General features: G+C 32.4%; 50 protein-coding genes (2 of these 50 cut by a window edge). 27 read left to right on the top strand and 23 right to left on the bottom strand.

Translation table 11 applies throughout. The features are described from left to right. A protein-coding gene (locus tag GBO31_RS23840) for a DUF6443 domain-containing protein (RefSeq protein WP_219011135.1) crosses the window boundary here: on the top strand, positions 1–373 show its 3' portion. 4,994 nt of this gene lie to the left of the window's left edge; the window shows 373 of its 5,367 coding nt (coding positions 4,995–5,367); its start codon lies beyond the left edge, outside the window; its stop codon occupies positions 371–373. Positions 374–383: 10 nt separating this feature from the next. After that, positions 384–995: a tetratricopeptide repeat protein gene (locus tag GBO31_RS23835; protein WP_219011134.1), complete on the top strand. Its 612-nt coding sequence runs from the start codon at positions 384–386 to the stop codon at positions 993–995. A gap of 536 nt (positions 996–1,531) precedes the next feature. Here the strand turns inward: GBO31_RS23835 and GBO31_RS23830 are convergent. The 3 genes from GBO31_RS23830 to GBO31_RS23820 form a co-directional block, all read right to left on the bottom strand. Next, entirely contained in the window at positions 1,532–1,816 is a 285-nt protein-coding gene (locus GBO31_RS23830) for a class I lanthipeptide (protein WP_219011133.1), read from the bottom strand. A 127-nt stretch (positions 1,817–1,943) separates the two neighbouring features. After that, a complete protein-coding gene (locus GBO31_RS23825) occupies positions 1,944–2,222 on the bottom strand; it encodes a class I lanthipeptide (protein ID WP_219011132.1) in 279 nt (92 codons plus the stop codon). A 123-nt stretch (positions 2,223–2,345) separates the two neighbouring features. Further along, the gene (locus GBO31_RS23820) at positions 2,346–4,037 is read right to left on the bottom strand and encodes an AraC family transcriptional regulator (protein WP_246615979.1); all 1,692 of its coding nucleotides are present in this window, start codon (positions 4,035–4,037) and stop codon (positions 2,346–2,348) included. A gap of 225 nt (positions 4,038–4,262) precedes the next feature. Here GBO31_RS23820 and GBO31_RS23815 point away from each other — a divergent pair, with 225 nt between their 5' ends. Then, positions 4,263–4,694: a TerB family tellurite resistance protein gene (locus GBO31_RS23815; protein ID WP_219011130.1), complete on the top strand. Its 432-nt coding sequence runs from the start codon at positions 4,263–4,265 to the stop codon at positions 4,692–4,694. A gap of 54 nt (positions 4,695–4,748) precedes the next feature. Here GBO31_RS23815 and GBO31_RS23810 read toward each other — a convergent pair whose 3' ends face one another. The 5 genes from GBO31_RS23810 to fbp all read right to left on the bottom strand — a co-directional run bounded on the left by GBO31_RS23810 (position 4,749) and on the right by fbp (position 9,249). Beyond that, positions 4,749–6,287 (bottom strand): ATP-binding response regulator, encoded by a 1,539-nt coding sequence (locus tag GBO31_RS23810; RefSeq protein ID WP_219011129.1) that lies wholly within the window; start codon positions 6,285–6,287, stop codon positions 4,749–4,751. Between the two features lie 6 nt (positions 6,288–6,293). After that, positions 6,294–6,785 carry a Rab family GTPase gene (locus GBO31_RS23805; protein ID WP_219011128.1) on the bottom strand — a complete coding sequence of 164 codons (492 nt, stop codon included), beginning with the start codon at positions 6,783–6,785 and terminating at the stop codon, positions 6,294–6,296. Continuing rightward, entirely contained in the window at positions 6,772–7,596 is an 825-nt protein-coding gene (locus tag GBO31_RS23800) for a cell envelope biogenesis protein OmpA (RefSeq protein WP_219011127.1), read from the bottom strand. Before GBO31_RS23800 ends, GBO31_RS23805 begins: the two co-directional genes overlap by 14 nt. Positions 7,597–7,613: 17 nt before the next feature. Beyond that, positions 7,614–7,964, bottom strand: a complete 351-nt coding sequence (locus GBO31_RS23795; protein WP_219011126.1) for a fructose 1,6-bisphosphatase — start codon at positions 7,962–7,964, stop codon at positions 7,614–7,616. 274 nt (positions 7,965–8,238) lie between these two features. Beyond that, positions 8,239–9,249, bottom strand: coding sequence for a class 1 fructose-bisphosphatase (gene fbp, locus GBO31_RS23790; protein ID WP_219011125.1), 1,011 nt, complete (start codon positions 9,247–9,249; stop codon positions 8,239–8,241). A gap of 177 nt (positions 9,250–9,426) precedes the next feature. Between fbp and GBO31_RS23785 the strand changes: the two genes are divergently transcribed. The 4 genes from GBO31_RS23785 to GBO31_RS23770 all read left to right on the top strand — a co-directional run bounded on the left by GBO31_RS23785 (position 9,427) and on the right by GBO31_RS23770 (position 14,379). Next, a complete protein-coding gene (locus GBO31_RS23785) occupies positions 9,427–9,906 on the top strand; it encodes a GNAT family N-acetyltransferase (protein ID WP_219011124.1) in 480 nt (159 codons plus the stop codon). A 33-nt stretch (positions 9,907–9,939) separates the two neighbouring features. Further along, positions 9,940–11,193: an aspartate kinase gene (locus tag GBO31_RS23780; protein ID WP_219011123.1), complete on the top strand. Its 1,254-nt coding sequence runs from the start codon at positions 9,940–9,942 to the stop codon at positions 11,191–11,193. Between the two features lie 53 nt (positions 11,194–11,246). Further along, positions 11,247–13,055, top strand: a complete 1,809-nt coding sequence (locus GBO31_RS23775; RefSeq protein WP_219011122.1) for a GNAT family N-acyltransferase — start codon at positions 11,247–11,249, stop codon at positions 13,053–13,055. A 298-nt stretch (positions 13,056–13,353) separates the two neighbouring features. Continuing rightward, on the top strand, positions 13,354–14,379 hold the full coding sequence (locus GBO31_RS23770) for a mechanosensitive ion channel family protein (RefSeq protein ID WP_219011121.1): 1,026 nt from the start codon (positions 13,354–13,356) through the stop codon (positions 14,377–14,379). Positions 14,380–14,397: 18 nt separating this feature from the next. Here the strand turns inward: GBO31_RS23770 and GBO31_RS23765 are convergent, their stop codons facing one another. The 6 genes from GBO31_RS23765 to GBO31_RS23740 form a co-directional block, all read right to left on the bottom strand. After that, the gene (locus GBO31_RS23765; RefSeq protein ID WP_219011120.1) at positions 14,398–14,820 is read right to left on the bottom strand and encodes an arsenate reductase ArsC; all 423 of its coding nucleotides are present in this window, start codon (positions 14,818–14,820) and stop codon (positions 14,398–14,400) included. A 20-nt stretch (positions 14,821–14,840) separates the two neighbouring features. Further along, on the bottom strand, positions 14,841–15,338 hold the full coding sequence (locus tag GBO31_RS23760; protein WP_246615977.1) for a GNAT family N-acetyltransferase: 498 nt from the start codon (positions 15,336–15,338) through the stop codon (positions 14,841–14,843). 3 nt (positions 15,339–15,341) lie between these two features. After that, positions 15,342–15,824 carry a DUF6428 family protein gene (locus GBO31_RS23755; RefSeq protein WP_219011119.1) on the bottom strand — a complete coding sequence of 161 codons (483 nt, stop codon included), beginning with the start codon at positions 15,822–15,824 and terminating at the stop codon, positions 15,342–15,344. Between the two features lie 21 nt (positions 15,825–15,845). After that, complete coding sequence (locus GBO31_RS23750) at positions 15,846–16,169, bottom strand: ArsR/SmtB family transcription factor (protein WP_219011179.1); 324 nt, start codon at positions 16,167–16,169, stop codon at positions 15,846–15,848. A gap of 82 nt (positions 16,170–16,251) precedes the next feature. After that, entirely contained in the window at positions 16,252–16,695 is a 444-nt protein-coding gene (locus GBO31_RS23745) for a TM2 domain-containing protein (RefSeq protein ID WP_219011118.1), read from the bottom strand. A 111-nt stretch (positions 16,696–16,806) separates the two neighbouring features. Beyond that, positions 16,807–17,298: a MarR family winged helix-turn-helix transcriptional regulator gene (locus tag GBO31_RS23740; RefSeq protein WP_219011117.1), complete on the bottom strand. Its 492-nt coding sequence runs from the start codon at positions 17,296–17,298 to the stop codon at positions 16,807–16,809. 128 nt (positions 17,299–17,426) lie between these two features. Here GBO31_RS23740 and GBO31_RS23735 point away from each other — a divergent pair, with 128 nt between their 5' ends. Then, on the top strand, positions 17,427–18,371 hold the full coding sequence (locus tag GBO31_RS23735) for a hypothetical protein (RefSeq protein WP_219011116.1): 945 nt from the start codon (positions 17,427–17,429) through the stop codon (positions 18,369–18,371). Between the two features lie 10 nt (positions 18,372–18,381). On the opposite strand, the gene GBO31_RS23730 is transcribed toward GBO31_RS23735, so the two are convergent. From GBO31_RS23730 to GBO31_RS23700, 7 genes are all read right to left on the bottom strand, one after another. After that, positions 18,382–18,765, bottom strand: coding sequence for a VOC family protein (locus GBO31_RS23730; protein ID WP_219011115.1), 384 nt, complete (start codon positions 18,763–18,765; stop codon positions 18,382–18,384). Between the two features lie 94 nt (positions 18,766–18,859). Continuing rightward, positions 18,860–19,333, bottom strand: a complete 474-nt coding sequence (locus tag GBO31_RS23725) for a DUF1801 domain-containing protein (RefSeq protein WP_219011114.1) — start codon at positions 19,331–19,333, stop codon at positions 18,860–18,862. 12 nt (positions 19,334–19,345) lie between these two features. Further along, positions 19,346–19,867 (bottom strand): DUF4199 domain-containing protein, encoded by a 522-nt coding sequence (locus tag GBO31_RS23720; RefSeq protein ID WP_219011113.1) that lies wholly within the window; start codon positions 19,865–19,867, stop codon positions 19,346–19,348. 142 nt (positions 19,868–20,009) lie between these two features. Then, entirely contained in the window at positions 20,010–20,426 is a 417-nt protein-coding gene (locus GBO31_RS27245; RefSeq protein WP_219011112.1) for a response regulator transcription factor, read from the bottom strand. Positions 20,427–20,764: 338 nt separating this feature from the next. After that, positions 20,765–21,409, bottom strand: a complete 645-nt coding sequence (locus GBO31_RS23710) for a response regulator (protein WP_219011111.1) — start codon at positions 21,407–21,409, stop codon at positions 20,765–20,767. A gap of 11 nt (positions 21,410–21,420) precedes the next feature. Next, positions 21,421–23,337: a tetratricopeptide repeat-containing sensor histidine kinase gene (locus GBO31_RS23705; RefSeq protein ID WP_219011110.1), complete on the bottom strand. Its 1,917-nt coding sequence runs from the start codon at positions 23,335–23,337 to the stop codon at positions 21,421–21,423. A 7-nt stretch (positions 23,338–23,344) separates the two neighbouring features. Then, complete coding sequence (locus tag GBO31_RS23700) at positions 23,345–25,180, bottom strand: tetratricopeptide repeat-containing sensor histidine kinase (protein ID WP_219011109.1); 1,836 nt, start codon at positions 25,178–25,180, stop codon at positions 23,345–23,347. A 248-nt stretch (positions 25,181–25,428) separates the two neighbouring features. On the opposite strand from GBO31_RS23700, the gene GBO31_RS23695 reads away from it, so the two are divergent. The 16 genes from GBO31_RS23695 (at position 25,429) to GBO31_RS23620 (ending at position 39,270) form a co-directional block, all read left to right on the top strand. Continuing rightward, positions 25,429–25,851, top strand: coding sequence for a hypothetical protein (locus GBO31_RS23695; protein WP_219011108.1), 423 nt, complete (start codon positions 25,429–25,431; stop codon positions 25,849–25,851). An 88-nt stretch (positions 25,852–25,939) separates the two neighbouring features. Further along, positions 25,940–26,521, top strand: a complete 582-nt coding sequence (locus tag GBO31_RS23690; RefSeq protein ID WP_219011107.1) for a hypothetical protein — start codon at positions 25,940–25,942, stop codon at positions 26,519–26,521. A 2-nt stretch (positions 26,522–26,523) separates the two neighbouring features. Then, positions 26,524–27,573 (top strand): SMI1/KNR4 family protein, encoded by a 1,050-nt coding sequence (locus GBO31_RS23685; RefSeq protein ID WP_219011106.1) that lies wholly within the window; start codon positions 26,524–26,526, stop codon positions 27,571–27,573. Between the two features lie 32 nt (positions 27,574–27,605). Next, positions 27,606–28,322: a hypothetical protein gene (locus GBO31_RS23680; protein WP_219011105.1), complete on the top strand. Its 717-nt coding sequence runs from the start codon at positions 27,606–27,608 to the stop codon at positions 28,320–28,322. Between the two features lie 3 nt (positions 28,323–28,325). Next, positions 28,326–30,539: a leucine-rich repeat domain-containing protein gene (locus GBO31_RS23675; protein WP_219011104.1), complete on the top strand. Its 2,214-nt coding sequence runs from the start codon at positions 28,326–28,328 to the stop codon at positions 30,537–30,539. 31 nt (positions 30,540–30,570) lie between these two features. After that, on the top strand, positions 30,571–30,939 hold the full coding sequence (locus tag GBO31_RS23670; protein ID WP_219011103.1) for a helix-turn-helix domain-containing protein: 369 nt from the start codon (positions 30,571–30,573) through the stop codon (positions 30,937–30,939). Positions 30,940–30,960: 21 nt separating this feature from the next. Next, entirely contained in the window at positions 30,961–31,599 is a 639-nt protein-coding gene (locus tag GBO31_RS23665) for a hypothetical protein (protein WP_219011102.1), read from the top strand. Positions 31,600–31,625: 26 nt separating this feature from the next. Beyond that, positions 31,626–31,982 carry a hypothetical protein gene (locus GBO31_RS23660; protein WP_219011101.1) on the top strand — a complete coding sequence of 119 codons (357 nt, stop codon included), beginning with the start codon at positions 31,626–31,628 and terminating at the stop codon, positions 31,980–31,982. Between the two features lie 13 nt (positions 31,983–31,995). Beyond that, positions 31,996–32,904 (top strand): hypothetical protein, encoded by a 909-nt coding sequence (locus tag GBO31_RS23655; protein ID WP_219011100.1) that lies wholly within the window; start codon positions 31,996–31,998, stop codon positions 32,902–32,904. A 70-nt stretch (positions 32,905–32,974) separates the two neighbouring features. Further along, positions 32,975–33,397, top strand: coding sequence for a hypothetical protein (locus GBO31_RS23650; RefSeq protein ID WP_219011099.1), 423 nt, complete (start codon positions 32,975–32,977; stop codon positions 33,395–33,397). 5 nt (positions 33,398–33,402) lie between these two features. Further along, positions 33,403–34,311 carry a hypothetical protein gene (locus GBO31_RS23645; RefSeq protein ID WP_219011098.1) on the top strand — a complete coding sequence of 303 codons (909 nt, stop codon included), beginning with the start codon at positions 33,403–33,405 and terminating at the stop codon, positions 34,309–34,311. A 20-nt stretch (positions 34,312–34,331) separates the two neighbouring features. Beyond that, positions 34,332–34,970 (top strand): SMI1/KNR4 family protein, encoded by a 639-nt coding sequence (locus GBO31_RS23640; protein ID WP_219011097.1) that lies wholly within the window; start codon positions 34,332–34,334, stop codon positions 34,968–34,970. Positions 34,971–34,979: 9 nt separating this feature from the next. Further along, entirely contained in the window at positions 34,980–35,801 is an 822-nt protein-coding gene (locus GBO31_RS27105) for an SMI1/KNR4 family protein (protein ID WP_246615976.1), read from the top strand. A 32-nt stretch (positions 35,802–35,833) separates the two neighbouring features. Then, on the top strand, positions 35,834–37,468 hold the full coding sequence (locus GBO31_RS23630) for a hypothetical protein (protein WP_219011096.1): 1,635 nt from the start codon (positions 35,834–35,836) through the stop codon (positions 37,466–37,468). Positions 37,469–37,480: 12 nt separating this feature from the next. After that, positions 37,481–38,611 carry a hypothetical protein gene (locus GBO31_RS23625; RefSeq protein WP_219011095.1) on the top strand — a complete coding sequence of 377 codons (1,131 nt, stop codon included), beginning with the start codon at positions 37,481–37,483 and terminating at the stop codon, positions 38,609–38,611. 44 nt (positions 38,612–38,655) lie between these two features. Next, complete coding sequence (locus tag GBO31_RS23620) at positions 38,656–39,270, top strand: hypothetical protein (RefSeq protein WP_219011094.1); 615 nt, start codon at positions 38,656–38,658, stop codon at positions 39,268–39,270. A 277-nt stretch (positions 39,271–39,547) separates the two neighbouring features. Here GBO31_RS23620 and GBO31_RS23615 read toward each other — a convergent pair whose 3' ends face one another. After that, entirely contained in the window at positions 39,548–40,168 is a 621-nt protein-coding gene (locus GBO31_RS23615) for an HD domain-containing protein (protein WP_219011093.1), read from the bottom strand. Next, positions 40,162–41,103, bottom strand: coding sequence for a 2-hydroxyacid dehydrogenase (locus tag GBO31_RS23610; protein ID WP_219011092.1), 942 nt, complete (start codon positions 41,101–41,103; stop codon positions 40,162–40,164). The genes GBO31_RS23615 and GBO31_RS23610 overlap by 7 nt, the downstream gene beginning before the upstream one ends. A 1,102-nt stretch (positions 41,104–42,205) precedes the next feature. Here GBO31_RS23610 and GBO31_RS23600 point away from each other — a divergent pair. The 3 genes from GBO31_RS23600 to GBO31_RS23590 form a co-directional block, all read left to right on the top strand. Continuing rightward, on the top strand, positions 42,206–43,873 hold the full coding sequence (locus GBO31_RS23600) for a tetratricopeptide repeat protein (protein ID WP_219011090.1): 1,668 nt from the start codon (positions 42,206–42,208) through the stop codon (positions 43,871–43,873). Between the two features lie 323 nt (positions 43,874–44,196). After that, positions 44,197–50,985 carry an HYR domain-containing protein gene (locus GBO31_RS23595; RefSeq protein ID WP_219011089.1) on the top strand — a complete coding sequence of 2,263 codons (6,789 nt, stop codon included), beginning with the start codon at positions 44,197–44,199 and terminating at the stop codon, positions 50,983–50,985. 197 nt (positions 50,986–51,182) lie between these two features. Next, positions 51,183–57,671: the 5' portion of an immunoglobulin-like domain-containing protein gene (locus GBO31_RS23590; protein WP_219011088.1), read on the top strand. Its footprint extends 1,797 nt past the window's final position; the window shows 6,489 of its 8,286 coding nt (coding positions 1–6,489); the start codon lies at positions 51,183–51,185; its stop codon lies off the right edge, out of view.

Raw genomic sequence — 57,671 nt, 5'->3', positions numbered from 1 at the left:
AAGAATTGATGGACAAACAGAGATTACAGGTGTTAATATCACCACAGATATTTCAGTAAGCACATCGGCTCCAGGTGTAAATCTCATGGGAATTGGTGGAGATACCTCTTTTGGTTCAAAATGGACACCATCTGGTAAACAACCTACATATAGCTCAAATATAAATATGGCAAATCCAGAAAAAGTAGGCAGCTCACATGAATCTACAATCTCTGGTAGTTCAACAATAAACTTAGGGTTAAATAATGTTTCTAGGAGGACAAGAAATTACTCAGAGTCTTTTAACTTTGACTTAAATGTTGATGCGGTAGTTCCAATAAGACTAGATCAAAATGGTCAAAGTAAAGTATTAAACTTTAGCTTTGAAAATTAATCTTATATATATGAGAAAAGCAATAATGTTATGTCTGTTGCTTACATTTATGGGCTGCAAAATTAAGCCTGTATTTCAAAACTGTCGGAAAGTCTATGACTCCTATATCTCTTTAAGAATGAAAGGAGATAAGAAAAATGCTTTAATTAACTTAAATAAAGCTATTGACTGTGATAAGGAAAATCCGCGGTACATAGACGAGAAAATCAATTATTTAATTAGTCTTGAGGAATTTAGTGAGGCTGTTAAACAATTAGAAATTCTTGAAAAAACGAATGAGAATTACTTTAAGTATTACCCTTTAAACGGAATACTTAATATAAGGTTAGGTGAAACTAAGAAGGGTGATACAACTTTGAAAAGAGTATATAACAATCTTAAGAGCAACAATTTTAATAAGGATAATTATAACATCTTTATTTACAAAGTTTTGTTGGATGCTTATTTTCAAAATAAAGACTATGCAATAGAACAAATTTTAAAAACTGTTAAGGACAACAATTTTGAAAAGCATCATTTAGATGTCATTGATCACTTACATAATCTTTTGAAGTCAAATAAATCATCCAACGAAGTTTTGTACGACTTTTTCCAGATAAGTATACCCCACCGCTACCGCTAGTCTGCGACTAGTGGCAACAAGGATTTAGCTCTCAAAGTTTATAACTACGTACCCAGATAGGCAAGGTTATAGTAAGAACCAGCTACATGTATTTGTAGCTGGTTTTTTTGTCATATTGGTTTTTTGGATAGCGCTAGTGAGTTCTACTAATAGTAAAGTAAAATAAGCTCGAAGTTGCAAACTTCGAGAAGCAAGGTTATTTTGAACCCTGAGGTGTCACGCAAGGCTTTTCGAAGTGCTACTTGAAGGGTTGACTTTTGGGGTTTTGAGACTAATATTAAGTTTATGGGGCTTCGAGAGCCTCAGCCCTCGTGCGTATTCGAACCCTGAGGCTCTCGAAGGGTGGATTCACTATGTTACAAAGTTCATAAAACCTAATAAGCACTTCTAATCCGTTAAAAAAATAACACTTTTTATGTTGCGTTCAGGAAGAATGGGTGGATATATTTTTGAAGAATCGGAAATTTATATAGAGTACTAAATAAAAACACCTCAAAACTTTGTGTTTTTTTGAGGTGTTTTTATTTCTAATTATATTATTGTTGATTTACGCAATCTCTTCCGTCCGATCGACAATTGAAATCAGATTTACAATTGGTATATATAATTGAATTACAAGTAGCAATTGGAGTTGTCATTATATCCTCCTTTGTAGTACAATTAATTGTTCCACCTGGACAAGTATCCGTTACACATTGTGTTGCGGAAAAATCTATTGGATTTTCACCAGTCCCCCCTTGTACATGTCGTAAACCATTTTGATTGAGCTTCGCAATTTTAATTTTTTGTAAGCTTAGTTTTTTTCCTTTTTTGTTTTCCATGAGTATTTACTTTTTTCTTGAATGCAAAAATATCGTTTTTATAAGTTAAAATAATTAACAAAAATTAAGCCACGATAGAGGTATTCGTGGCTTAATTATAATTCAATCTGCTTTGGTGTTAAAGTTTTTATCGGCTATCAACACATATCCTTCCATCTGATCGGCAATTATTATCCGAAGCATTGTCACATTTAATCACAGTAATAGGAGCACAAGAAGCATTTACTTGTGTAATATCAGTACAATTAGCTGTATGATCAGGACAAGTATCAGTTACGCATTGTGTTGCAGAAAAATCTATTGGGTTTTCACCAGTTCCTCCCTGTACGTATCGTAAACCATTTTGATTGAGCTTCGCAATTTTAATTTTTTGTAAGCTTAGCTTTTTCCCTTTTTTGTTTTTCATAAATTTTCTCTTTTTGTTTCAAGGGTAAAAGTAAGCATTATTACCTTTTGAAAATTTAATTTACATGATTTACTACTGTGTTTTCATGGAAAAAGCACTTGTAACTAAATGAAAAACAAGGTCTTACGTGTTTTTTTCTTTTTCCAGCTGTTTGATGAAATAAGATGGATACACCCCGGTTTTTTGATAAAAGGCTTTGGAAAAAGCACGGTCATTATTATACCCAAGTTCTCTAGCAATTCCTTTAATACTATACAATCTAAATTTTGGATTTTCTTTAAGTTGTTCGATCACATAATCTACTCGTAGTTCATTAATATAAACGCTAAACCTTTTTTGTTTGTAATGGTTTATAATTTTGGATAGATATTTAGAGTTAGTATGTAACTTTTTAGCAAGAGATGAGATTGTTAAGTTACGAGCCAAAAAGCCATTCTTCTCTTCAAATTGTGTAATTCTTTCTAAAATTTCTTGTACTATATTTTCTGGAATATCAATAGTTTTGGCATCTGTTTCATTATTTTTTTGATGTGCCACCAATGGCTCAGCAGATTTGATTTCAGGTTCATTTTTAGGATACATAATGGCCCGATACCTTTTTTTGTATTGTACTTTTCTATAATATACCGATAAGAAAAATATACTTAAAATGATTACTACCAATAAAGTAACACTATATTTTAAAGATATTATTTTTTCCTTTTTCTGTAAGTTGTTTATTAAGCGTTGCTTCTCTTCTAAGAGTTGAGGAGTATCGTATTTATTGGTGATAGTTTTATGTAAATTTCTATAATTCGTATTGAGAGCACTATCTACAGCAAACACTCTATTAATATAATATAGCTGTTTATTTTTATCATCAATTGATTTGTAATGATTTATTAATAATTCATAACCTTCTCGCATTTCTTCTGTGCGCGATTTTTCATTCTCAAAATACCAATCGATTTTTTCTAATGAATTTAATGCCATTTTAGGCTTTTCAAGTGCTTGATATACTTTACCTAAATGTAAATAGGCGTCAATTAAAAAAGCTGTTTCATGGCCATCATATTTTTCAATAAAAGGAATTGCTTTACTGATACTATAGAGTGAAGATTGATATTTTTTATCATTGTATAAATTAATTCCGGCATTCAATAAAAATTGATAATATATATTTAGACTATCTTTTGAAGACTTTTCCAAACCAATCTGCGTGTAATAAGTAGCAGAATCTTTTTGATTCAATTTCCGATAGGAATTCGCCAGGCCTAAAATTGTCCCTAAATGTCCTTCTCCTTTAATTCCATTTTTATTTTCATAAGTAATGATTTCTTTATACATTTTCTTAGCATCTTCATATTCTCCAAATTCTAGTTTTAAGTTTCCAATATTATGTTTAATATCGTTAAAAGCATCATTCTTTATCTTCTCAGCTATGTTTAATGCTGTAAGATAATCTTCTAATGCTAGAATATAGCTACCAAGCTGTTTACGAACACTTGCCCGACCAATATAATTAGCTAAGGGATAAATGGGATGACTTAATCCATTACTTACTGCAATAGAACTATCTAAATAGGCTAACCGTTTTGGAAGATCATTAAAATGGTCATATGATACCTGAAAGTACCCCATGGTTAATCCTAAAGAATCTTTTTCTTGCTTACCTCTTGCTAATAATATATTTGATAAAGAGGATGCTATAATAGAATCTCTGACATGTTTGCGTATTAAACCCTCAATTTCATCAAATGTTTTGCTTTGCAAAGAATCAGGAATCACTATTTTTTGGGAATATCCAATCGTAGCAATGAAGCATAATAAGATCATCAAAATGATCTTTTGTTTTTTGATTTGATGAGTTTGCATGGTTCAAAAATATTGAATTTAATGAGGAATGCAATGCACTTCAACTAGAATCATAGTTTCGTCTATTTGCAAAAGCGCCACATGTTCAGCGAACTAAATATTTTTCGATCCTTAAAAAAGGATACATATATATTTTAAAAGGAATTAAGTTTGGTTATATTTGCGGCAAAATAAACAAAATACATAATGTCAATATCTGATTTATTTGATAGTGGATTTCAAAAGCGAAATCAAGACCATTTTGCTGCTATCGTAAGAGTAGCCATGAGTGATGGAGTTATTACAGACGAAGAAAGAGCATTCTTAGATAGATTGGCTCGTAATCTTAATATTTCTGAAGATGATTATAAAGAAATTTCTAAGAACTACGCTTCGCATCCAATCAATCCTCCAACTAGCTACGATGCAAGATTAGAAAGACTTTTTGATTTAGCGAGAATGGTATACGCTGATAATATCAAAGGTGATGATCAGGTAGTATTATTAGAAAAGTTATGTATCGGATTAGGATTTAAATCAGACAATGCAAAGTACGTAGTTGATAAAGCTTTAAGATTAGTAGATCAAGAAGTTGATGGAGATACGTTTGCAGATGAAATTAAAAATATGAACAGATAATTTTCCTTTTCATAAGAAAAGAAAATAATCCAACCAAAATAACGAAAGCCGCTTCTATGAAGCGGCTTTTTTTGCTATTTGTTTTACGATTTTATGGATCAAATCTTCTTGTTCAAAAGGTTTGGCAATAAAATCATCCATTCCTGATCTTAGGCATTTATCACGTTCTGCCTCTGTTGCTTTTGCGGTAAAACCAATAATAGGAACTTCAGAGATTACTGTATCCCCATAGTTTTTGCGTATCATATGGGTAGCTTGGTAACCATCTATTGTAGAGAGTTGCAGATCCATTAAAACAAGATCATAATTTCTTCGCTCCATATAACTAATAGCCTGCTCTCCATTCATCGCTACATCTACAAAGAAACTTCCATGACTAATTAGTACTTTCATAATCAAGAACTGAGTAGCTTCTTCATCTTCTACAACAAGTACTCTGAATTTCTTTTTAGATTCTGGTAAGCTATATTTTTTCTTTTTCTTTTCTGGTTTTGCTTTGGTAATCTCAAATTTGAAAGGCAATTTGACATCAAAAGTAGTTCCTTTATCCGGTTCACTAGTTACTTTAATTTCTCCATCTAGAAGATCTACCAAATTCTTAACAATGGCTAGTCCTAATCCGGTTCCAGAAATTTGCTTGTCTCGATTAAAACGAGTGAACCTATCAAATATATTTTCAAGATCTTCTTTATGTATTCCTAAACCAGTATCTTCAATCTTGAAACTAATACTCAATTTATTAGTACGCTGAAAATTCTTGGTAACGGATAAACTTACTTTCCCTTCTTCAGTAAATTTGAAGGCATTGTTTAATATATTATTGATGATTTGAAATACACGAGTTCTATCTCCAATAAGGTATTCTTGAATATTTGGATCAATATAGGTTTCAAACTCAATTCCTTTGCTTTCTGCTAATTTCGAATAGGTTTCTTCAAAACCTTCTATCAGATTTACAAAAAGAAAGCGCTCATCTACAATTTTTATTTTACCAGATTCTATTTTAGAAATATCCACCATATCCTCTATTAGTGAGTTGAGGTGAAGACTCTGTCTTTTTATAATTCTGGCTAATTCTTCTTGTTCAAAATTTAAGTTTGTTTTTTCTAATACTTCTACAAATCCTAGAATGCTGGTTAATGGCGTTCTGATTTCATGATTGATATTAGCAATAAAACTATTTTTAAACTTTTCTTTATCAATTAGATATTGATTCTTGAGCTCCAGTTCTTTGGCTTTAAGAACAGATTCATTCTTTTGCTGTGCTATTTTATTAAGCTCGTGATATTTAGAAGAATAATCAAACAATAGAATTACTACTTCATCAACTTTTATTTTGATAGTAACATCACATATTTTCTCTAGTTTACCTTCTTCTAAATGTATACAAGGAAAATTATAGGTATCCTCATCTTCTTCAAAGGTTTCTAAGAACCCTTTTATGATTTCGAAGAAAGGATGTGCATCGTAGATTGAAGTTCCCGTTTTCCAACTAAAGATATTCGCATCGGTCTCCTTGATCTCTCCATCATGCGCTGTAATAATACATTGCGTTTGTTGATTAAAAATCAGCTTTTCTTCTTGATAAGTCATAATAATCTAAGCTGTTATCTCTGTTGCAAGTTCTGAGAAGAAATCTTGCACATTCTTATTGGTTTTAGCACTGGTTAGGCAATCGGCTTTGACATTTAGCTCTTCTAGGTTTTTTAGCGTTTCTTTTTCATTTACCAAGTCTAGTTTGTTACCGATAACTTTTATAATTACTTTAGGATGATTTTTAGTAAGATAATCGAGATCTTCAGATAGGTTTTTATAGGTATCTATTCGAGTAAGATCAAATACATAAATAAATGCATTAGACCCAAGAAGGTATGACTTTCGGGTATCTTCAATATCGGTATGACCTTCGGTATCCCAAATAATCATCGAAAGTTCTCGACCATCTGGCATTTCTACTACTTTCTTTTTTATTTGAACCCCCAAAGTAACTTTGTAATCCTCAGAAAATTCGTTATCGATAAAACGTCGGAATAATGATGTTTTTCCAACTCCAAAGTGTCCTAAAAGCACTACTTTTTTAGACAATTTCATCTTCAAAATGTTTTTTTAATTTATTAGTAAATAGCTCACTATTTTCCAGGTCTCTTCTGGAGATATGATTTTTAGCAAATTCAATAATCTGATCTTCCAGCACTTCTTTGAACATCAAATTGTAAGCACCTGAAATAACAGCAGCAATGTAATAAGAATAAAAATTCTGTATATGTATGGTGTATAATTCGTATTCTATAGTTTCTAAATTTTGGTTACCTCCTTGAAAAGCATCTTCCACAAAACCTTTTATAGCGGTTAGCATTCCAGCGACCATATCTTTATCAATGGTGCCATCAGACAATGGACTATAATCGGCAATGAGTAATCCAGAATCTTTTTCCACCACAAACATTTGGATCAACCTTGGTTTGGCATAATCTGTTATTGCTAAATCGCCATCGCTAATGCCTTGGGCTTTTGCCTTGGTTCTTCGAAACCACCGTTTAAATGAAAAAGCTTCTTTGGTTTTTTTATTGATGTTATCACTTAAAAGTCGCATTTCATGAGCGATATATCGCTTAATCATCTTTCCAATAATTGGAAACAATGCTTCTACAACGGCATCTTGTGAATTTTTAATTTCTTCTTTTAGGGTTTGGGTAATGGTAGGGCCTAAGGTCTTTGGAATTTCTTCAACAAATTCTTCTAGTTTGTCATCGATAATAGGATCTACTTTATGAGAAAGCTTTTGTTTTTGATGAACTATTTTACTGAGTTCCTCAACTTTTTTAGCAATCGAATCCGCATACTCCTTCTCTTCTGTAAGAAGAAGTTCTTTAAGAATTTTAAGTTTATCCTGCTCTTCCATAATCTTGGATAGGCGGATTACTTATTGATTTTCTCGCCCATTGCAATCAAAAGATCGCCTAATGTTTTTCTATCCACCTTTTTATCATCTAGCATAGCCACTTTATCTGCTAGATTATCTTCTAATTCAGTAATTCTAATATTAATATCCGTACTTAGGTTGTCGATTGCTTGATGTAGCTCTTTGCGCGTATCTTCAATGAAATCTTCTAGCTCCTTTTTTTTAGAAGAGATATCTTTTTTTACAGAATCAAATTCAGAATTATACGCAGCAATATTTTCTCCAAAAATTAAGTTTTTTATTGCTTCAATTTTTGAAGAAGAGTCGTTTTCAACCTGTTCCTTGACAGCTTTATTTTCTTTAGCCATTTTGGTAATTTTATTTTCGTTAGATGAGCTATACGTAAATTTAACACAAAAACATTAAAAACAAGGTTCTTGCGCTAATTATGTTAACCATTACTTCATTCTATAACAACTAAATTGGGTATGGATAGTTGAATATTTTTGGGGAATTAAAAGGGGCGAACTCTTTTTATATCAAAGTATTATGGTGCTAGTGTTTTAAAAAAGCAACAAATTTTGATCTACTTCATATATTCTCTACTAAAAAGTTGTAACAGGCACAAATATATAAAATTCGTTAGGATTGCTCCTTTTTCATGAATTCTTCTACTTTTTTGACCATATTTTTGCTTCCGCAGATAAAAGGAGTACGTTCGTGTAATTCTGTTGGTTTAATTTCTAGTATTCTTCTAAAGCCATCACTAGCAAATCCTCCAGCTTGTTCTGCAATAAATGCCATCGGATTACACTCATATAACAATCGAAGTTTTCCATTTGGAGATTTGGATGTACTAGGGTACATATAAATTCCACCTTTGATCATATTTCTATGAATATCACTTACTAAAGATCCAATATATCTCGAAGTATAAGGACGATCTTCTTTTTCTTCCTGACAATATTTTATATAATCCTTGATTCCTTGAGGAAAATGTATATAGTTACCTTCATTAACCGAATAAATTCTACCATCATCCGGGAATGTCATGTTTGGATGCGATAAGTAATATGTTCCTAAAGCTGGATTCAATGTAAATCCGTTAACTCCATTACCGGTAGTATACACAAGCATCGTTGATGTTCCATAAATAATATACCCTGCTGCAACTTGCAAATTACCTGGTTGTAAAAAGTCTTCCATCGTAACTGGTGTTCCGGTTGGCGTAACTCTGCGATAGATCGAAAAAATAGTTCCTACAGAAACATTCACATCGATATTAGAACTACCATCTAGAGGATCCATTAAAACAACATAGTTATTTCTATGATCACTTTTTTGACCCTTAATCGTAATGAAATCATCATTTTCTTCTGAAGCAATACCACATACAATTTCTCGGTTCGTTAGGGTATTGATAAAAGTTTCATTAGCAAGAACGTCCAGTTTTTGCTGGTCTTCTCCTTGTATGTTTGTTTCTCCAACAGCTCCCGTAATGTCTACCAAACCAGCCTTATTTACCTCATGGTTTACCATCTTTGCAGCAAGACGGATRGAATTGATAAGTCTTGAAAGTTCTCCGCTTGCAAACGGAAAATCTTTTTGATTCTCTATAATGAATTCTCCTAAAGTTTGGTTTTTTCTTGTCATATTAGGTTGTGTTGGATTTGTGCAAAAATATTATTTTTTAACTAACTAAAACGTTTTCGTAACCGTAATTTGATAAACTTTTTTGAGTTTTGAAAGAACTAAAATTTCATATGGATAACATTATAAAATTGTCGGGTTTCTAATACATATTTTATAGTTTTGATAAACTTTTGACCTATGAGCTATATTATAAGAGATGGAGTGGCAGAAGATATGCCGCAAGTGCTTAAATTAATTGAAGAATTAGCCATTTTTGAAAAAGAGCCTGATGCTGTAGAAGTAACTGTGGAAGACTTGATCAAGGAAGGCTTTGGAGAACAACCTTTATTTCACTGTTTTGTGGCTGAAACATCCACTGAAATTGTAGGCCTAGCATTGGTATACTTTAGATTTTCTACTTGGAAAGGAAGAACAGTACATTTAGAAGATCTTATCGTTAGAGAATCCATGAGAGGTACAGGTATTGGAATGGCCTTGTATAAAAGAGTGATGCAATATGGTAAAGAACAAGGCGTTAAACGTGTAGAATGGAATGTACTGGATTGGAATACACCAGCAGTAAATTTTTATTTGAAGAGTGGGGCTAAGATATTGGAAGGTTGGCAAGTGGTACAAATGGATGAAAATGGAATGAATGCTTTCGTATCAAAAAATTAATTTTTTTGATGTACTACTTAATTAAATGATTTAATGAAAGTTTTTAAGTTTGGTGGAGCATCCGTAAAGGATGCAAACGGTGTAAAAAATGTGATCCGTGTTTTGCAAAAAGTGAGACATACAGATATTATTATTGTTGTATCTGCAATGGGCAAAACCACCAATGCGTTAGAAAATGTAGTGGCACATTATTTAGAAAAAAGCCTTGATTTTAATACCTCCGTTGCCTATATCAGACAATATCACCTTCAAATTTTGGAAGACCTTTTTACGAATAAGCAGCATCCTGTTTTTGAAAAGATCAATTCACTTATTTCTGATATGGAAACCATGCTCAGAAGGAATAAATCTATGCAGTACGATTATGTATATGATCAGACGGTGAGTTATGGAGAATTACTATCTACCACAATTGTGAGTGAATATCTTTCAAATGAGGGATATAAAAATACTTTTTTAGATGCTAGGGATGTGATTAAAACAGACGATGATTATCGAGATGCTACTGTAAATTGGAAACTAACGCAGCAATGTATTGATCAAAGGGTAGCTAAAACAGGATTGACAATNACACAAGGTTTTATTGGATCAGACAGCAATAATTTTACAACAACCTTAGGTAGAGAAGGGAGTGATTACACGGCAGGAATCTTTGCATATTGTAYCAATGCTGCAAGTGTAACCATATGGAAAGATGTGCCAGGTGTTTTAAATGGTGATCCAAGAGTTTTTGAGAATACACAATTACTCTCACAGATTTCGTACGAAGAAGCCATAGAATTAGCATTTTATGGAGCTTCTGTAATTCATCCTAAAACATTACAACCATTACAGCGAAAAGAAATTCCCTTATATGTAAAATCGTTTTTGAATCCTGAAAATGAAGGTACTTCGGTGAAAAAAGGACAAAATTTAGTGCCCTATGTACCGTGTTTTATAGTTAAAAAAGACCAAATATTGGTATCTCTTTCATCTCTAGATTTTTCGTTTATTGTCGAAGAAAATATTAGTGAAATATTTAGTTTATTTCATAAATACCATCTAAAAGTAGATCTGATTCAAAATTCTGCAATTAGTTTTTCTGTTTGCTTGGATGATAAGTTTCACAATTTTGATGATTTATTGATGCATCTCAAAGCAAAATTCGCTGTTGTCTATGAAAAAAATGTTTCCCTATTTACGATACGGCACTTTACCCAGAATGCAGTAGAGTTTTTAGAAGAAAACAAGGATATTTTGCTAAAGCAGAGTACTAAGGAAACCTATCAAATGGTTGCAAAGCAATAAGATACTCTATTCAATGATTTTGTTATATTTGTAGTTAGCACAAAACTTATTTAATGGCGGTAGTCACCTCAAAAGAAGTAGCCAAAGGGCTCAAAATAGATAAACTTGGTTTTATTGGCACTTTTGTTGGCTGGATGATTTTAAAAATCACAAGGTTATCAAAAATTAATCGTCAGTATGACCGAATTCGCCATTTAGAGGGAGAGAATTTTTTAAAAGCCGCATTAGAAATGTATGGTGTAACTTTTGAAATCCCTCCAGAAGATTTAAGAAGATTACCAAAAAACGGAGCATTTATTACGCTTTCTAATCATCCTCTTGGTGGATTGGATGGAATTTTATTGTTAAAATTAATGCTTGAGCATCGTTCTGATTATAAGATTATTGCCAATTTTTTATTACATAATTTTGTTCCCTTAAAACAATATATTATGCCTGTTAATCCTTTCGAAGATAGGAAAGAGGCAAAATCAAGTCTGAAAGGAATAAAAGAAGCAATTTTACATCTGAAAGAGGGAAAACCAATAGGAATATTTCCTGCTGGAGAGGTTTCTACCTTCAAAGAAGGGAAACATTATGTAGATAAACCTTGGGAACCAGGAGCAATGCGCTTAGTGAAAAAGGCTAAAGTTCCTGTTATTCCTATTTATTTTCATGCCAGAAATAGTAGATTGTTCTATAAATTGGCTTCAATCAATGATACCTTACGTACTGCCAAATTACCGAGTGAACTCTATTCTCAAGAGAATAAGGTGATTAAAGTTCGTATTGGTAATCCTGTTTCTGTAAAAGATCAGGAAGAATATAGTAATCTAGAGGACTTTACTAATTTCTTACGTAAAAAGACGTACATGTTAGCGAATCCTTATGAGAAGAAGACGCTAAGAGAATCAATTCCTCAAAACTTGAAACTTCCTAAATCTCCAAAGGAAATAGCATTGGAAGGAAGCATTAGTGCTATTGAATTAGAACTAGAATATTGTAGAGAAAATGATAAACGTTTGTTAGCAAGTAAAAACTATGAGGTTTTTCTTGCTAAGCGAGAATGCATCCCAAATGTAGTTCATGAAATTGGAAGGTTAAGAGAAATTACATTTAGAGAAATTGGGGAAGGTACTAATCAGTCTATAGATTTAGATCCGTTTGACGATTACTATCACCATATGTTTTTGTGGGATAATAGTGCTAAGAAGTTGGCAGGAGCATATCGAATGGGGATGGGAACTGAGATCTATTCAAAATATGGTATTGATGGATTTTATTTACAAGATCTTTTTAGGTTTGAGCCTGAACTTCATAAAATGATGAGTCAGTCTATAGAAATGGGACGCGCATTTATCATAAAAGAATATCAGCAGCGACCGATGCCACTGTTTTTGCTTTGGAAAGGGATTGTTCATTGTACATTGAGATTCCCTGATCATAAATACTTGATTGGAGGAGTAAGTATCAGCAATAAATTCAGTAGTTTTTCGAAATCATTGATGATTGAATTTATGAAATCACATTACTATGATCCTTATGTTGCTCAATATGTAAGACCAAAGAAAGAATTTAAGGTAAAATTGAAAGATGCAGATAAGGATTTCGTGTTTGATGAGAGTAGAAGTGATCTGAATAAATTTGATAAGATTATTGATGAAATTGAACCTGGAAGCCTTCGTATACCTGTATTAATAAAAAAATATATCAAGCAAAACGCTAAAGTAGTTGCGTTTAATGTGGATCCTCTTTTTAATAACGCAGTAGATGGTTTGATGTATATTAGAATTGCTGACCTTCCTGATAGCACGGTGAAACCTGTTATGGAAGAATTTCAAGCTGAATTGGAGCAAAAGTATTTCAAGAATGCTGATAAGTAAGGTTATTGGTAGTTATTTTGTGTACTTGATCGTAATATTCCCTTTTTTTGACCAACTAATTTTTTTAGATACTGATATATTTTCCTAATTTGAAGGTTAAAATATAGAACAAGTGGTCGTACAATATATTTATTTTGCAATTGCGTTATTGGGAGTGATACTCTTCCTTTTTCTCAACAAAAAACTTTTTAAATGGTTACAAAGCAAAATAAGTAACATAGAAAATAATATTTTCTTCGGGAGAACTAAGTTTTCGCAATTTTTCCGATTTATCACACCAAGAAGAGAACGACATATATTGTCTTTTATACTTAGGTTGCTCAAATTTACGGTCATTTTTATTTTCCTAGTTTTCTACCTTCCTTTTCTCTTTAGCCTGGTTCCACAAACAAAAGAATATGCAGATGTGGTATTAGGATATATCAAGAAACCATTACTTTTTTTATATGATGGTTTAATAGGGTTTATACCCAATTTATTCTTTATCGTAGTCATTTTTTTAGTAACAAAATATCTAATTCGATTTTTAAAATACGTTACGGCCGAATTAGAGAAAGAAGCCGTTAGATTAGAAGGGTTTCATGCCGATTGGGCAAGGCCAACTTTTAATTTATTAAGGGTTTTTATTATTGCTTTTGCACTGATTATCGTTTTTCCTTATATACCAGGTTCAGACTCTCCCGCTTTTAAAGGGTTGTCAATTTTCTTTGGTATTTTATTTTCTTTAGGTTCTACATCAGCAATATCCAATATCGTTGCAGGTGTTGTTATTACTTATATGAGGCCATTTAAAGTAGGAGATAGGGTAGAAATTGGAAATACCATAGGAGATGTCACGGAAAGAAGTTTATTAGTTACCAGAATAAGGACCATCAAAAACTTAGATGTAACTATTCCAAATTCATCCATATTAGGCAATCATATTATTAATTTTACTAAGAACGCTTCAGAGGATGTTGGAGTAATATTACATACATCCGTAACTATTGGATATGATGTGCCAAGTGATGAAGTTATTGCCGCTTTAAAAAAAGGAGCAAAGAGTACAGATAGTATTCTATCAGAACCTGTACCCTTTGTGTTAATTAAAAGCTTGGATGATTTTTATGTGAATTATGAATTGAATGTTTATACCAAAAATCCAGAAAAATCATCCAGAATATACTCTATACTACACGAGAATATTAAAAACGAACTACATGAAGCTGGTATTGAAATATTATCACCGCATTATCATGCTGTAAGAGATGGAAATTCGTTGACCGTTCCTCCATCAAATATTCCCGAAAACTATGCAAAACCTGGTTTTAAAATAGATAGATAATCTAATCTGCTCTTTTTTTTAAGAGGTTTGCAATACATTTTTGGTAACAAAATCTTCGCAATATGCCTTGATTTGATTTCTTGTTTTTGTAAATGCTGCATGAATTTCTTCTTCTGTTCCTTCAACCTTTGACGGGTCAAAGAAGTTGTAATGTAAACGTTCTGCTTTTCCAGGAAAGAACGGACATCTTTCTTTAGCATTATCGCAAACCGTTAAGATATAGTCAAATTCAATGTCCAAATATTCATCCAAGTTGTTTGATGTATGATTAGAGATATCAATATTATCTTCTTTCATAATGGCAATAGCTCGCGGATTTACCCCATGCGTTTCTACTCCAGCGCTATAGACAATTGCGCTATCTTTTACAAAGTGTTTCAGGTATCCTTCTGCCATTTGACTTCTGCAAGAGTTCCCTGTACATAAAACTAAAATATTCATTTCTGTGGTGTTTTTTGTGGTTATGTTATTTTTTTACTTCTTCTTTCTAAAATGGTATTATCATACCAGATATTGTTAAGTTTTCCTATTTTTTCACGAAATCCAATAATGCGAAATCCTAAAGTCGTATGTAATTTAATGCTCGCATGATTATTACTAAAAATACCAGCTTGTAATGTCCAAAAACCTTCTTTTTCGCTTTCTTCAATTAAACTTGCTAAAAGTAGTCTTCCTATACCTAAATTACGATGTTTTGATGTTATATAAATGCTAACTTCGGCTACTCCCTTATACACCTTTCTGGATGAAGTAGGAGACAATGCTGCCCAACCAACTGTTTCATTGTTTATGACTGCTTTTAATCTACAGCTATTGATATGTGATTGGTTCCATCGATCCCATTCAGGGATTTTAGTTTCAAAAGTAGCTAGGCCAGTATCAATACCTTCTTTATAGATTGTGGAGATATCTGGCCAATCTTGTTCAGTAAAACTGGTTATTTCGACTTTGGCAATCATTAGTTAACAACATCCGCTACCAGGTGCACAAGCATTAGCAGTAGCAGTTGTTTCAGGAACACCGCAAGCTTCTTTTGCTTTGCAATCTGTAGGTTGCACGGCTAATTTTATGATCAATTTTCCTTCTAGAGCACTAAAACCAGTGACATGTAAATGTGCAGTATGAAACATCGGGTTACCATATTCAATTTTCACTACTGCATCCATATCATAAGCAGACATTTTTCCAACTTTTCTTAGTATTCCTAAAGCTTTGTAGGTAGTTAGATAGTCAGTTTTTCCTAATTCTTGTGGGCTTTCCCACAATTGAATTATAGTTTCTTTCCAAGAATCTGTACCAGCACCGCAATCAACTGAATCAATAGTAACATGCTTAACTTCGGTAATATGATAATTTGCTCCTACTAACATTCCAGGAGCATACTCAAATAGTAAGGGTTTATCCTGATGTTCTCCTAATAGAGAAATAAATTCTGAAGTATTCATAATCTTTTGTTTGTTTTTAGTTTAACAACAATTTTGTTTAGTGGTATTAAAAAATGAATTTAAATTTTGTTGTAATTCATTCCAATTATCAATATCAATGCAATAACACATACTTTTCCCTTCGATCTCTCCTTTTAATAACCCAATGCTTTTGAGTTCCTTTAAGTGCTGAGAAATGGTGGCTTGTGCTAGACCAATTTCTTCTACAAGATCATTACAGATACAAGCATTTTGTTTGCTTATGTACTGAAGAATTGCAATTCTTGCCGGATGACCAAGAATTTTGAAAAGCTGTGCTAATTCATTTTGTCTTTTGTCAAAAATTTGTGTTTTGGTAATACCCATATTAATATTATTATATCGCAATATTACGATAATAAAACGAATTAAAAAAGCCGAAATCAATATTTTTTCGGCTATAGTATTTTTAGAACCAAGGTTTTTTACCAACTTGATAGGTCTGATAGAATTCTTCATCAGATTTAGTAAGGTAGATAATACCTTCGATCAAGCCTATGATACCTGCAGCTCCACAAGTTATAACAGATATTACTAGTTGTATTAATCCTTCTTTGGTGTATCCTAATACGAATTTGTGAATTCCTAAAGAACCAAATAATATTGCTAAAATACCTGCGAGTATTTTTTTATTCTCACCACTTACCTCATTAAAGGTTTCTTTGGCTTCTTTTGCAAATTCATTTGCGGTTTCTTTAGCATCTTCAGCAAAATCACTGATCGCCTCTTTAGCATCTTCGGCAAAATCACCAGCTTTTTCAGATGCGTTTTTAGCGGCATCTTTAGCGCTGTCAAAAGCTTCTTCAGCTCCTTTTTTTAGGTCATCACCAAGGTTTTTGTTTTCTTCACTCATAAGTAATAGTTATGTATAATTGATTAGTGAGTAGAAAGTTACAAAAAAAATAATGAAGCGTTTACATATGAGCAAATTTGATCTTCATCGATGGTAAGTCATTTTCGTATTTCAACTTATAGAAAATAACAGTTTTTTAAGTAGGGGTATTAATTGTTTTTGTTCCTTTTTGGAAAGGCCACTAACGGCTTGGGTAGCTTCTTCGAAGCGAATTTCAATTGCTTTATCAATTACTTTAACCCCTTTTTTAGTCAGAACTGCTGCTTTTACACGCCCATCATGAGGGTCTGGAGAACGAGAAATTAATTCCATTTTTTCTAATCTGTCTAATAAAGCTGTCATCGCTCCTGAGGTTACCAATACGGATTCTCTTAATTGAGTGGGTGTTAGTAAATAAGGTTTTCCAGATCTCCTTAAGGTCGCTAAAACATCTAAATCTGTGTAATAGATACCACTATCTTTTAGAGCAGTTCCAGCCCTTTTTTCTAGTTTTTTGCCAAGTTGCATGATTCTTCCTACGATTTCCATAGCTGATGGGTCTAATTCAGGTCGCTGGCTATTCCAGTYCGAAATTAGATGGTCAATAATGTCTTTTTTATCCATTTAATATTGTTAAATATCTGTTTTTCAGAAATAAATTTACAAAATATATCTCAATATTAAGATATTTTATATAGATTTGCAAAGTATCTCAATATTAAGATACTTTTTAACTTTTAAAAAATACTACAATGAAATCAATCACATGTAAATTATTTATGATGTTAATGGGAGTAGTTACTTTTTTAGTTGTAGGATGCGAACCCGCTCAAAAAAGTCAAGACAAAGCTGTTTTAGAATATAAAGCTAAAGCTCCTAAGGAATATAACTATGCGCCCACAGTGTTTTCTAAAGATACCACAGAATTGTGGTTGGCAGAAGGTTCAACGGCAAGTGATACTGTATTGATTCTAGGAGATGGAGGACCTAAGAATTTATTAGATTATGAATTTAATGGTAAGATAGCTATGGCCTATTTACCAAATTTTAAAAATTACTATAATGTAAATCTGCATCAGGCAACTACTTTTAATAGAGATATTTTTAATTGGAAGTATGAGTTTACCTTAGATATGGCAAAGAAAGAAACTGAAAACACAGTAGAAATGATGCATCGTGCTATTAAATACTTTAAAGATCGCGGTAAATATGTTATTGTAGCAGGACATTCTTATAGTGCATTTGTAATTCCGAATTATATTGCTAATTATCCTTCTTTGGCAGATAAGTATATCATCACAGGAGGAAGATTTAAGGCAGATTCGCTTCAAACGGTTTATCAGAAAAAAGATATCAATACTATTTTTCTAGAAGGTGGTAAAGAAATAAGAATCCCTGATGAAAATAGACCTCCAAATCCTAATCGCCCTAAAAAGTATTTTAAAATACGAACTGCAAAAAATTTCTTGAAAGCAGCTTTAGGAGATTATGATTATACACGGTTATTGAAAGATAAAGATTTGTCCAATATTACTTTTTTCTATGGAAATAAAGATAGAAATGTGGGCGTTCCATCAACATACGAATTGGATTTTCTGGCTTCAAAAAATGTTCAGGTAATAGAAGCAGATAGCGATCACTATGGTATTTGGAGAACTATGATCGAACGTATTGAATCTGGAGAAGTTAGTTTATAAAGCCTTTCTGCTACAAAAAGGCTTTATCTACAGGTTCCCATAATTCAATTTTGTTTCCTTCTGGATCTAGAATCCATCCAAATTTCCCGTATTCATATTCTTCGATTTCACCGACTATTTGTACGCCTTCTTCTTTTAGAATTTTAAGAAGTTCTTCTAGATTTTCTACTCTAAAATTCATCATGAATTCTTTGGTACTTGGGCTAAAATAGTTGGTGTCTTCTTTGAATGGACTCCATTGTGTAGAGCAATCATTTCCTTCTTTATCTTTCCACCAGAAAGTACATCCATAATCATCTACAGGCAATCCGAGATGTTTACCATACCATTCTTTGGTTGCTTTTGGATCTTTTGTTTTGAAAAAAAATCCACCTAATCCTGTTACTCTTTTCATTTGTTTATACTATTGTTTTAGAGGTTAAATGGAACTCACCAATATTCATTCTGTTATGAGTTAAAATTTACATTGTAGTTCGTTTCATTTGGTTTTATTTTTTTGCGCTTTTTGCTTGTTTTAAATTAGTTTCATATAAATCTATCCATTGTTTTGGTGTCATCTTAGAGGCAAGCTCTCCAATAAGTTTCATAGGGATTTTGTCGATTTTCTTAAATCGAATACAACTTTTGCCCATATCTAGTTTTGTGGTTACATATTTTGGATATTCTTCTACAAACCACTTCATGAGATTTTGATCTGCATATATTCCGGAATGATATACCGCAATAAAATTCTTTTGAGAAGCAATATTCATAAAGGGTAGTGGTAATTTGGGATCGCAGTGATATCCATTTGGATATAATTCGTGTGGCACTACATATCCTATCATTCCATAGCTCATTACTTCTGAAAATCCATCAGGAAGGTTGTCTAAAATTACTTTTCTTAGTGTTTGCATTATTTCCTTGCGTTCTTCAGGAATTACTTCGATATATTCTTCTGGTGAACTTGCTTTGTACTGCATGATCTATTCTTTTTAGTTATTAGTGGTTGGTTTTCTTTGTAATATAAGTCCTGAAATTAATGAAATAATGAATCCAATGATGAGAACAGTAAATGACATTAATAAAAAGTTCATGACTGGACTAGAGAATAATTCCTTTTCAGCTTCAAGTTCAGCAAGTTTTATTTTAAATTCTTCTTCAGAAAGTGTAGTTCGCATTTGTTCTACCATATGACCGTAATATTCGGCAGCAAAATCTGGATTGATATACATGATATAGATTACATCGATGATTCCAAATGCTAGTGCGGCGAATAATGATATGAGTATTCCTATAAGTAATGCTTTTCCAAAAGATACCACTCCATTATTCTCATGATCTCGGTAATGTTTGATACCAAAAAATACAAATAGTAAAGAGACTACCATACTGGTATATCCAATAACTTCTTGTGCAGAATAGGAGAGATCTTTGCCTAGAGTAAGTGCTAAAAGGAATAATATAGCTATGGTGATCGCACCATAAATTCCGTAACGTACAACTGTGTTTTTCATCTGTATATGTATTTAAAAGGTTGAGCTCAAATGTAAAATAGGCACTCAAAAAACAGCTCATACTAAAGTATGAAATCTAATTTTTAGCTAAAAATTGGAGTATTATTTACAAAAAACAGCTAGTACTTTGGTACTATATAGGTTAATAATGTATGATTTTCAGTTCTTTCGCTATTTGTATCGCTTGGGTTCTACGTTTCGCATCTAGTTTAACCAGAATATTAGATACATGAGTTTTGATTGTACTTTCTGAAACAAAAAGTTTGTCTGCAATTTCTTTATTAGATAATCCTAAAGCGATTTCACAAAGAACCTCGTACTCTCTTTTACTCAATCCGAGTTCTTCTATTTTTTTGTGATCAATTTCTTTAACAACAGCTTTATTTTTATGTAATACTCTTTTATTGATTATTACACCAATAATAAAAAAGACAATGGCAATTCCAGCTAGTATAAATTCAATCGAAGTAGTACCAGAAATAAAACTGTATTTGCTTAATTTAAAAAGTGTAAGCAATGCAAGGACTAAAGCTCCAAAAATGAAAACGGTTTTCTTCACAAGATAAATGTAACAAAACTGAAGTTTATTTTGAAAGCAAAGTGATTTCTTGATGTAGATTATTTTTAACCTGATTTTCTAAAACGCTACGGGACTGATGGGTTTTAAAAACCCTAGACATATTAATAAGATGTTTTAATACTTCGATTGTGCTTTTGTTACGTAAATCAGGATCGTATTTGTATTCTTTTATTAACAAGAAAAATGAGGTTAATTACGTTTTATTCATTTTGTAATTTAGGGAACTTATACCAAAATGGTTAGTCCTTCTTAGAGGACAAATTTTTCTTCATACAAAAATTTTAATAGAAATTAATAACTCTAAAAAGGTGTCTTGATTATGAATCAATTAAACCTAATTTTATAGCGTATCTTGTTAGTCCGGCAAGATTTTTTACATTTAGTTTTCCTAATAAGGTTTTTCTATAACCTTCTATAGTATATTTACTTAAGCTTAAATGTTCGGCTATTTCTAATGTTGAGTATTCCTGAGCAATTAACCTTAACACTTCCTTCTCTCTTGGGGTTAATGGTATGATAGCATCTTTTTTCTTTTCAAAGAGAAAACTAGTATACGCATTTTTAATAGATTCTGAAAAATAAGTCTTTCCATCAAGTATATTTTTTATGGCTTTTAGTAGTTCCTCTTTTTTAGAATTTTTAGCGATATACCCGTCTACATTGTCTTTCATCAAGGTTTCGACCATCCGCATGTCTTCGTGCATACTTACGATCAACACTTTTATGGAAGGATGTTCTTGTTTGATTAGTTTATTTAATGTAATTCCGTCCATATCTGGCATGCTTAGATCAGAGATAATTAAATCTACCTTTTCATCCTGATTAATTTTAAGGTACTTAACAACATTTTCTCCGTTTTTGGCTGTAAATAATATATTGTAATCATGGAGGTCATCAAAAATACTGAGAAGTCCATCCAAAAACATACTATGATCATCTGCAATGATAATATTATAACTCATATGAATCGTTTTTAGGATATCGGAATATCAATATTAATTATGGTACCACGATTTGGTTTTGAATCTATAAATAGTTTTCCATTGAAGTTTTGCAGCCTATTTTTTATATTCGAAAGACCAATACCCTCTGTTTCCACATCTTGATTAAAACCTAATCCATTGTCTTCAAAAATAAGTTTGATTTCATTGGTTAAGTGGTCCAACTGAATTGTAATATTAGAAGCTTTGGCGTGTTTCAAAACATTCGTTAAGAGTTCCTGTATAATATTAAACAATTCTACTTGAATTTCTTGCTCAATTTGATTCAATTTATCTTCTGGATATGGATTAAATATAATAGTGAGATCACTTGAAGATTGAACATTCTTTAAATATTCTTTGATAAGATTAGTGAACGGATTTTGAGAAAATTTTTTTGGCACCAAATTATGGGAGATTTCTCGCACTAACATATAGGTATCATCAATTTGATCAATAACCTTGTTATATAAAGTCTTTTCTTTCTGAATACTGTCTAATTGCAACTTAATACTCGATAAATTTCCACCAACACTATCATGTAATTGCTGGGCAATTCGTTTTCTTTCTCTATCTTGTCCTTCTATAGATGCTCGTACTAGCTTTAATTCTTGATCCTTAATTAATCCAGCGATTTTTTGTTGGTTTACTTCGATGAGTTTATCATTTAATTTTCGCTGAGTTTTCATACGCTGATAATAGGTGTTCAGTAAAAAACCAATTGGGATCAAAAGGATTCCAAATCCGATGATGATTGACCACTTGATTATATTTTGATTAGCAATTTGATTATCTTTTATCAATTGTTCTTCATGCAATGCCAAAATCTCTTTCTCTTTTTCCGAGGTTTCGTACTTTAATTGAAGATCCTTTATTTCAGTATCACTTTGAATACTATCCATAATCCTAATGATTTCTCTATTTTTTTCCTGGTTTTCATAGGCCTTCTTATAGTTCTTTGTCTCTATGTATAACATTTCCAATTCTTCATAGATATCTTTCAAATAAGAAAAGTTTTCCTCTTCTTTTGCCATGGATAATGCTTCATCAAATTGCAGTATCGCTTTTTTATACATGGCTTCATCGCTATATAAAACAGCCAAATTATAGGTTGCTTGTAATAACGTTTCCTTAAACCCATATTGTTTACTAATAGAAATACCTTTTTGATAGCTGGCTACCTTTTTATCGAACTCTGTATAGGTGGCACCAAGATTTACAGAAAGGAATCCAACACAATCGTAATTTTTACTTTTTTCACATAATTCTAGTGCTTTGCTATAATATTCAGCACTTTTCTCAAAGTTGTTTTTTAAATATTCTATGCCTCCAAGATTTATATAAGATCCATAAATAACAGCCTTGTTGTCTCCTTTATAAGTAGCAATAGTTTCTTTATAAATGGCTGCTGCTTTGTCAAATTCTTTGGTCTCTAAATAAATGTTAGCAATGCCATTTTTATTAGCTAGAACCCCATCTTCATCACCAACACTCTCCTCTATTTGTAAACCTTTTAAAAAATGATCTAAAGCTTTACTATACATTCCTCTACTATAATAGATAGCACCTAATTGTCTATATGCTGAACCAATACGGCTTTGATTCAAAGTGTCCTTTTTATGCTTTATTAATTCGATTACTCTATTAGCATAATGCAAAGCAGAATCATTACTTCCTTTTCTTTCATAATGAAGCCCTAATACCATATTAACAAATGATTTTCTTTCTACACTGTTAGAATTCTGTAAGATTTTATGACATATAGTAGCAATACTGTCGGCGTTAGATCGATTTGCTTCTTTATACAAGAATTCTAGTCTTAAGGAATCCGATTCGGTATCGTACACCTGAGCGTTGGATACCGTATGTATACAAAGCCATAAAACTAAAACAAGTACAATTTTATTCATGTGCTAATTATTTTATTATTGGAATATCGATATTAATTACTGTACCGTGATTTGGTTTTGAATCTATAAATAGTTTTCCTTCAAACTTCAGAAGTCTATTTTTTATATTAGATAAGCCAATTCCATTGCTATTTTTATCAACATTAAAACCAATGCCATTATCCTCAAAGATAAGCTTGATTTCATTATTTAGATGATCCAATTGAATCGCAATACTGGAAGCTTTGGCATGTTTTAATGCATTGGTTAATAATTCTTGAATGATGTTAAACAACTCTACTTGAATTTCCTGTTGAATTTGATTCAATTTATCTTCTGGATAAGGGTTAAAAATAATAGTTAAATCACTTGAAGATTGAACATTGTTTAGATATTCTGTAATAAGCGAGGTAAATGGATTTTGAGAAAACTTTTTAGGAATCAGATTATGCGAGATCTCTCTTATCAAATCATAAGTGTCATCTATTTGGTGGACTACTTTATTATGCGACGTTTTTCCTTGCTGCATATTGTCTAATTGTAACTTGATACTTGATAGATTACCTCCCACACTATCATGTAATTGCTGGGCAATTCGTTTCCTTTCTCTATCTTGCCCTTCTATAGATGCTCGTACTAGCTTTAATTCTTGATCCTTAATCAACCCTACGATTTTTTGTTGATTGACCTCTATTAATTTATTATTTAATTTTCGCTGCATTTTCATGCGCTGGTAATAGGTGTTCATTAGAAAACCTATAGGTATCAAAAGTATCCCAAAACCTATTAGAATAGCCCATTTAACCGTATTCTGCCTTGCTATATGGTTATCTTTTATTAACTGTTCCTCGCGCAGAGTTAAAATTTCTTTTTCTTTTTCACTTGTCTCATATTTTAATTGAAGCTCTTCTATCTCAACATTACTTTGAATGCTGTCAACAATTCGTATGACTTCTTGTGTTTTTTCTTGATACTCATAAGCTTTTTTGTAATTGTCTTTGGCAACGAAAATCTTATCTAATTCCTCGTAGATATATTGTTCGACGTGGTAATTAGACTGCTGATTCGCTTTTTTCAAGGCTTTATGAAAATAATTTAGTGCTAATTCGTATTGTGCCTTATTGCTATAATTAACTCCGAGATTGTAGGTCACTAATAATGCTAAATCCTGGATTGAATTTTCTTCAGCTATTTGAATTGACTTTTTAAAGTTGGTAATTTTCTTGTCAAAATTTTTATCTACGTCATAAGCAGCTCCTATGTTCAAATACAATTTAGATATACATCTGTAATTTTCTATGTCTTCACATATCTTTAGCGCTTTTTTATAATATGAAATGCTTTCCTCAGTTTTTTTCTTTTCATAGGCAATAATTCCTAAGTTTATATAGGTATTATAGGTCACTCCAATATTATCTCCCTTATAATTAGCTAAATTTTCTTCATAGATTTTTTGTGCCTTATTGTATTCTTCATTTTCCAGATAAATATTAGCAATGCCGTTCTTATGAGTAATCACTGCTTCTGCATCTTTAATATCCTCAGCGATTTTTAAACCCGCTAAATAATAGTGCAAAGCATCTGTTCGCGTACCTAAATCTTCATTGATACTACCTAACACTCTATAAGCACTGGAGATCCTACTTAAGTATAGTGAGTCCTTGGAGTCTTTTAATTCTTGAATAACTTTTCTACAATAGAAGGATGCGGAATCAAATATACCTTTATTATCGTAATGATGACTTAGAAGGCCATACGCTTTTGTAGTTATATTAATTCCCTTATTTTTTTTTATGATTCTATGTAGCGCGTCTGAAATACTATCTGAATTGGTTTGATAGATTGATTTATAAAGCGCATCCATTTTTTTATTATCATCAATCTGGCTATTGCCCACTATTGAAACAATAAAAAACGATACCAAGGTTATTTTTTTAAATATATATATCACTTCATCTTTCTAACTAAAAACAAGACAAAACTACGATAAAAATGACATGGATATCCCCCTACTATTAGGGGGTGCTATTTGTAACAATACTAGGGATGTTTTCATAACATAAGTATTACAACTTTGTATTCATCGAGAAACATTAATTAAAAACAGAAACTATGATTTATGGAATTTCTTTAATCTTACTTAGCATTTTGGCTGTACCATCATTATTATTATTATCCAAAAAACCAAATGCCAAAGAGCTTTTGGATAAAATCACTCCTTACCAAGGATGGATCGGACTGATTTTTTGTTTTTGGGGAATTTGGGGAATCATCACTTCAATTCTCAATGTAGGCTGGTTAACAGATTTTCCTGTCTGGTGGATGACCCTCCTTGTCGGCAGTATTATTGAAGCTATCTTAGGATTTATGCTCGGTTATGGAATGATCAGTAAGCTCGTTTTATCCAAGAATGAAGCCGCGAGGGAAAAGGGTGAACAGTTAAGAGAAAAACTTGCTCCCAAACAAGGTAAATTTGGTGTTTTTGGACTTATCGTAGGAGCATGGATGATAGTTGCCAATATCTTATTCTTTTAAGAAGTATTCTACTTTCTTAAACCTTCATCATTGTTGATAAATCAACCTAAACTTTTAATACAGTAATACATCATATTCAAAATTATATATGAAAATTCAAAACATTCAAGATCTAGTTGAATTCAAAGAAATACCTTATTCGGAAATTCAAGAAAAGCATAAAATAAAAAAAGCTTCAAACAATCTTTTTTATGCAGACGATTTATTTGGTGATGAACCTGAAACTGTTTTTTACTACAAAGGAGATATACATATAAAAGAAAGTCTAATACTATCTGACTTGCCTTATGAATATGGTTGCTTTGTGATAGAGGGTAATATTATTATAAATGGAGTTCTTGCTATAGAAGTTTCTGATATGTATAACACCTTAACTATAGATGGAAATTTACAATGTAAAAACCTTTTATTATCTGGAGAAGCGTTTCTAAGTGTTTTAAAAGATACAGAAGTTGAAAACTTATTTTACAATAACATTTCCGATGGAGGAGGTGCCATTTTTCATAACAAAATTGTGGCTAAATCATTTTTTAATCAAGCAAATGCCCATTTAGAAATGAAAAATAAAGACAATAAAATTGGGGAAGACATTTCAAGTGAAGAAATGAGCACCAAGCATGAAATTAAAGAAGATTTGAATTTTGAACAAATAGTAGTAAAGCTCCAATAATAATGAATAGGGCAAACAATGAACCGCAAAGACCTAACACTGTTCCTGTAGAAGCTATTTGGAACGCCTCTGAAAATAAATGGGAGTTAGGACAAAAAAATGAACAGGGGAAACATGTAGGAGAATGGAAATGGTGGTTGGCTCCTAATGGACATTTGGTATGTCATGTCTTTTTAGATAATCAAGGAGGTATCATAAACCTTAAACGTTTTCATCCCAATGGAGAAGTTTCTGAATATGGTAAACGAAAAAATAATATGTGGATTGAACGTGTTTGGATACGCTCTACCGAAAAAACTACAGAAATTTTCCCTTTATACGGAGAAGAAAATGTATGGAAAGCTTCTTTAGTGATTCCCCAAACAGTTCCGCCGACCTATGACCTTTATGATAAAGAAGGAAATCATTTAAATGGAAAAGTAAACCTTCCTGTAGAACAGTTTCTTAATGATTCCGAATTAGAAACCGCGGTAGAAGCTTTAAAACGATACCAATTATTTTTGGAAGAAATCAAGGATAAAAGCTATTATCATAAATACGAACTCCACTTTTCAGATTCTCCTATAAAATTTGAAGCGATTCAACAACTTCAACAGCGCCTAGATATAGGCCTTCCTCCAAGCTATGTGGATTTTATAACGAACCACGGATTGTTTGGTATCGGTAATAATACCCTCCTTCCTCAAATGTACTTTAGGCTTTGGGATTTAGCCGAAATTATTAATGCAAAGGAGCTATTGTTTGAACAATACGATGTCGAAAGTGTAAAAGACCTGGCAGATGATATGGACCTTGATGAATCAACGCTAAAGTCACTAGATAACTTCATAGCATTTGCCCAATTAGGAGAAGAAGATTATTTCGGTTTTGATGCTAGAAGTCGTAGCACTCAAACTAATGAAATGGAGGTGTCTGAACTTCTTTTTGAAGACGATGAAATTCAAAGTTATGCAGAGTACAAACCAGAAATAATAGAAGTAAATGGATTTGACTTATTCATATCAGGTATGATCGATGCTATTGTCTTAGATTATTTTGAAGGCGGTAATTAATCTAATTCAACAAAAACCAAAAATAACGTATTATGAAAAAAGAACTTCAGAAGTGTATCAATATTTGTGAGGATAATTATGAGAAAATAATAGAGAAACTGGATCAATTCATAAAAAATAACAATTGGGAGTTTCCTCACATATTTAAGAAGCTTGTTAAGCATCGCGATATTATTTTATATCATAAAGGAGATTTTTCTGTCCAAGGGAATCTTGATTTATTCAGATCAGGAATATCAGGTTTAATAGTTGAAGGGAATCTTGTTGTTAACGGTAAAGTGATTACTTATGATGATCCTGAAACCTTTTTATTAGTAACAGGAAATCTTACTATCAATTCACTCAAAAATAGTGGTATGTTAGAGGTGGGAGGTGACCTAAATGCCAATGAATTTATTATTGGTGATTATAACCATGGTTTTGTATCCGTACATAGAAATGCAAAAACTCCCTTTTTCTATCCTGAAGAACATTTTTTTACGATACATGGCTCCATAGATTTTAATTACGCATTAGGGAACTCGTATCGATTAAACAACAATCAAAACCCCGAAGTTTTTAAGATTTATAAAATGAAACTTGATGATGCCTTAGCATTATTCCATGAAGATGTTTTACAGCTCATAGATCCCGATTTTTTTGACTACAAAAATGAAGGACAAGTACAAGATGTAGAGGAATTATTTGATTTTTTAAACATGGATGACATTATCAAACGAGTAGCACAAAACAAACCAGTTTTTAAATAGTATATGAAACATTATCTGGAATATAAAGACAATAAAAGCCAAAAGTTTTGGCAAATAGAACAAGAAGAAAATTCTATCATTACTACTTTTGGGAAAATAGGAGCCGAAGGGAAAACACAAACCAAAAATTTTGAAGCACCTGAAAAAGCGAGTGCATATTATCAAAAACAAGTATTCAAAAAAGTAGACGGAGGATACCTATCAAAAGATCTTCCTTTTGAAATTAAAACTTGTGGAGAATTAGGAATCCTTGATAGTATACAAAACAGTTTAAGTCCTGACGAACAATGCATCGTTTTTAAAGACAATGTGGTCATCCCACATAGCATCTTGTTGGATTATCATGAAAAACTTTTATATGCAGAAGAACGGTCGATTGCAGGGATATACGCCGAAGGAGATCTTACTGTAGAAGGAGCCATCTATAATGGTGAAATGGATTTTGGCCCATTCTTACTCGTTGAAGGTAATTTAAAAGTAAAAAGTCTTTTAGGCAGTGGTTCAGAAATAATTATAAAAGGAGATTTACAAGCGGATTACATTGGTCATAAATACAATCACGGTTATATCAAAGTTCAGGGAAAAACAAAGGCGAAATTAGCAGTTTACGAATTTTGGCAAGCAGTACAATTGGCCAATTATTCTGGTTTGACCTATACTATTAGGAATGATGAAGTCTATTTTTATATCAATGATCAAAGAGCAGAAGACAAAACATACAATGCTAACGATCTATTAAAAGTAGGGGGAAGCATTAATAATTTTTTAAAGGCAATGTATGAAGACAAACCTTTAATAAAAGATAATGCTTTAACAATCAAAGAAAAAATCACAAAATTACTTCAGAAAAAACTTGAAAGTCCAGAAAGAGTAAAAACATTATCCCTAGAAAACAAAGGACTTAAGCAACTCCCTAATGAAATATTTCAGTTTGAAAATTTAATAGAGCTTAATATTAAAGGAAATAATATTAGCGAGTTCCCAGTAGAATTAAAGAGTTTTTCAAAACTGGAACGGTTATTTTTTAGCAATAATCGTTTTAAGGAATTTCCTGAAATTGTAACCGAGGTTCATTCTTTGAGAAATATACACGCTGCAGGTAATAATTTTAAAACTCTTCCTAAAACAATAGGAAAGCTAACAAATCTAGTAGCCATAGATCTAGAAAGGAATAACTTGATCAATTTACCCGAAGACCTATCCAATTGTACCTTATTAAGCAGAGTCAACCTTAGACAACAAGAAACTGGAATGTGGGATGTTCCTGATTATGAGTCTCTTATCCCTTCTAATTTTCTTGAAATACTTGCAAAACTGTCTAATCTAAAGTCTTTTAATGTAGACTGGAATCTTATTACAGCACTCCCTAAAAACAGATTTACAAGCGAACATCTACAAGAAATCACTATAAAAGGTACATTAATTAAACAAGAGTCCGATATACACCCAATTTTTCGTATTGACAATGAATCTTCTAAAAACCGTATTATAAATAAAATAAGCGAATTAAGTAAATTTTCGGAGGCGAAAGACAGAGAATTATCAGCAAAATCTTACGCAAAGAAATTTGCTTTCACGATAGAACTGGCCATTCATTTCTTCGACCACTATGATGAAGTACAACTGAGTTTTGAAAAAGAACTTACTACATACTTTGAAAATAGAGCAAAAAGATTATCAGATAGTTACGAACATTTAGAATCAAGCCTGGAAGAGATACAAAATCTAATCAAAAAATATCCTAAAAATGAATTAGTACAATCTATTTACGGGTGTATAAAAGATTTATATGAACAAGAATCTATCTTTCATAAAGGATATGAAAATATTCCGCTACCAAAACTAGACACAAGTAAAAACTATCTATATGATATCGCCCAAAGATATTTTAAAATCCGTTCAAGACATTCGGAAAAGTTCGAGAAAATAGAAATCAGATTTTTTACTTTAAATTCAGAAATTCCTTCCGAAATTTTCAGTCTAACGAATTTAAAACACTTGTCTCTAAAAAATTGTAAAATAAAAAGAATCCCTGAAGAAATTTCAAGACTCAAAAAGCTTGAAATCTTAGATCTGGAGTATAATGATATATCAGAGATCCCTCGATCAATTCTGGAGTTGAAACATCTAAAAATGGTAAAACTTAATTATAACCCGATTTATGAAACTCCAGAAGAACTCAGTTCTATAAAATCCAAGATAAAATGGACAGAATAAAAAAGGAGTAAATCAATAAACAAAACTTAAGATGACTGATGATAAGGTTAAATACATTCTTAATAGCTTTTTTGAGTTGGAAAAAGACCTCTACTACAAAGATAGTAGCTGTAATCTGTATAGTACAGCAAAAAAGTTGGATACAAACCAAACCTATTTGTCAAGGATTGTAAATCATTATTTACACCGATCATTTAGAGAATACATTAACGAATTGAGAATTCAATATTTATTAAAAACCTACCATAGTGATCGCAAATTAAGATGCTATACAGTAAAGGCTATTGGTCTTGAACTGGGTTTTAAAAGTTGCAATACCTTTAAAAAAGCATTTAAAAAATATGCAAATACAGAATTTTCTGAGTATAAGAAAATTTTGGTTGAATTAGATCAAAAATAAAATCATTAAATAAAGATATCTATGAGTTCTAGTACAGATTATAAAGAGATTTCCATTGAAGAGGCAAAGGCAATAATTTTAGAAAAGTATCCTGAAATAGCAGACACCAATCCTTTTGAATTAGACGAATATTCAACTTCAAATGGAGAGTCTAAGATTCATTTGTATGACAGAGATGTCTCTTTTGATCAAAATTTTGCAGTAAAATCGGAAACTATATTGATCAATGGTACACTTCGGGTAAATGGCTTATTAAGTGATTGTGAATTGTCAGACGCTACCTCGCTTATCGTATTGGGAGATGTAATCTCAAAGAATATACATATCCTTGGCAAGATGACAGTTATGGGTAACATTGGTGTGGAAGAGTTGATCTACCTCAATTCCTTTAATAATTATACGTTTCATGTTTTTGGATCTCTTCAGGCTAAAACTCTTATTGAAGAAGGTATGCGAACTTGGGTTAGAGGCAACATTAAAGTTAATAAAGCATATTCTTTTCAAAATAGTATCCGGCAAGGAGCTGATATGAGCCATTTTGTCGAAAGGTATAATGCAGATCCAATCGATGTCTTTTCTGAAGATTTTCTGGATGGAGAGTATATAGAAAAGGAAAAAATTTTTGAAGCGCAGTCCAAAGGAATTTCTGTGCTAAAATAAAAAACTATGAAAACTGTACGGCAAAGGTGAAAAAGGTTCATAAACATAAATTAAGAACAAAACTGGCATTACTTTATATTGTATTGGGTACGACACTAAGTATTTGGGTTACCTATCGTTTTGTTATCGATTTGTTTGTAGTAAAAAGTAGTATTTCTGTTTTTTTCGATAGGCTTGTTTATGGCCCGATATTATTTTTCTTAAGCTTAGGTTTGGTCATTTTTGGAATCTTAGAATTCAATGGTAACAATAAACGCAATGAAAAATTATTACAGCAAAAAGAAGAAGAAAAATGGGAACGATTAAAAGAATTGGACAAGTTATTTGAATCCAAGGTGAATTCAAGTAAAAAGAAAAGAAAAAAACAGAAGAAGAATAGATAAAAGTCTTAAAATCATGGAAACAGACAATCTAAACATAGGGTCAATATTCGTTTATAATGACGACATCGCATATAGCATCAGTGAATCTGAACACACTGATAGTAAAAGTGAATCTCTTTCATATTTCTTTCGGTGGAAAGATGGATGGAGCAAACAAGAACTTCAGTTAGAAGCAGTAAGCATAGCCGTTTGCGAAAAACCAGAAATTCAAGTATTCATTATCGGAAACATGGGCAACTTATTTAGATGGGGGAAAAATGGGTTCTCCCCAGAAGTTATAGATATTTCTGAAGAAGGGCCTCAGCATTATGGAAACATACGAAATACAGCAACTATAGATGGGCATGTCTATGTGGTAGGTATGGGAAGAACCGTTTATAAAAATGATGATGTTGGTTCATGGATACGTCATGACTATGATATTAGAGATGCAGAAGGTAGTGTAGGATTTAATGCAATAGGAGGTTATCAAGAGGATGAACTATACGCAGTAGGTTTTGATGGGGAAATTTTTTATTACAATGGTAATAAATGGAATCAAGTAAAATCACCAACAAAATTGATTCTAAACGCTGTAGTCTGTACTCCAAATAGTAAGGTATATGCTTGTGGACAAAACGGAACACTACTATTTGGAAGATATGACAAATGGGAAATCATTAATCAAAAGGTAGTAACAGATACCTTTTTGTCTGCTGTTTGGTTTTTGGATAAGCTGTATTTATCTACTTCAAAAGGTTTATTTCAATATACAGAAGCTCAAGGTATGAAAGAAGTAACTAAACTACCTGAAAATGAGTTGATTCCAGGAGCTAGTTTTAATGTATTGTCTTGTTCAGAAAATTGGTTATGGTCAGCAGGACGAAAACTGATTATGAGAACGAAAGATGGAAAACATTGGGAAAAAGTATCTATTTCCTAGTAGTAGTATAAAATATGCCTGAAAATAAGGAAATGGTTAAAATTAAATTATGTTTTAAAATAATATTACAATGACAGATTTTAAACTAGTAACCGAAGAACAACTAAACGAACTCATCAATACCAAAAAATTGCTTCAATCTGAAGGAGATTATGGACTCGATTGCATCTATTATGAAGGTGATCTGGAACTAGAGGGTGATTGGTTATTTGATGATAATTTTTATAATATCGCAGATCAATTCCCAGACGCCGAAATAGGCACCATTGCCATCCAAGGAAATGTAAAAGTTAAAGGCGATTTACAACTATCGGATAGATTATTTTGCTTGATCATTATAGGGAACGTGGAGGCTGAAAATTACCAAACCTTTGAAACAGAAGTGTACATAAGTGGAAATCTAAAAGCAAAAACCCTTCGAGACAATGATTCCCTTACCACCATAAAAGGCGAATTGCAAGTAGATAAAGTATATAAACCTTATGAAGAATAATTTAAATGAAAATACATAAAGAAGATTTAGAAGAATTAATGGGATATAGCATCTATAAAGGAGTTGTAAGATATAATGATTTGTATTATTTCCTAGCTACAAATGATAAAGACAATCACATTAGGTTATATGTATTGGACAGAGAAGAATTAACTTATGACGATTTAGATATAAACCTTGTTTCAGCATCTGTTTGCTATGATCCGGAAGAAAGATTTACAGCTGTAGGAACTACTGGTGAAGTAATAGTAATTGGTGGTGGTGAAGCAGGTGGAGAAAATTCTATATCCATAAACGGAGGATTACTTAGAGAAATACGAGGAGTCAATGAAGGAAAAGCATTTGTTGTGGGTAGCAGCAGACAAGCTTATCGTAGAGAGGGCCGTGATACGTGGGTGCAAATTGATCAAACGGCTCAGCAGTATACAGACAATCTGGATCCATTAGATACTTGCTGGGAGTCTGTTGATGGATTTGTCGAAGATGATCTCTATGTCGCTGGTTGGCTGGGTGAACTCTGGCACTATAATGGTAATTCCTGGCAACAATTAGATAGCCCAACTCATCTGGACCTTACCCGAATACGATGCGGCTCTGATGGTATCGTATATGCCTGTGGACAAATGGGTACTTTGATCAAAATTGAAAACAAAAAATGCAGTATCGTCCCAAACGATCTAACCGAAGATACATTTTATGGAATGGCCTATTTTCAGGATAAACTGTATTGCAGTACTACAAATCGACTGTATTGTTATGATGGAGAAACATTGAAAGAGGTAGATTTTGAAAAAGCTCGTCCGAAAACCTTTCATCAATTAAGTGCCAGAGACGGAATCCTATGCTCTTTTGGTGAAAAAGATGTCATACAATTTGATGGAAAAAAATGGAGTACCGTTTTAAAAATCAAATAACTTATTTTAATATAAAATATATGGAAGAGTTAACAGCCATACTAAAAAAAGGAGTAGAGGGCGAAACTGCAAAAGAGGCACTTAACAGACTAGAAAAAATAATAGAAATAATTCAGAAAGAACAATTAAAAGTTTCTTCAGTCCCTATCGACTTATCTAAATCTAAGCCCTTTTTCTTTCAAAAAATAACTGTTGATGAGATTGTTGGTGCTGAGAATAAGTTAGGTGTAAAATTTCCTCCAAGTTATAAAGATTTCATTATGACTTGTGGATTATTCAAGTTAGGTTCAGAAAACCAAAACTACTCCAGGTTATTACATCCCAATGAAATAGGAACTTTATCAATAGCATTAGAAATCGATTGGGACATCTCCTGGAATTCTTACAACCCTAATTCAAAAACCATCATGGATAAGATTTATTATTTCGCTATGGGGGATGAAGACCTTCAACTATGTTGGTATCATTGTTTTGATTATAATACGATCAATGAAAAAACCAAAGAAGTAATGGTGTTGGATTTTAATCAAAGTGATTGGGAGTGGATGCTGGATGATTCAGATATAAAACCATGTGAGTATAATGGATTTGACAGACATGTCACCAATGTAGTGAACAACGAAATAGAACGGATTTTAAGACTCACAAATTGTAACTGAAAAAACAAAATGAAAGACTACTACGAACTAAAAAATGATGCAGAGCATAAGTTTTGGGAGTATGAATTGAAAGGAAAGAACTTCAAAATGAAATGGGGATTGGTTGAAGATTATTTTGATAGATCCGAAATACAATCCAAAACCACCAAATATGACAGTTCGGAACATGGTAAGGAAAGAGTGTCTTTAATGATACAACGGTATGAAAAAAAAGGATATGTAATAGCAACAAAACCTGAAAAAAATAAAAAAACCACTGCCACTGTTACTATAAATTCATCAACTAATGTAAACGAAATAATCACTGTTCTTGAGCAGCTGGATCAAAACATCAAAGAAAAACGTCCTGAGTATTATTTAGAACTAAATGCTCCTCTGAGTTTAATGGATATTCAAACATTAGAAAAAGAGTATAAGGTTGTAATTCCTCAAGATCTAAAGATATTCTATCAATGGAAAAACGGACAAAATAGCAACTGTTCTGAAGTTTTTGCAAACAATTGTATGTTTTTATCATTAAGAGAAATGTTAGAAACCCAAAGCGAACTTAATGCTATGATAGGAAAAGATTTTGAGATAGAAAACTGGTGGAACAAGCATTGGTTTCCCGTATTTGATAATGGCGGAGGCGATCATATTTGTTATGATACGAAGGGAACGTTTACTGGTCAAAAAGGACAGCTATTAGAATTTTGGCATGATGATGAAGATCGAGAAAGTATATCTCCAAACTTACTATCATTATGTAAGGCTTTGAATAATTATTATACATCAAATAGTATAGATGTAATCGATGATTTTATTAATCTCGAAACTTTTTTGGATTTATAAATTAGTTGAATCTCCTAAAACTGACTAGATATATGTTATTGAATCATTGTAAAAGCAAAAACAAAGAAGAAATAAAGTTTAAAGACTTTAAAAAAGAAATGAACAACAATTGGTTGCAAAAAGACGCTTTAATCAATTATTCTGCGTCTAACAAAGATATACTAATTGCTGATGGGGATCTTCTAATTGAAGGAAACCTAGACTTCGAAAAAGAAAATATTAGTTTGCTCTTGGTTAAAGGAAATCTAATGGTTGCAGGCTATGTTCGCGACATTGATTTTGCAATGCTGATGGTTGAAGGGGATTTTAACGCGGCTAATGTACTGCTAAGTGGAACCCTTGAGGTTAAAGGTAAGATGAGTGTGAAAAACCTAATGTCTGGTATTGGAGTTACCGGTGCTGCAATTAGTTATCAAAAGCTAGAATCAAAGATAACCTGCACCATACAATATGGATTTGAATGTCAATCCGATGATGAAGATTGGGGGCTTTTGGTTTATGAAAAAGATAAGATAAAAAAAGTATTTAGTAGATCTGTTATTGGCAAAGATGGGATGCTTGATTTTCTTAATATCATCCATAAACTGACAACTGGAGAAAACTTTATTAATACTGAATATGTAGAAAGTGAAGATATTGATAGTTTGCTACAGAAAGGATATGTCGCATACGGCAATCATAAATATGAAGAGACAATTAATATTATGAATAAGGTCTTAGACCTTGATCCAAAACATTATTGGGCCTTATGGACCGCTATCCTGGCCCTTGACCAATCTGTTCAACAGATCATGAAGAACTCATTTGAAGCAAAAGAGTCTCGTGAACTTTCAGAAGAATTAATTACAAAAACGTATCAATTCGAAATAGTAAGTAATGAAACGGAAGGAGAAAAAGATAAATTAGATAGTATCTTGGTGTATAGGGGGGATCATTTATATAATTTATTAGATAGTAAAACGCTACTAGATAAAGACAATGCTGACGAAGAAGATTTTGAAAGGATTAAAGAGATTATATCTTGTTACAAAAATAAATATCAATTTCCGTTAGATTCTTCCATACCTGGTAGACGACAACGACAAGATCGACTAATTAGGATGCTCTTAATTACAAATCAAAGAGAAGAAGCAATTGAACTAGTTGAGGCTATCAAAAAAATAGATCCAGATTACCCGAATCTCAATACTTTCTTGATGAATAGTTCAAATATAAATGTTGAAAATAGTAATCCATACCAATTAACTAAAGAAACAAAAATCTGGAAACAAGTTCCTTCCAAAAAGGAAATTGAAAAAACTGTGATTACATTTTTTGAATATCTAAAAAAGAAAGAGGTTAACAAGGCAGAAAAATTAGTTATACATAATGATTCTTGGGACAGTATGTTATCTAATCTTTGGTATGATACTTATGTTGTTTATAACGAAGACCAAGGTATAGAAATTAAGGAAAACACCTATGGATCAGATGCTTGGAAGAATGATCTTTCTTGGTTAGACAGGATAGGTATTGCTGAAGAATTTGTCTGGGATAAGAATGTCAATGAATCGTTTTTTGTATATATCGTCTACGATGAAGAATTAGTGGATACAACAGCGAGTTTTAAAATAGTCCATCAAGATGGTAGTTACTTTTTAGTATTAGAAAACATTCATATTCTTTAATGATCAATGGCGATGAAGGTTAATTTTCTATCAAATTTTGGCATTCTAGGAGGATTCAGACATATAAGTGTGCTGATAGCCATTGCAGCTCATAATTTTATGGATCCTTATATACATATATTTTTGGTGGAACAAGATTTGGATAATGAGTATAGCAGGATTATTTCCAATGGTTTAATTACACTAATTATCTATCTGGTTATAGAATTTATAACGAATGTGTCAGTAGCAAACAATGATTCGCTATCCACCAATCCCAATAGGGGTTTCCAAGACCGCTTAGAAGAATTCAAAGAATTCGCAATTTTCTTTACCATTTCAGAAATTGTTTTGATAGGTATATTATGTTTTATAGTCTATAAGAATGTCAACCATCCTTTACTACAATCTTGGGGTATCACAGGATCAATTGTGATATCTTATGCTATATTACATTGGTATCGCTCAGGCAAAACCAAAAACGCAATACAAGATTATACTGTTCAAAGAGAACCTAAGGATAAAACTGATAAGGTGCAATATATATCTTTTAAGGAGGCGGATAGATTGTACGATATTAAACAACTTATGAGGCATAGCAATGTAGATGATATAGATCGGGAATATGAAGATAATGATAAGCTTATCTTGTATAAAGGAGATACAACCTTACAAGAACTACATTGGGAAGACAAAGACTCAAAACATAGCAGTTATGATTGTATTGGAATTATCGTAGATGGAAACTTACAGATTACTAAAGGAATAAAAAATACGGAACACCTGGAGAAGTTATTATATGTCACTAAAGATGTAAAAACTTCATATGTTATAAATTTTGATACCCTTATTCATATAGACGGCGATCTATTTATCTCTGATTATTTATACGCCGATAGCTTTTTTGGATATATACAATGTTTAGGACAGCTCTCTACACCTTATCTCATTAATAATGGTCAGCAGATTAATACTCAAAAAATATATGGTGATATAAGGATTGATATTTCAGACTTTTCTCCCACACATCCATTATATACATATGGTTTAAAAGATGTAGTCAAAGAAGTTCTAAACCACATTGACTATACTAAGAATGACGCTGAAATAGATGAGGAAAAGCTCATAGAATACCTACAAAATGGAAAACCAATTCTACGTTAAAAATTAAAATGATGACCGTAAGATCTATACTGCTAACTCTTTTTATGTTACAATTTTTTATTGGCATTGCTCAATCTGAAGAAGATATGATTAACGATATAAGAAAAAAGCATGAGTTGGTTAAACAATGGTTAGAAAAAGGTATGAGAAACCCAACTATTGAGATTTATGAACAATGTCACGATGATGAGGAAGGTAATGAAGACGTATCTACCAGCTTAATTAAGTATTATTATCAAGGAAAAGAACTACGATATATTACTCATGAGCACGAACCATACGCAAGCTCAGCCATACTTACCCAATACTATTTCTGGGATAATGAATTGTTTTTTTGTTTTCAATCGGGTCATGACAGATACACTAGTTATAAATCTAATGATATTCAGAATGTCATAAAAGTATTTGATAAAAGAATCTATTTTTCAGATCGTACGGCTTTTCGATGTTTAATCAAGGAGTATAAAGAATCAATAAAAGAAGAGGATGGTGGGCCTAGTAAACATCCATTCGACCAGTTGGATAGCTTACCTAACCAAAAAGTGGCGTGCAATACAATCTTGAGAGAAATCAATAGTGTAGAGTATTACTTAGAGCTCTTGAAATTAAGTAGAATGCAGTTAAAAGAAAAATGTATGAGTCGTAATGCTTTTGATTAAAAGTTCTTTCTTTTTAGCTACCATATTACCATATGCAAATACAACGTATACTTTTGGAATACTTTTTTGCTAATATGAATTCCCACTATAAAAAGATAAATACTATTCGTACTGTCACAAATTCTATTGTAGTGTTACCAAAAAGGATGTAAGTGCTTCATTGGAAAAGTATAAATAATGGCGTGATTAATGCACCCAAAGTAGGAATGGTTTTCTTCACGTTATATATGTAACAAAACTAAAGTGTAATTGATTTTAGAAATGTTTTGACAATATCTTATTTTGAAAGAATTTCAATTTCGTGTTGTAGGTTTTCTTTGGCTTGAATTTCAAAATTATTATAAAAGTAATCGGTCTTAAAAATACGAGGCATTTCTAAAAAATGCTTAAGTACTTGAATTCTTCCCTTATTGTACATAAAACTTGGGTAATACTTATATTCTTTTCTTACCTGTTCGTAGTAGGTTTTATAGGTTTTCCAACTACTTCCGAGAATCGATAAATCTGCATCCGTAAAATAATTTATGTCATCCGTTTTTGAGACTTGGTGTCCTTTGGTAGCAATAATAATTTCTGTGCAGAGTTCAATTCTTTGTGAATCTATTCCTAATAATTCCAGAATTTCTTTAACCTTTAAAGCACTTTGCTCTTCATTATCTTTTTTGAGAACATTATAAATATAATCATGATAGAAAATGGAAAACAAAATTATATCCCAATCAGCTATGTTGTCTTGTACAACAAGTAATTTTTGATATACATTTTCTAAGTGTGATAAATTATGATAATAGCGATTTTTATTACGATGCTTTTTGTCAATCTGATTCCATAGGGTATTAATGAATTTAGAATCATTAGTGTATTTGGAAACCAGTTGTATAAAAACTTCTTTTAGCAAAACTCAGCTTTGATTTTGTTGACAATAGTCTGTGCTAATTTTTCTTTGGATTCTACAGTCCATCCAGCAATATGCGGACTTAAGATCACATTATCTAATTGTAATAATTGCTTAAGAGGTTCTGGCATTTCGTTTTCTGATGTGAAAAGATTTTCAAAAGACGATTTTTCATATTCTAAAACATCCAATCCTGCACCCAAAATTTTTCCTGATTGTAGTGCTTCCACCAGATCTTTAGTTACCACGCTTTTGCCTCTTGCAGTATTGATAAACCAAAATGGTTTTTTAAACTTATTGATAAATGTAGTATTGATCATTTTGTCGGTCAATGACGTCCATGGTGTGTGCAGACTTAGTACATCTGTTTTTTCAAAAAACTCTTCTAAACTTACTTGGGTTGCATCACTATTTTCTACATCTTCTTTAATGTCATAACAAATAACTTCTACATCAAACCCTCTAAGTTTTCGGGCAAACGCTCTTCCCATATTTCCATAGCCTATGATTCCTACAGTTTTTAGATCTAATTCTATCCCGCGATTTTCTTCACGATTCCATAATCCATTTCTTACCTGTCGATCTGCTGTGTTAAGTTTGTTAAAAAGAGATAAAATCATTCCCAATGCATGTTCTCCAACAGCGTTTCTATTTCCTTCTGGAGCAGAAAAAAGATGAATTCCTTTTGTTTTGGCATAAGCGATATCAATACTTTCTAATCCAGCTCCTACACGACCTATGAATTTTAGGTTGCTAGCTTTGTCAATAAAGGTTTTATCAATCTTAAAACGGCTTCTTATAACAACACCGTTATAAGCTGCTATTTTTTCTTCAATTTCAGACTTTGAAGAAAGATAGTCTTCATTATTTTCAAATCCTAGTTCATTTAATTGTTGAATAAGTAAAGGATGGTTTTCATCAATATGTAATATTCTCATGAATAACTATGGGTTGACTTTAGGTTTTGTGAAAAGACTTGTCAATGCTCAGAATGCTTATGGGTATCAACTGGCATCAACTTGGTCTACTAGATAAATTCATTCGTAAGGTATTCTTAAAACACCCAAAAATAGTTAATAAAAGATTAAAATATATGAAGCGTTAATTTTGGGCACTAGGTTGTAGTAGAAGGAATAAAAATGGTTTTAATTCTATCAATAATTCCTTGCAGAATACTAAAAATTGCATCTGAAGAGAATCCTCCTATGAGAGCTAATAGGCTTTTATTAAATAAATTGATATTCTTACCATCTTCCTGATAGAAGGAGATGATTTCTGAGGAAATAATACCGGCAATGATTCCCAAAATAATTAATGCAGCATAGTAAATAGTATCTTCAGGAACTAATGTTCCATTTTTTACGGCGGTACTGGCATTTTTTAGTAAATAAAAAAGTACGCCCAAACCGGATATGGAGGTCAAAAACCCTAGATTTAATAATAAAGAAATACCTTGATTTTCCATAATACCTTTGTCTAACGAGTCATTATTCACTTCAGGAGAAATTCCAGTTACGATAAAAGCAATTAGAAAAAGTAGTGATAAAAGCACTAGGTTTCTTAGAATAGGTAATTTGCTAAAAAAATTTTTCCCTTTTCCTTGCTCTCTNATTTTTCTAATGAACTCTATAGACTTTGGAGTTGCAGGAGCAATATTTTTGCATAATAAATTATGAGCATTGATCAAGTCATCTACTGAGCTATTTTGGATCAGTGTATTGATTTCGGTATTAATTGTGATGCCATTAAAAATTGCATACGATAACATATTATTTATTTCATCACTAAGGTTATGAATAATTTCCTTGGATATTCCCGGAACTACTTCTGATTTGGGAGTGCTTGTTTCTGCAGGATTATTTGTTGGCTTATTCTTCTCCAGAGTAGTTGTCATAATGTTGGAATTTTGAATTGGTTTTAAGGTTATTAAAACTATAAAATTAGAAGGAGAAAAAACATCGTATTTATACCTGTTTTTATAGTGGTAGAGACAGGTGTGATTTGGTAAATATTTTCAAAACTTTATTAGTAAGTTTGTGTATGCGTAATCCAATGCTTTTTGCTATTGCCTTTTTTTTCTCTTTGCAATTTTTTGGGCAAGATATCGATACAACCCTACTTCGTTTACAAAAAGAAGTAGATCTTGCTGAAACCGATTCTATAAAGATTAATTCTTTACTATCCTTGGCAGAGTTTCAATACGATCGGGATTTTACAATCTCTAAGTTACTAGTCGATGAAGCATTAGCATTGATTGAGGCTAATCCAGATCAACAACAATTGGCAAAAGCCTATGTTGTAAAAGGAGTGATCAATCGAAGAGAAGGAAATTATCCCAAAGCACTTGAGTTTTATTTAAAGGCCAAAGAAATTTATGAAACAGAAGACGATATCTGGCATGTTTCTGATGTTTATCATAATATGGCAATGGTTTATCGATATCAAAAAGCTCATGATATAGCTATTACTTTGTATAAAAAATCTATTGAGATTAAAGAGCCCTTAAAAGATACACATGGAATTGCAGCCGGATATAATATGATGGGTGTTTCGTATCGACAAACAAATAAGTTAGATTCTGCTAAAGTATGCTATAACAAGGCAAAATTATTGTTTTCATTGATTAAGAGTGCAGATGATGTACAAAGAGTAAACAATAATTTGGGAGCATTATACAGAGAATTAGGTAATATAGATGAGGCAATTAAATTAGGGTTTGAAAATATTAGATATGCCAAAAAGAATGGTAGAGCATTTTCTTTGTGCACAGCATATTACAATATTTCTAATATTTATAAAAGAACCAAAGAATTTAATAAATCGCTGATTTATGTAGATTCTTCTTTGATGATTGCAAAAAAAGAACGGTTCAGACAGCGAATCGCAAAAGCGTATCTTAGGAAAAGTTACCTATTAGCTCAAATGGGAGATTACAAAGCAGCCTATGATAACTACCGTACTTTCAATAGGCATTCCGATTCGATTTATAATATCGAAAATATAAAAAAGATTCAGGCGCTGGAACTAAATCATAAATTTAGCCAGGAAAAACTAGCAGATAGTCTGGCGTTTGCACAAGAAAAAAGAGAAGTTGCATTTCTGGGGGAAGCCGAATCTTCAAAAAAGAGGCTTTACTTCGTCCTATTTATTATTACTATTGTAGCTGCTTTGGTAATCACATTATTAATCCGTCGAGATTACAAGAGTAAAGCAAGTATTATAGCTGAAAAATTAGAAAAGCAACAAGTACAAAAAGAATTATTAGATCAAAAAGTAATCGCCAAAGAAGAAGAAATCAAGCGACTCATTGCAGATAATACAATGCGTTTAAACTTTAAGGAAGAACTTTTAGAACAACTGAAAAACGAATTAGCAGAGAAAAATCCAGAGGAGTTGAAATCTGCTTTAAATTCTTTAACTAATGAATTAAAATCTCAAATTCAAACTGAAGGGAAATTATCAGGACTTCAGCATAAAATTATTGAGGTAAATCAAGGATTTGATACGAAACTTATCAAGTTATACCCTCAACTTACCAAAACGGAAAGAGAGGTTTGTGCATTACTTCGATTAAATTTATCAATCAAAGAAATTATGACCATCCGAAATACTTCTCAAGATGCTGTTAAATCTGTTAGATATCGCATACGTAAAAAAATGGGATTGTCTGCAAAAGAAGAACTAGAACAATTTATACAATCCTTGTAAAATTCTCTTTTTTCCAAAGTCTCCCATTTGTCTCCCTTTTATTAGTTTGATTCATAAAGTCTTAACATATATTTGTGCTATTATTAAGAGTAACAGAGAAAACCAAACCCCATGATAAAAAAATACTTTTACTGCTTGAATTTAGACTTAAAAAATGAACCTCTCGGTTTCTTAGCAGATTGACTTTACAGCTCAATTTCTCTCTTTATAGCTTATGATATTTATAAAATCTAAAAAGTGACTTTTTAGATTTTATAGAGTAATGTTTGAATCATTTACTGAATGAAAAGCCCCTTTTTATGATAAAAAATTACTTACCTATAATGTATTTAAGAATAGTTTTATTGATACTTTTATTGCTTGTATGTAATAAAGTTTCGGCTCAAACCTGTTCTCCAGATATAACAAATCCGACCGTAGTTTGTCAAGATATCACTATTCAATTAGATGGAACTGGTAATGTAACTATTACAGCTGCCGATGTGGATAATGGGTCTACAGATAATTGCGGAATTGCAACAACAGTAATCGATGTAACAAGTTTTAACTGCACTAACATTGGAGCAAATAATGTTATACTTACAGTTACAGATGTTCAAGGGAATAGTGATAGTTGTACCGCTGTAGTGACTGTAGTTGATGCGATACAACCAACAATAATATGTAAGGATATTACTATAAACTTGGGCGCATCAGGAAGTGCAAGTATATCTCCCGAAGATATAGATGATGGAAGTAGTGACAACTGTACAATTGTATTGTCGGCCGATAAGACAGGTTTTTCTTGTAACGACCTTGGCGCAAATACAGTGACGCTTACTGTTACAGATAGTGGTGGAAATACCAATAGTTGTACAGCTATAGTAACCGTATTAGATACAGAAGCACCAATCATAACGTGCCCTAACAATATTACAGTAAATAACGACCCTGGAGTATGCGAGGCTATAGTTAATTTTACAGTACCCACCGATGGGAGTTTACGTATTAATACTGGGGCGCTTACCGCAGGGCCAAGCTTGGCAACAAGCGGGGGAGCAACTAATTGGTCTGTCGTTGCTTATAACCCAAACTTGAATATATACTACTCATTTAGGGCAGGTAATACAAGAATGCCTTTTAGAACTTATGATGATCAGGGTAATACCTTGGTTACGAATGAAACGGGTTTTGACTTCCGTGGATTATGGTGGAATCCAAATACAGGTGAGTTACAAGGAAATGGTGTGGGAACTTCTGGTTATCGCACGGTGACTTTAGATGGAAATGGTTATGCTACTAACGGGGGTGTAAATTTTGTAGTAGGTGCGAATCAACCTAATAACCAATCAAATGGAACCTATGATTACCATACTAATGAGATTCTCTTTTATCATGGTGGTAGGCTGTATAGTTATGATATGCAAGGTAATCAAGTGTCAGATAGAGCAATTGTAAATTTTCCTGAGGCATCTAATGGAGATATTACAACACGTTCTATAGGGTATACAGGAGTTCTAGGAGCTGAAATTGTTATTTATAGCGAATTGAATGCGAGAGTATATTTTATTGATAAGGCAACCGCCACCTATTACGGGGATTTTTTAGATATGCCAGCAGGAGCTCCTACTCCTAATAATTATGGTTTTGCCTATGCTAATGGGTATGTGTTTTTGCGAGAGGATGCTACTGCAGACCCATGGGTTTCTTATCAAATTGTAGTTGATGATAGATTAGATAATTGTGACGGAACTTTAATATCTCAAACGAATGGGTTAACCAGCGGATCATTATTTCCTGTAGGAACAACAACCGTCGAATTCAAAGCAACGGATAGTTCAGGCAATGAATCCTTTTGTAGTTTTGACATAATAGTTAATGATAACGAAGCCCCTAATGCTATATGTCAAAATATCAGGGTGCAGCTTGATGCAACCGGAAATGCAATAATCACTGCTGCTGATGTGAATGATGGATCTACAGATAATTGTGGTATCGATACGCTGGCTTTGGATATAAGCACCTTTGATTGTACTAATATAGGAGCGAATAATGTAGTACTTACAGTTACTGACGCGGCAGGAAATAATGACACCTGCACTGCTATAGTAACTGTCGAAGATAACGTATTACCCATAATGGTTTGCCAGGATATTACCATTCTGTTGGATGGAACAGGTAATGCTACTATAACCGCTGCTCAGATTGATAATGGCTCGTCTGATAATTGTAGTATTGATAATGTAAGCCTGGATCAATCAAGTTTTACATTAGCAGACTTGGGAAATAATACGGTAACACTTACAGCAGAAGATGCTTCAGGAAATAGTGCAAGTTGTACCGCTAAAGTAAATGTTGAAGATGGGGTTGTCATGAATGTGTTAGGTAATGGCACTTCTATTATTAATGGAGATATCACACCTGACATAAATGATCATACAGAATTCATTTCAGTAGTTTCTACAGGAACGTCTTCTAGCACATTTACTATTGATAATTCAGCAGGTGTTAACATCTTACATATTACCAACATCTCTATATCCGGTACAGGAGCAGCGGCATTTTCTTTGGGAGCTCTTCCAACTTCAGTTGCAGCAGGTACATCTGAAACTTTTGATATTGATTTTGCTCCTGCAACGGATGGAACATTTGACGCACTTGTTACTATAGAGAGCAATGATAGTGACGCAGATCCTTATACATTTTCTATAACGGGACAAACGGGTGTAGCAGGAGAAACTTTTAATTTTGACGGAACAAACGATTATGCATTGGCAAATATCAATTCTTCCTCTACAGATTTCACATTAGAAGCCTGGTTTAAAGCCGATAGCGGAGCCAGTGGGTATAGAGCAATAATGGTTTGGCAGAAAACAGGAGCTAATAAGGAAACTTCAATTGAAGTTAGTGGTGCCGGACTTATTCGTTTGGGACAATATGATTACACCGTTAATAGATTTCAGCAGGTCTTTAGTACTACGAATGTGAAGGATGACCAGTGGCATCATGTAGCAGCTGTAAAAATTAGTGATATCTGGACTTTGTATATCGATGGTGTGGAAGAAGGAACCTTAACCCTTCGTTCTAACAATGCAGCGTATACAGATTTAACAGATTTCAGAATTGGAAATATTCAGTTGGATAGCGGTGGTTTGAGTGAACATTTTAGAGGTGAAATCGATGAGGTTCGTATTTGGGACTACGCTCGTACGTGTAGAGAAATTCTAGATCAGATGAACTGCGAATTGACTGGGTCAGAAACAGATTTACTGGCATATTATGATTTTGAACAGGGAGTTTCCGGAGGAAATAATCGCCTGGAAACACAAGTCCTTGATCAGGGACCAAACGGATACCACGCTACACTTTACAATACTACGTTAAGTGGGACAACTTCAAATTGGATTGCTCCTGGAAGTGGAGTGAATAGCACTGGTTGTATCGCATTGGCTCCGGAAATTACGGTAGCTGGAAATGGGCAGTTGATTACTAATGGTGATACTATACCAGATGTACTGGATGGTAGTGCTTTTGGAACAGTGTCAACAGGGGATACGGCTTCACAGACATTTACCATTAGTAATAATGGTGGAGGCACTTTAGAAATAACAGGAATAACTATATCAGGGAGCGAATTTTCTTTAGCAAGTACACATACTTTTCCTATTAATATTGCGACAGGTACTTCACAAGATTTTGATGTTTCATTTTTATCTAATTCTTGTACTGCAAGTGATTTTAATGGAAATGTACAGATTGATTCTAATGATTGTTTAATAGGTACTTTTACATATGATCTTTCGGCTTCTGTGATTGATAATATTGATCCAACCCCAGTTTGTCAGGATTTTACTGTACAATTGGACGCAACTGGAAACACTTCTATATATTCATCTCAATTGGATAACGGAAGCTCTGATACTTGTGATATATTATTTTCTTTTACCGGATCTCCATTGATTTCACAAACCATATACAATACCAATAACAATAGTCGAGGACATGGGCAATCATTTATTGCAACCGTTACCGGAGTGCTTACTAAAGTGCGTGTTTTGGTAAATTCAGACTATACTAATAGAACAGTTCATTTTTATAACGGATCTGGTAGCGGAATTTCAAATAATATAGGAACTCCGGTATATACAGAAACAGGAGTAACTCTTATTAATAGTAATGGAGGAAGTATATGGTCTGAGGTTATTTTATCAACACCATTTCCAGTGATTGCAGGAAATACATACGCTTTTGCTATTGAAGGAAATACGGATATATATTATGCATGGAACGATCGATATAGCGATGGTGAATTTATATGGAGATATGATACATCATCTGGATGTTGTGTTTGGGGAGATTTGGCTTTTGAAATAGAGTTTGACGAAATTTTAGATTTTGGTTGTACTGATGTAGGAATGAATACAATTTCTTTATTAGTGACTGATTCATCAGGAAACACTTCTACGTGCAATTCGATTGTAACTGTAGAAGACACTATACAGCCTACGGTTGTATGTCAGGATATCACGGTTCAGTTGGATGCAACCGGAAATGCAACGATTACGGCTGTAGATATTGATAATGGTTCGAGCGATGCTTGTGGAATTGCTTCTATGGTATTGGATACTACTAGTTTTGATTGTTCTGATGTTGGATTGAATACAGTTACCTTAACGGTTACGGATGTTAATGGAAATTCCGATAGTTGTACCTCTACAGTTACGGTTGAAGATAATGTACAACCTACTGTAGTTTGTCAGGATATTATAGTTCAATTGGATGCTACTGGAAATGCAACAATTACTGCTGCACAGATTGATAATGGATCTAATGATGCATGTGGAATTGCTTCTATGGTATTGGATACTACTAGTTTTGATTGTTCAGGTGTTGGATTGAATACAGTTACCTTAACGGTGACAGATACTAATGGAAATGTAGATAGTTGTACTGCTAGAGTTACCGTTGAAGACAATGTACAACCAACGGTAGTATGTCAAGATATTACAGTTCAATTGGATGCTACTGGAAATGCAACAATTACAGCTGCACAGATTGATAATGGATCTAGTGATGCATGTGGAATTGTTTCTATGGTATTGGATACTACTAGTTTTGATTGTTCAGATGTTGGATTGAATACAGTTACTTTAACGGTTATAGATGTTAATGGAAACTCCGATAGTTGTACCGCTACAGTTACCGTTGAAGACAATGTACAACCAACGGTAGTATGTCAAGATATTACGATTCAATTGGATGCTACAGGAAATGCAACAATTACAGCTGCACAGATTGATAATGGATCCAATGATGCATGTGGAATTGCTTCTATGGTATTGGATACTACTAGTTTTGATTGTTCAGATGTTGGATTGAATACAGTTACCTTAACGGTGACAGATACTAATGGGAATTTCGATAGTTGTACTGCTAGAGTTACCGTTGAAGACAATGTACAACCAACGGTAGTATGTCAAGATATTACAGTACAATTGGATGCTACTGGAAATGCTATGATTACAGCTGCACAGATTGATAATGGATCTAGTGATGCTTGTGGAATTGCTTCTATGGTATTGGATACTACTAGTTTTGATTGTTCAGATGTAGGATCGAATACGGTTACTTTAACGGTTATAGATGTTAATGGAAACTCTGATAGTTGTACCGCTACAGTTACCGTTGAAGACAATGTACAACCAACGGTAGTGTGTCAAGATATTACAGTGCAATTAGATGTTACAGGAAATGCAACAATAACTACTGCACAGATTGATAATGGATCCAATGACGCTTGTGGAGTTATTTCAATGACCTTAAACCAAAATACCTTTGATTGCTATGATATAGGAGTAAATACTGTAATTCTTACTGCAGTAGATACGAATGGAAATAGCACGCAATGTACAGCACTTGTTACTGTCGAAGATTCTGTAGGTCCAACCGTACTTTGTCAAGATATTACCATTGAATTAGATATTAATGGAAATGCATCTATTGCAGCCTATCAATTGGATAATGGTTCTTTTGATTCTTGTGGAATAGATTCATTATCAATAGATGTAGATACTTTTGATTGTTCTAATATAGGTGAGAATACTGTGGTTTTAACAGCTATAGATCGTTATGGAAATAGTTCCAGTTGTTCTGCAATCGTTACTGTTGAAGATGTTATTTCTCCTGGTGCAATTTGCCAGAATATTACCGTACAGTTAGATGATACTGGTAATGCTACAATTACTCCTGATCAAATCAATAATGATTCAACAGATATTTGTGGGATTGCAGATATTACCATTGATAGAGGTCATTTTGATTGTTCAGATGTGGGTCGGAATTTTGTGCTAATGACGGTCACAGATTTGAATGGTAATATTTCGAGATGTACCGCAGAGGTAACGGTTATCGATCCGATATTGCCAGTTGCAATTTGTCAGGGTATTACAGTTCAATTGGATGAAACAGGGAGTATCAGTATTACTCCAGATCAAATAAATAATGGTTCTTATAATTTCTGTGGAAATTTAACTTTATCCTTGGATAGAACAGAATTTACTACAGCAGATATAGGAGATCATATAGTAACACTAACGGCCACCGATGTTTCTGGAAATAGTGCAATGTGTACTTCGGTAGTAACAATAATAGATTCAGTAGAACCAGTTATCACATTATTAGGTGATAATCCTCAAATGTTAACATATGGAACTGGATATACAGAATTAGGAGCGCTTATAAGCGATGGTTACGAATTGGTAATAGACACCTCTGATTTTATGGATTTTCCTGGTACTTATAGTATAAGATACAATGCAATGAATTCATTAGGTGAATTGAGAACTCAAGTTTTGAGAACGGTAATCGTTGAAGGTACAGATACTATTTCAGAAGAAGATATACCTATTGCCATTTATCCTAATCCGGCAACAGATAGTTTCTCTATAAATACCAATAGAGAAATTGAAGCTGTAGAGTTGTATGATATGAGAGGAAGAAAAGTAGAAACTTTTATTCATGAGGCTGTTAATTCACCAATGTCTTTGGAAAAGTTAGCTACGGGTATGTATTGGGTTAAAATATATCTCTCACCGAAAGGTTTGATAATTGAGAAAATTATGGTAGAACGTTAGTCAATAATTTGAAATTTAAGAACTTACATATACTTGTAAAATTGATTTGTTTTGCTGGTAAAAACTGTTATTTCTTGGTTTTGCCACTTTTTGTCACTGTTAAAATTATCTGAATAAAATTATTTTGGAGTATTATTGCGGCAAATTTTAACAATGTTCTTTTGTACACCAATAGAATATATCCTGAAGCCCCTTATATGGTTAAAAAACTACCTTTCGTTTTTTTCTTATTAATAAAGTTTTTTGCATTCAGTCAAGAAACTTATGTGCCAGATGATAACTTCGAAGCGTATCTCGAAAGTATCGGTGCAGGTAATTATATTGATAATGATAATCTGGTTCTTTCTGGCAGTATAGCGGTAATTACTGATTTAGATATAAGTGGTTTAGGAATTTCTGATCTTACAGGTATAGAAGATTTTACTGCACTTACGGATTTAACAGCAATTTCTAATTCATTAACGAGTTTGGATCTAACTGCTAATACCAATTTGCTTAGAGTAAATGTTTCGGATAATAATTTGACATCTTTTGATTTTAGAAATGGCATGAATGGCTTTATACAAAGTTTTGATGCAATTGCAAATTATAACCTTACATGTATTACTGTAGATGATGTTTCGCTATCTAGCCTGGTTTTATGGAATGTAGACGCTGCAATAACTTCTTTTAGCGAAGATTGTGTTTGGACAAACGTTCTCGATGATAACTTCGAAAACTATTTAGAAACACACGATGCTAATGGTAATTTGGTAAGTGTTGGGGATGTTACTAGTATGGGTAATGGAATTGCTAACGATGATTATGTTACTACTGCGAAAATTTCATCTGTTACTTCTCTAGACATTTCTTCTAAAATGATTGCTGATATTACAGGAATAGAAGATTTTACAGCATTAGAGATTTTAGACTTTTCTACAAACGGTGTTGGTGATTTTGATCTTTCTAATAATACTACTTTAAAAGAATTATACTGTGCCTCAAATGGAATGAGTTCAATTGATATCGCAGCCAATGTAAACTTAGAAATATTAGATTGCTCGGATAATAGTAATACCAATATTAATGTCAGTACAAATGTAAAATTAAAAGAATTAAATATTTCTACGAATGGCGCTACTTCTTTAAATCTGGGGAATATAACTACTTTAGAAAATCTGAATGTTAGTAATAATGATTTGACGAGTTTAAATTTAGGGAACTTATCAAGTCTTACGGATTTAAATTGTAGTGTAAATTATAGCATAAATGCTATCGATTTTACAGGATTAACAAGTTTAGTACACTTAACTTGTAATGAAATGGGAATAAATAGTATTGATTTAAGAAGCAATACTGCCTTAGAAACATTAAGTATTAATAGATTATCGGGTTTTGATGTAGATCTTTCTAATAATACTGCTTTAACAAGCTTATCAGCTAATAGTAGTGATTTGACTAGTTTAAATGTGCAAAATGGCAACAATGCTAATATAACCTCATTTGATGCTCGATTTAATCAGTTTACCTGTATTCAGGTAGATGATGCTGATGCGAGTTATTTAAGTGGGTGGCAAAAAGATAATACCACTTCTTTTGAAGAAGATTGTAGTGAAACTAATATTCTTGATGAAAATTTCGAATACCATTTAGAAAATCACGATGCCAATGGTAATGTGGTTGCTGTTGGAAGCCCAAATAGTATGGGTAATGGAATTGTTGACGATGGAAAAGTATTAACTTCAAGAATAAAGGATGTTACTTTCTTAAATATTTCTGGAAACAGTATTGATGAATTGGATGGATTAGAAGCATTTATATCACTTGAAATCCTTGATTGTTCGGATAATAATTTTAATGAATTTGATTTTTCACAACTTCCAGAGTTAAAAGAGTTATACATACATGATCTCTTTTTCGCAGTATTGAACTTATCGAGCAACTTGAAAATCGAAAAGTTAATCTATAATAATGCCAATAGTACTACGCTAAACTTAGGAAATAATGTAGTTATTAAAGAGTTAGATATTGGAGGAAATAATATCACCTCATTCGATGTATCCCCATACACAACCTTAGAAGTTTTAAACATTGCAGATAATTATCAAATAATTCCCATTAATGTTCGTCCACTTACTAACTTAAAAAATTTAAACGCAAATAATACCAGTCTAAGAAACTTAGATGTTAGTCAGAATACACTACTAGAAACATTGGATATGGATTTTGCTTCAGGTTTTTATTTAGATCTTTCTGCAAATACAGCCTTAACCAGATTATCTGTTCGAACTTCAGATATGTCTGGAATCAATATTCAAAATGGAAACAATGCGAATATCACTTATTTTGATGCAGAGCAAAATAGTGCAACAATGAATTGTATCCAGGTAGATGATCCCACAGCTGGATATTTAACATCTTGGGAAGTAGACGGTAATATAGTTTTTCGCTTAGATTGTAGTGAAACCAATGTTCCCGACGATAATTTTGAAAATTACCTAGAAACTCATGATGCTGATAATAATGTAGTATCTGTAGGTGATCCAACTAGTTTGGGTAATGGGATAGCTAATGATAATAAAGTATATACTTCTAATATTGAAAATGTTACACGATTATTTATTGCCTACAACAGTATTGCTAACTTAACAGGACTTGAAGATTTTATCAATCTAGAAGAATTATTCTGTTTTGGTAATGTTATAAATACAAGTCTAGATTTAACCAGTTTAACAAAGCTTGAAAGATTTCAAGGAGGTGATATGGGACTTACAAGTATTAACGTAACTGATTTAACAAGTCTATACGAATTAGATGCTCCGCGAAACACCTTAACGTCTGTAAATGTTTCTACGAATCCTGCTTTAACCCGATTAATACTTTCGAATAATGATTTAACAGGAGTGGATGTTAGTACTAATGCCCTATTGGAGGATTTACAAGTTCATGAAACTACATTAACTTCTGTCGATGTTACCAACAACCCATTACTTACAAGGCTTACTATTTCTTTGAACAATATTTCTAATGTAAATATTGAAAACAATCCGCTATTAGAAAACTTTACTGTAAGCAGAAACCCTCTTACTGATATAGATGTGAGCCATTTAGTTAACCTTGAGGATTTCAGTATTAATAATACCAATATTACTTCAATTGACTTAAGTAACAATAATAAATTGATAGAGGTTTATATGGATGAATGTCCAAACTTATCCTATGTAAATGTTAAAAACGGAGCCAATAGTATTATTGAAGATTTTGAAGTAGATAATAATCCAAGTTTAAACTGTATCGAGGTAGATGATCCAACAGCTGGTTATCTAACAAATTGGACAAAAGACGTTACAACTAGTTTTGCAGAATATTGCAGATTTACCTATGTGCCAGATGATAATTTTGAAAACTATTTAGAAACACATCAAGAAAACACGGGTGGAGTTCCCTTCGGAGACCCAAGAAGTTTAGGAAATGGAGTTATGGATGATCTAGTGCCTACCGAAAAAATTGAAAACCTAACCATTTTATTTATAGAAGAAGAAGGAATAAGTGATTTTACTGGATTGGAAGATTTCGTGGCGCTTGAAAGATTTAGAGGGTACGGAAATCCAGTAAATGGAACTTTAGATTTAACAGCTAATACAAATCTAAACCAGGTATTTTGTTGGAATATGGGATTAACAGATATCAACATTACTGGATTAGAAAATCTACTAGCACTTGCGGTTAATGAAAATAATTTAGATAGTATTGACATATCTACAAATATTAATTTGGAAGATGTAGTAGTGTATGATAACAATTTAACTTCTTTAGATGTTACTCTAAATAGGAGTTTGATTGGGCTGAATTATGTCGATAACGCGATCACTACAATCGATTTGACTCAAAATAGCAATCTTAAATTTTTGTATTGTAATAATAATGGAGTTATAGAATTAAACCTTCAGGGAACTCCCTTAATCGAAACATTAGAGTTAAGCAATAACCCGATTTCAAGTTTAGATGTTTCAGGTTTGGCAAATTTGGTAAACTTAGATTTTTCAAATACCAGTATTGCTAGTATAGATGTAAGTAATAATTTAGATTTAAGTCGTTTAGAATGTAATGATAGTGGTTTAATATCGTTGGATGTAACTAACAATACAGCGTTAAGAACCTTAAATACTCAAAACAATTCCATTACAGCATTAGATTTAGGTAATAACACCAACTTAAATGCCCTGAACGCGTCTAACAACCAATTAACATATGTAAACTTAAAATCAGGAGCAACAGATGATATTAGTACAGTAGATACTACTAACAATCCAGATTTGACATGCATAGAAGTAGATGATCCTTCTGCAAGTTATTTAAATACTTGGTCTAAAGATATTACGGCTAACTTTGCAGAGTATTGCCGATTTACTAGTGTTCCAGATGCTAATTTTGAAGCATATTTAGAAACCCATGCTATCTATGGAAACAACACTGCTTTAGGTAATGCAAACAGTTTAGGGAATGGTATTATTGATGATGGTTTGGTGCCGACAGAAAAGTTAGAAGAAGCTCAGTTCTTATACCTTTCTGATTTAGGGATTACAGATTTTAAAGGTCTTGAAGATTGTGTAAATGTTACACGTTTATTTATTGGTGGAAATACAATTTCAAGCTTAGACGTAACTGCAAATACAAAGTTAGATAGGTTATTTGCGGCTAATATGGGATTAACAAGCTTAAGTATAACAGGTCTTACAGAATTAACTCAACTAGAACTTAATAATAATCAATTAAGTGCTATTGATGTTTCTGAATTTACCAACTTATCAGAGCTATATATAACAGACAATAATTTAAGTGAGTTAAATATCAGTGTGAATAATTTAACTTATTTAGATATTTCTAATAATACCATTAGTACTATTGATCTTAGTGGTCAAACGGATTTACAATCATTTAAGTGTGATGGAACTACGATTACCACTTTAAACTTTGATAATAATACGAATCTAGAAACCCTTTCATTTTCAAATACATCTATAAGTAGTATTGATGTTACAGGTTTAGTTAATTTGAGAAACTTAACTTTTAATACTACCAACATATCTGAAATCGATTTGAGTAAGAATACGGACATGAGTCGTTTGTTTTGTGATGAAACACCGTTGACTTTTCTTGATTTACGCTATTTGATAACATTGGACGATTTTTCCTGTAAAAATGGTCAACTTACCAATTTAAATCTAAAAAATGGAAATGCTAGTGATTTAAACAATGTAGATGTTACAGGAAATCCTGGTTTAACTTGTATTGAAGTAGATGATCCTTTATCAGCTGATATTACTGGTTGGTTAAAAGATGCTACCGCTAGTTATGCTGAATTTTGTCGCTTGACCTATGTTCCTGATGATGTGTTTGAAAACTTTTTAGAGAATAATGGGTACGGTAACGGAATTGCTAATGATGATTACGTCTCTACCTCTTTAGTTGAGGTTTCTGAATCCATCTTATTTAGAAATAATACAGCAAGTGATTTAACAGGTATTGAAGATTTTAGAGATTTAGAATTTTTAGTATGTACAAATACTAACCTTTCAACCATAGATTTAAGCAGTAATAAAAAGTTAACTAACCTTTTTCTTGAGAATAATAGTCTAACAAATTTAGATGTAAGTAATAATACCGAGTTAGAGCGATTGGTTGTTGACAATAACCAGTTAGGAAGTTTAGATATTACCAATTTATCTAAATTAAGAATATTTTATGCCAACAACACAGGATTATCGGATGTAGATATTACTAATAACTTGGCACTAACAAATATAAGAGTTGGAGATAATGAATTAACAAATTTAGATTTATCATCTCTTCCGAATCTAATTCATGTATATGTTCCTAACAATATGTTGGAATCGCTTAACGTTGCTAACGGAGGAAACTATTTTATAACCGTTTTTGATGCCACAGGAAACCCAGATTTGACTTGTATTCAAGTAGATGATCCATTATCAAGTGATATTACAAGTTGGTTAAAAGATGCTACAGCAAATTATTCGTTATACTGTGAATTGACCTATATACCAGATGCTAATTTTGAGAATTATTTAGAGACTCATGATGCTTCAGGAAATATAGTTGCTTTAGGAGATGTAACAAGTTTAGGTAACGGTATTATTGATGACAACCAAGTGCCAACTTCGAAAATAAAAGTAGTTACAACCCTAGATATTGATAGACAAAATATTGCAGATTTAACAGGAATTGAGGATTTTATAGCATTAGAATCTTTAGACTGTAGTTATAATGATTTAACGGTATTAGATGTAAGTAATAATGTTAATTTAACGATTCTTGATGCTCCAGAAAACAATTTTACAACTTTAGACTTTACTGGGCATCCGTCCCTAGAAGAAATATATTTACGCTCTAATTTCATAACCAGTTTATTAATTGATAATAATCCAACTTTGAAAAAGCTTAATGCTGGTAAAAATGGGTTAACAACATTGGATGTAACATCCTGTACACAGCTAGAAGAACTTGCTGTTCATGAAAACCTTTTAGAACAATTAGATGTTAGAAATGGAAATAATAATTTAATTACTGATTTCTTTGTTCTTTTTAATCCTGACTTAAGCTGTATTCAGGTCGACGATTCATCGGCAGCTTATTTAGCTACTTGGGAAAAAGATGATATGGCTAGTTTTAGTGAAGATTGTGTTGCA

The organism is Aquimarina litoralis (genome assembly GCF_019295435.1).
GTDB classification, from domain to species: domain Bacteria; phylum Bacteroidota; class Bacteroidia; order Flavobacteriales; family Flavobacteriaceae; genus Aquimarina; species Aquimarina litoralis_A.
Note: the sequence above shows the minus strand (reverse complement) of the source record. Positions and strands in the feature narration are given on the sequence as shown.

Bases quoted from the DNA above. Each gene is read 5' to 3' on its own strand.
- GBO31_RS23835 (WP_219011134.1), top strand. From the start codon at position 384: ATGAGAAAAGCAATAATGTTATGTCTGTTGCTTACATTTATGGGCTGC.
- GBO31_RS23830 (WP_219011133.1), bottom strand. From the start codon at position 1,816: ATGGAAAACAAAAAAGGAAAAAAACTAAGCTTACAAAAAATTAAAATT.
- GBO31_RS23825 (WP_219011132.1), bottom strand. From the start codon at position 2,222: ATGAAAAACAAAAAAGGGAAAAAGCTAAGCTTACAAAAAATTAAAATT.
- GBO31_RS23820 (WP_246615979.1), bottom strand. From the start codon at position 4,037: ATGATCTTATTATGCTTCATTGCTACGATTGGATATTCCCAAAAAATA.
- GBO31_RS23815 (WP_219011130.1), top strand. From the start codon at position 4,263: ATGTCAATATCTGATTTATTTGATAGTGGATTTCAAAAGCGAAATCAA.
- GBO31_RS23810 (WP_219011129.1), bottom strand. From the start codon at position 6,287: ATGACTTATCAAGAAGAAAAGCTGATTTTTAATCAACAAACGCAATGT.
- GBO31_RS23805 (WP_219011128.1), bottom strand. From the start codon at position 6,785: ATGAAATTGTCTAAAAAAGTAGTGCTTTTAGGACACTTTGGAGTTGGA.
- GBO31_RS23800 (WP_219011127.1), bottom strand. From the start codon at position 7,596: ATGGAAGAGCAGGATAAACTTAAAATTCTTAAAGAACTTCTTCTTACA.
- GBO31_RS23795 (WP_219011126.1), bottom strand. From the start codon at position 7,964: ATGGCTAAAGAAAATAAAGCTGTCAAGGAACAGGTTGAAAACGACTCT.
- GBO31_RS23785 (WP_219011124.1), top strand. From the start codon at position 9,427: ATGAGCTATATTATAAGAGATGGAGTGGCAGAAGATATGCCGCAAGTG.
- GBO31_RS23775 (WP_219011122.1), top strand. From the start codon at position 11,247: ATGGCGGTAGTCACCTCAAAAGAAGTAGCCAAAGGGCTCAAAATAGAT.
- GBO31_RS23765 (WP_219011120.1), bottom strand. From the start codon at position 14,820: ATGAATATTTTAGTTTTATGTACAGGGAACTCTTGCAGAAGTCAAATG.
- GBO31_RS23760 (WP_246615977.1), bottom strand. From the start codon at position 15,338: ATGATTGCCAAAGTCGAAATAACCAGTTTTACTGAACAAGATTGGCCA.
- GBO31_RS23755 (WP_219011119.1), bottom strand. From the start codon at position 15,824: ATGAATACTTCAGAATTTATTTCTCTATTAGGAGAACATCAGGATAAA.
- GBO31_RS23750 (WP_219011179.1), bottom strand. From the start codon at position 16,169: ATGGGTATTACCAAAACACAAATTTTTGACAAAAGACAAAATGAATTA.
- GBO31_RS23745 (WP_219011118.1), bottom strand. From the start codon at position 16,695: ATGAGTGAAGAAAACAAAAACCTTGGTGATGACCTAAAAAAAGGAGCT.
- GBO31_RS23735 (WP_219011116.1), top strand. From the start codon at position 17,427: ATGAAATCAATCACATGTAAATTATTTATGATGTTAATGGGAGTAGTT.
- GBO31_RS23730 (WP_219011115.1), bottom strand. From the start codon at position 18,765: ATGAAAAGAGTAACAGGATTAGGTGGATTTTTTTTCAAAACAAAAGAT.
- GBO31_RS23725 (WP_219011114.1), bottom strand. From the start codon at position 19,333: ATGCAGTACAAAGCAAGTTCACCAGAAGAATATATCGAAGTAATTCCT.
- GBO31_RS23720 (WP_219011113.1), bottom strand. From the start codon at position 19,867: ATGAAAAACACAGTTGTACGTTACGGAATTTATGGTGCGATCACCATA.
- GBO31_RS23710 (WP_219011111.1), bottom strand. From the start codon at position 21,409: ATGAGTTATAATATTATCATTGCAGATGATCATAGTATGTTTTTGGAT.
- GBO31_RS23705 (WP_219011110.1), bottom strand. From the start codon at position 23,337: ATGAATAAAATTGTACTTGTTTTAGTTTTATGGCTTTGTATACATACG.
- GBO31_RS23700 (WP_219011109.1), bottom strand. From the start codon at position 25,180: ATGGATGCGCTTTATAAATCAATCTATCAAACCAATTCAGATAGTATT.
- GBO31_RS23695 (WP_219011108.1), top strand. From the start codon at position 25,429: ATGATTTATGGAATTTCTTTAATCTTACTTAGCATTTTGGCTGTACCA.
- GBO31_RS23690 (WP_219011107.1), top strand. From the start codon at position 25,940: ATGAAAATTCAAAACATTCAAGATCTAGTTGAATTCAAAGAAATACCT.
- GBO31_RS23685 (WP_219011106.1), top strand. From the start codon at position 26,524: ATGAATAGGGCAAACAATGAACCGCAAAGACCTAACACTGTTCCTGTA.
- GBO31_RS23680 (WP_219011105.1), top strand. From the start codon at position 27,606: ATGAAAAAAGAACTTCAGAAGTGTATCAATATTTGTGAGGATAATTAT.
- GBO31_RS23675 (WP_219011104.1), top strand. From the start codon at position 28,326: ATGAAACATTATCTGGAATATAAAGACAATAAAAGCCAAAAGTTTTGG.
- GBO31_RS23670 (WP_219011103.1), top strand. From the start codon at position 30,571: ATGACTGATGATAAGGTTAAATACATTCTTAATAGCTTTTTTGAGTTG.
- GBO31_RS23665 (WP_219011102.1), top strand. From the start codon at position 30,961: ATGAGTTCTAGTACAGATTATAAAGAGATTTCCATTGAAGAGGCAAAG.
- GBO31_RS23655 (WP_219011100.1), top strand. From the start codon at position 31,996: ATGGAAACAGACAATCTAAACATAGGGTCAATATTCGTTTATAATGAC.
- GBO31_RS23650 (WP_219011099.1), top strand. From the start codon at position 32,975: ATGACAGATTTTAAACTAGTAACCGAAGAACAACTAAACGAACTCATC.
- GBO31_RS23645 (WP_219011098.1), top strand. From the start codon at position 33,403: ATGAAAATACATAAAGAAGATTTAGAAGAATTAATGGGATATAGCATC.
- GBO31_RS23640 (WP_219011097.1), top strand. From the start codon at position 34,332: ATGGAAGAGTTAACAGCCATACTAAAAAAAGGAGTAGAGGGCGAAACT.
- GBO31_RS27105 (WP_246615976.1), top strand. From the start codon at position 34,980: ATGAAAGACTACTACGAACTAAAAAATGATGCAGAGCATAAGTTTTGG.
- GBO31_RS23630 (WP_219011096.1), top strand. From the start codon at position 35,834: ATGTTATTGAATCATTGTAAAAGCAAAAACAAAGAAGAAATAAAGTTT.
- GBO31_RS23625 (WP_219011095.1), top strand. From the start codon at position 37,481: ATGAAGGTTAATTTTCTATCAAATTTTGGCATTCTAGGAGGATTCAGA.
- GBO31_RS23620 (WP_219011094.1), top strand. From the start codon at position 38,656: ATGTTACAATTTTTTATTGGCATTGCTCAATCTGAAGAAGATATGATT.
- GBO31_RS23610 (WP_219011092.1), bottom strand. From the start codon at position 41,103: ATGAGAATATTACATATTGATGAAAACCATCCTTTACTTATTCAACAA.
- GBO31_RS23600 (WP_219011090.1), top strand. From the start codon at position 42,206: ATGCGTAATCCAATGCTTTTTGCTATTGCCTTTTTTTTCTCTTTGCAA.
- GBO31_RS23595 (WP_219011089.1), top strand. From the start codon at position 44,197: ATGTATTTAAGAATAGTTTTATTGATACTTTTATTGCTTGTATGTAAT.